Source organism: Embleya sp. NPDC059237, from assembly GCF_042754105.1.
Lineage (GTDB): Bacteria > Actinomycetota > Actinomycetes > Streptomycetales > Streptomycetaceae > Embleya.
Map to the genome: position 1 here is coordinate 55,818 of NZ_JBHZAE010000028.1, position 46,265 is coordinate 102,082.

The 46,265-nt window shown below is 71.1% G+C and carries 42 protein-coding genes and 1 pseudogene; 22 read left to right on the forward strand and 21 right to left on the reverse strand.

The window, feature by feature from the left end:
* The first annotated feature begins 541 nt into the window (after positions 1-541).
* The 4 genes from ACFXKZ_RS48600 to ACFXKZ_RS48615 all read left to right on the forward strand — a co-directional run bounded on the left by ACFXKZ_RS48600 (position 542) and on the right by ACFXKZ_RS48615 (position 3,764).
* Positions 542-811 (forward strand): hypothetical protein, encoded by a 270-nt coding sequence (locus ACFXKZ_RS48600; RefSeq protein ID WP_380013585.1) that lies wholly within the window; start codon positions 542-544, stop codon positions 809-811.
* Positions 812-941: 130 nt separating this feature from the next.
* Positions 942-1,955 carry a hypothetical protein gene (locus ACFXKZ_RS48605; RefSeq protein WP_380013588.1) on the forward strand — a complete coding sequence of 338 codons (1,014 nt, stop codon included), beginning with the start codon at positions 942-944 and terminating at the stop codon, positions 1,953-1,955.
* 34 nt (positions 1,956-1,989) lie between these two features.
* The gene (locus tag ACFXKZ_RS48610) at positions 1,990-2,487 is read left to right on the forward strand and encodes a sigma factor-like helix-turn-helix DNA-binding protein (protein WP_380013591.1); all 498 of its coding nucleotides are present in this window, start codon (positions 1,990-1,992) and stop codon (positions 2,485-2,487) included.
* Between the two features lie 101 nt (positions 2,488-2,588).
* Positions 2,589-3,764 carry a hypothetical protein gene (locus ACFXKZ_RS48615; RefSeq protein WP_380013594.1) on the forward strand — a complete coding sequence of 392 codons (1,176 nt, stop codon included), beginning with the start codon at positions 2,589-2,591 and terminating at the stop codon, positions 3,762-3,764.
* A gap of 84 nt (positions 3,765-3,848) precedes the next feature.
* Here the strand turns inward: ACFXKZ_RS48615 and ACFXKZ_RS48620 are convergent.
* Positions 3,849-3,980, reverse strand: a pseudogene (locus ACFXKZ_RS48620) (IS5/IS1182 family transposase); the annotation flags it as partial.
* A gap of 30 nt (positions 3,981-4,010) precedes the next feature.
* Positions 4,011-4,403: a hypothetical protein gene (locus ACFXKZ_RS48625; protein ID WP_380013597.1), complete on the reverse strand. Its 393-nt coding sequence runs from the start codon at positions 4,401-4,403 to the stop codon at positions 4,011-4,013.
* 149 nt (positions 4,404-4,552) lie between these two features.
* Between ACFXKZ_RS48625 and ACFXKZ_RS48630 the strand changes: the two genes are divergently transcribed.
* Positions 4,553-4,939 carry a hypothetical protein gene (locus tag ACFXKZ_RS48630; RefSeq protein ID WP_380013600.1) on the forward strand — a complete coding sequence of 129 codons (387 nt, stop codon included), beginning with the start codon at positions 4,553-4,555 and terminating at the stop codon, positions 4,937-4,939.
* 245 nt (positions 4,940-5,184) lie between these two features.
* Here the strand turns inward: ACFXKZ_RS48630 and ACFXKZ_RS48635 are convergent, their stop codons facing one another.
* A complete protein-coding gene (locus ACFXKZ_RS48635) occupies positions 5,185-6,537 on the reverse strand; it encodes a tetratricopeptide repeat protein (protein ID WP_380013603.1) in 1,353 nt (450 codons plus the stop codon).
* 373 nt (positions 6,538-6,910) lie between these two features.
* On the opposite strand from ACFXKZ_RS48635, the gene ACFXKZ_RS48640 reads away from it, so the two are divergent.
* From ACFXKZ_RS48640 to ACFXKZ_RS48650, 3 genes are all read left to right on the forward strand, one after another.
* The gene (locus ACFXKZ_RS48640) at positions 6,911-7,726 is read left to right on the forward strand and encodes an SAM-dependent methyltransferase (RefSeq protein ID WP_380013606.1); all 816 of its coding nucleotides are present in this window, start codon (positions 6,911-6,913) and stop codon (positions 7,724-7,726) included.
* A 261-nt stretch (positions 7,727-7,987) separates the two neighbouring features.
* Positions 7,988-8,437: a hypothetical protein gene (locus tag ACFXKZ_RS48645; protein WP_380013609.1), complete on the forward strand. Its 450-nt coding sequence runs from the start codon at positions 7,988-7,990 to the stop codon at positions 8,435-8,437.
* A 282-nt stretch (positions 8,438-8,719) separates the two neighbouring features.
* Complete coding sequence (locus ACFXKZ_RS48650) at positions 8,720-9,223, forward strand: DUF4265 domain-containing protein (protein WP_380013612.1); 504 nt, start codon at positions 8,720-8,722, stop codon at positions 9,221-9,223.
* Between the two features lie 664 nt (positions 9,224-9,887).
* Here the strand turns inward: ACFXKZ_RS48650 and ACFXKZ_RS48655 are convergent.
* The 4 genes from ACFXKZ_RS48655 to ACFXKZ_RS48670 form a co-directional block, all read right to left on the reverse strand.
* On the reverse strand, positions 9,888-10,733 hold the full coding sequence (locus ACFXKZ_RS48655; RefSeq protein WP_380013615.1) for a helix-turn-helix domain-containing protein: 846 nt from the start codon (positions 10,731-10,733) through the stop codon (positions 9,888-9,890).
* A 192-nt stretch (positions 10,734-10,925) separates the two neighbouring features.
* The gene (locus ACFXKZ_RS48660) at positions 10,926-11,162 is read right to left on the reverse strand and encodes a DUF397 domain-containing protein (protein WP_380013618.1); all 237 of its coding nucleotides are present in this window, start codon (positions 11,160-11,162) and stop codon (positions 10,926-10,928) included.
* A gap of 519 nt (positions 11,163-11,681) precedes the next feature.
* A complete protein-coding gene (locus ACFXKZ_RS48665) occupies positions 11,682-12,326 on the reverse strand; it encodes a restriction endonuclease (RefSeq protein WP_380013621.1) in 645 nt (214 codons plus the stop codon).
* Between the two features lie 917 nt (positions 12,327-13,243).
* Positions 13,244-14,143 carry a nucleotidyltransferase domain-containing protein gene (locus ACFXKZ_RS48670; RefSeq protein ID WP_380013624.1) on the reverse strand — a complete coding sequence of 300 codons (900 nt, stop codon included), beginning with the start codon at positions 14,141-14,143 and terminating at the stop codon, positions 13,244-13,246.
* 160 nt (positions 14,144-14,303) lie between these two features.
* Between ACFXKZ_RS48670 and ACFXKZ_RS48675 the strand changes: the two genes are divergently transcribed.
* The 6 genes from ACFXKZ_RS48675 (at position 14,304) to ACFXKZ_RS48700 (ending at position 18,667) form a co-directional block, all read left to right on the forward strand.
* On the forward strand, positions 14,304-15,035 hold the full coding sequence (locus ACFXKZ_RS48675; RefSeq protein ID WP_380013627.1) for a hypothetical protein: 732 nt from the start codon (positions 14,304-14,306) through the stop codon (positions 15,033-15,035).
* A 342-nt stretch (positions 15,036-15,377) separates the two neighbouring features.
* The gene (locus ACFXKZ_RS48680; protein WP_380013630.1) at positions 15,378-15,686 is read left to right on the forward strand and encodes a hypothetical protein; all 309 of its coding nucleotides are present in this window, start codon (positions 15,378-15,380) and stop codon (positions 15,684-15,686) included.
* The gene (locus tag ACFXKZ_RS48685; protein WP_380013633.1) at positions 15,683-15,934 is read left to right on the forward strand and encodes a hypothetical protein; all 252 of its coding nucleotides are present in this window, start codon (positions 15,683-15,685) and stop codon (positions 15,932-15,934) included. Before ACFXKZ_RS48680 ends, ACFXKZ_RS48685 begins: the two co-directional genes overlap by 4 nt.
* A 204-nt stretch (positions 15,935-16,138) precedes the next feature.
* The gene (locus tag ACFXKZ_RS48690; RefSeq protein ID WP_380013636.1) at positions 16,139-16,579 is read left to right on the forward strand and encodes a hypothetical protein; all 441 of its coding nucleotides are present in this window, start codon (positions 16,139-16,141) and stop codon (positions 16,577-16,579) included.
* Between the two features lie 160 nt (positions 16,580-16,739).
* Positions 16,740-17,108, forward strand: coding sequence for a hypothetical protein (locus ACFXKZ_RS48695; RefSeq protein ID WP_380013639.1), 369 nt, complete (start codon positions 16,740-16,742; stop codon positions 17,106-17,108).
* Positions 17,109-17,584: 476 nt separating this feature from the next.
* A complete protein-coding gene (locus ACFXKZ_RS48700; RefSeq protein WP_380013642.1) occupies positions 17,585-18,667 on the forward strand; it encodes a barstar family protein in 1,083 nt (360 codons plus the stop codon).
* 504 nt (positions 18,668-19,171) lie between these two features.
* Here the strand turns inward: ACFXKZ_RS48700 and ACFXKZ_RS48705 are convergent.
* Positions 19,172-22,012 carry a Helicase associated domain protein gene (locus tag ACFXKZ_RS48705; RefSeq protein WP_380013645.1) on the reverse strand — a complete coding sequence of 947 codons (2,841 nt, stop codon included), beginning with the start codon at positions 22,010-22,012 and terminating at the stop codon, positions 19,172-19,174.
* 73 nt (positions 22,013-22,085) lie between these two features.
* Positions 22,086-22,577, reverse strand: coding sequence for a hypothetical protein (locus ACFXKZ_RS48710; RefSeq protein WP_380013648.1), 492 nt, complete (start codon positions 22,575-22,577; stop codon positions 22,086-22,088).
* Positions 22,578-23,245: 668 nt separating this feature from the next.
* Between ACFXKZ_RS48710 and ACFXKZ_RS48715 the strand changes: the two genes are divergently transcribed.
* The 3 genes from ACFXKZ_RS48715 (at position 23,246) to ACFXKZ_RS48725 (ending at position 25,401) form a co-directional block, all read left to right on the forward strand.
* Entirely contained in the window at positions 23,246-23,506 is a 261-nt protein-coding gene (locus ACFXKZ_RS48715; protein WP_380013651.1) for a hypothetical protein, read from the forward strand.
* A 164-nt stretch (positions 23,507-23,670) separates the two neighbouring features.
* On the forward strand, positions 23,671-24,828 hold the full coding sequence (locus tag ACFXKZ_RS48720; protein WP_380013654.1) for a hypothetical protein: 1,158 nt from the start codon (positions 23,671-23,673) through the stop codon (positions 24,826-24,828).
* A 114-nt stretch (positions 24,829-24,942) separates the two neighbouring features.
* Positions 24,943-25,401: a hypothetical protein gene (locus tag ACFXKZ_RS48725; RefSeq protein WP_380013657.1), complete on the forward strand. Its 459-nt coding sequence runs from the start codon at positions 24,943-24,945 to the stop codon at positions 25,399-25,401.
* A gap of 251 nt (positions 25,402-25,652) precedes the next feature.
* Here the strand turns inward: ACFXKZ_RS48725 and ACFXKZ_RS48730 are convergent, their stop codons facing one another.
* Positions 25,653-26,309 carry a hypothetical protein gene (locus ACFXKZ_RS48730; RefSeq protein ID WP_380013660.1) on the reverse strand — a complete coding sequence of 219 codons (657 nt, stop codon included), beginning with the start codon at positions 26,307-26,309 and terminating at the stop codon, positions 25,653-25,655.
* A gap of 1,056 nt (positions 26,310-27,365) precedes the next feature.
* Here ACFXKZ_RS48730 and ACFXKZ_RS48735 point away from each other — a divergent pair.
* Positions 27,366-27,509 carry a hypothetical protein gene (locus ACFXKZ_RS48735; RefSeq protein WP_380013663.1) on the forward strand — a complete coding sequence of 48 codons (144 nt, stop codon included), beginning with the start codon at positions 27,366-27,368 and terminating at the stop codon, positions 27,507-27,509.
* A 699-nt stretch (positions 27,510-28,208) separates the two neighbouring features.
* The gene (locus ACFXKZ_RS48740; RefSeq protein ID WP_380013666.1) at positions 28,209-29,156 is read left to right on the forward strand and encodes a hypothetical protein; all 948 of its coding nucleotides are present in this window, start codon (positions 28,209-28,211) and stop codon (positions 29,154-29,156) included.
* Positions 29,157-29,409: 253 nt separating this feature from the next.
* On the opposite strand, the gene ACFXKZ_RS48745 is transcribed toward ACFXKZ_RS48740, so the two are convergent.
* A complete protein-coding gene (locus tag ACFXKZ_RS48745) occupies positions 29,410-30,480 on the reverse strand; it encodes a hypothetical protein (protein ID WP_380013669.1) in 1,071 nt (356 codons plus the stop codon).
* Between the two features lie 227 nt (positions 30,481-30,707).
* Here ACFXKZ_RS48745 and ACFXKZ_RS48750 point away from each other — a divergent pair, with 227 nt between their 5' ends.
* A complete protein-coding gene (locus ACFXKZ_RS48750) occupies positions 30,708-31,742 on the forward strand; it encodes a hypothetical protein (RefSeq protein ID WP_380013672.1) in 1,035 nt (344 codons plus the stop codon).
* A gap of 271 nt (positions 31,743-32,013) precedes the next feature.
* Here the strand turns inward: ACFXKZ_RS48750 and ACFXKZ_RS48755 are convergent, their stop codons facing one another.
* The 6 genes from ACFXKZ_RS48755 to ACFXKZ_RS48780 all read right to left on the reverse strand — a co-directional run bounded on the left by ACFXKZ_RS48755 (position 32,014) and on the right by ACFXKZ_RS48780 (position 41,194).
* Positions 32,014-32,625 (reverse strand): hypothetical protein, encoded by a 612-nt coding sequence (locus ACFXKZ_RS48755; protein WP_380013675.1) that lies wholly within the window; start codon positions 32,623-32,625, stop codon positions 32,014-32,016.
* Positions 32,626-32,707: 82 nt separating this feature from the next.
* Positions 32,708-34,360 (reverse strand): ISL3 family transposase, encoded by a 1,653-nt coding sequence (locus ACFXKZ_RS48760; RefSeq protein WP_380013678.1) that lies wholly within the window; start codon positions 34,358-34,360, stop codon positions 32,708-32,710.
* A 487-nt stretch (positions 34,361-34,847) separates the two neighbouring features.
* Entirely contained in the window at positions 34,848-37,499 is a 2,652-nt protein-coding gene (locus tag ACFXKZ_RS48765) for a tetratricopeptide repeat protein (RefSeq protein WP_380013681.1), read from the reverse strand.
* Positions 37,500-37,585: 86 nt separating this feature from the next.
* Positions 37,586-38,026 (reverse strand): hypothetical protein, encoded by a 441-nt coding sequence (locus tag ACFXKZ_RS48770; protein ID WP_380013684.1) that lies wholly within the window; start codon positions 38,024-38,026, stop codon positions 37,586-37,588.
* Positions 38,027-38,293: 267 nt separating this feature from the next.
* Positions 38,294-39,799 carry an ISL3 family transposase gene (locus ACFXKZ_RS48775; protein ID WP_380013708.1) on the reverse strand — a complete coding sequence of 502 codons (1,506 nt, stop codon included), beginning with the start codon at positions 39,797-39,799 and terminating at the stop codon, positions 38,294-38,296.
* 618 nt (positions 39,800-40,417) lie between these two features.
* Positions 40,418-41,194 carry a hypothetical protein gene (locus ACFXKZ_RS48780; RefSeq protein WP_380013687.1) on the reverse strand — a complete coding sequence of 259 codons (777 nt, stop codon included), beginning with the start codon at positions 41,192-41,194 and terminating at the stop codon, positions 40,418-40,420.
* A 374-nt stretch (positions 41,195-41,568) separates the two neighbouring features.
* On the opposite strand from ACFXKZ_RS48780, the gene ACFXKZ_RS48785 reads away from it, so the two are divergent.
* Entirely contained in the window at positions 41,569-41,859 is a 291-nt protein-coding gene (locus ACFXKZ_RS48785) for a hypothetical protein (protein WP_380013690.1), read from the forward strand.
* A 386-nt stretch (positions 41,860-42,245) separates the two neighbouring features.
* Here ACFXKZ_RS48785 and ACFXKZ_RS48790 read toward each other — a convergent pair whose 3' ends face one another.
* The 3 genes from ACFXKZ_RS48790 to ACFXKZ_RS48800 all read right to left on the reverse strand — a co-directional run bounded on the left by ACFXKZ_RS48790 (position 42,246) and on the right by ACFXKZ_RS48800 (position 44,578).
* Complete coding sequence (locus tag ACFXKZ_RS48790) at positions 42,246-42,587, reverse strand: hypothetical protein (RefSeq protein WP_380013693.1); 342 nt, start codon at positions 42,585-42,587, stop codon at positions 42,246-42,248.
* Between the two features lie 91 nt (positions 42,588-42,678).
* Entirely contained in the window at positions 42,679-43,737 is a 1,059-nt protein-coding gene (locus tag ACFXKZ_RS48795) for a hypothetical protein (protein WP_380013696.1), read from the reverse strand.
* Positions 43,738-43,924: 187 nt separating this feature from the next.
* Complete coding sequence (locus ACFXKZ_RS48800) at positions 43,925-44,578, reverse strand: hypothetical protein (RefSeq protein WP_380013699.1); 654 nt, start codon at positions 44,576-44,578, stop codon at positions 43,925-43,927.
* Between the two features lie 362 nt (positions 44,579-44,940).
* On the opposite strand from ACFXKZ_RS48800, the gene ACFXKZ_RS48805 reads away from it, so the two are divergent.
* A complete protein-coding gene (locus ACFXKZ_RS48805) occupies positions 44,941-45,765 on the forward strand; it encodes a hypothetical protein (protein ID WP_380013702.1) in 825 nt (274 codons plus the stop codon).
* 146 nt (positions 45,766-45,911) lie between these two features.
* On the opposite strand, the gene ACFXKZ_RS48810 is transcribed toward ACFXKZ_RS48805, so the two are convergent.
* Positions 45,912-46,265, reverse strand: a 354-nt coding sequence (locus tag ACFXKZ_RS48810; protein ID WP_380013705.1) for a hypothetical protein, incomplete at its 5' end; no start/stop codon positions are given.

Genomic DNA, 46,265 nt, shown 5'->3' on the forward strand with positions numbered 1-46,265 from the left:
GCTCGGCGGTGAGCCGTATGCGGACGTGCGCGGCCCGCTGTCCGGCACCGGACGCGCTGCGGTGGGCTCCGTGTCGGTAGCCGGGATTAGGGTGGGCGGCACTGTGCGCGGTGCGTGCCGGTTGCGGTGGGTCCGAGTTCGCGCGTCTACCCGACGGCGGGGCGACCCCGAACGACGACCGTTGCATCTGCATTTGCATATTCCCTCGAACGGGTGACATTCCCGTCGAGGCTTTCGAGAGCCCGAAAAACGCTGGGGAAAGAATTCGATCGCCGATCTCGATCTCCGCTCCCGATGCGGGCGCCAAGTGATCGAATGCGACCGGGATCGATTGCATTCCGGGCCGGATTCGTTGTCGGAGTCATGAAGTCGTGGGAGTGTTCGACGAGTTGGCGTCGGTATGTCCCGGTGCACGGCGTTGCGCCGAATGTGTGGCGAGCGCCCTGTGGGGCCTGATTCAATGTCCGAGCCGTACCCATGAAAAAGACCCCGGGCGCGATGTGAACGCGCCCGGGGCCGGAAATTTCGAACGGATATGCAGATGCTCGAATCATTGCGCCGGCGATTTCGTCGTGAAGTCGCGGCGCCGCTCGAATATATCATTCCGTGCCGTCTCGGCCCGGAAACCCGTGGGGTCGACGCGTGGGACGTGCACCTGCGTCTCGGGTCGCTCGTGCCGGTCGCCGCCATGTTCTGGTGGGCTGCTGCTCCCGACGGTGCGACACGCTCCGGCACGGTCGGGTTGGTCGTGGCGGGCGCGGCGTTCGTGGGGCGTTCCACCGTCCGCTGGGTTCGTATCCGCCACCACTGAACCCCCGGGTGCCGCCGCAGGGCCGCACCCGATCCCCTCGACCCGCCGTGCCCGTTGCCTCGTGTGCCCCGTTCGCGGGGCACGCGAGGCAACGGGGTCCTCCCGAATTCGGACGGAGAAGCCCACCCCCATGTCCGCCCTCCCGCCCGCGGTGACCTGTCCGACCTGCCGGCGCACGCTCGACGTGCCCCAGGGCACCGCGGGCCGGCCCAGGAAGTACTGCACCGAGCGTTGCCGGATCTCGGCGGCCAACGCCCGCCGCCGCGCCGGGCGCCGCGCCCGCAGCCCCCGCACCGCGGAGGACCCCACCCCCGCCGACGACCTCCTGGCGCTGGCCCGTTCCCTCGTCGACGCGCACCGCCAGAGCCGCACCGCCCTGCAACTCGTCCACCTCTACGAGCAGTTGCACCACGAGACCCTGCGCCTGGCCGACGGCGTCGCCGGCCCCCGCACCTCCACCCTCGACACCACGACCCCACCGCCCGGGGCCGCGCCGGCGCTGGCCCCGCGCATCCCCACCGACCTCGGCGTCGTCCCCGCCCCACCCACCGACGCCCGCACCACCGCCCCGATCGTGACAGCGCCCAGGTCCGCCCGGCGCCTGGCGGCGGCGCTGCGCACCCTGTACCGCGACGGCCGCGCCGGGCTGCGCGACCTCGCCCGCGTCACGCGCATGGGCGAGGAGTTCGTCGAGGCGGTCCTGGACGGCAGCCACTGCCCGCCCTGGCCGACGATCCGCGTGATCACCGAGGAACTCGGCGGTGACCCCGACGAGTTGCTCTGCCTGTGGGACCAGTCCCGCCGCGTGGGCCCCGACACCCCCCGCGACTGCCTCGCCGCGGCCGACGCCCTGGCCCGCCACCTGCGCGCCCTGTGGCTCGCCGCCGACCGCCCCACCCCCACCCGCCTGGCCCACCACCTGCCCCCGGACGTCACCGCCGCCGTCCTGGAACGCACCCTCGTCCCCGACTGGCCCCGAGCCCAGGCCCTCACCCTCGCCCTGGACGACGACCCCGAATGGACCCGCCGCCACTGGAACAGCGCCGACTACGCCGTCCTGACCCACCTCGACACCCCCATCCCCGAACCCGGCCTGCCCTGGAACCTGCTCGTCACCCGCGAGGACCCCACCCCCACCCCATGACGCCCCGTACCCGGACCCGCACGGAGTCGCCGCCATGACCGCGCCACCACCCGCCGACACCCCGCCCCCCACCAGCCCTACGGTCTCCGGCCGCCCCGCGACGTCCGCGTTCGTCGCGTTCCGCCGACGCCACCACACCCCCTACCACCGCTACGCCCGCACCCGCGTCGAGGACCGCCGCGCCGACACCGCCGTCGACGACGCGTTCGCCGAACTCGCCGAGTGCTGGGACGAGATCATGCGCTCCGCCAATCCGGCGGGACACGCCTGGCGCGTCCTGCACGCCGCCGTCGCCGCCGCCGACACCGGCCCGCCCCAGGCGCCGGAGACCGCCCGGGACACGCTGCACCGGACCCTGCCACCCGACCAGGCCGACGCCGTCGTGCTGCACTACCGCCTGGGCATGACCTTGACCACCGCCGCCGACCTGATGGGCCTCGAGGTGCCCGCCGTCGCCCTGCACCTGATCATGGCCGAACGCGCCCTACCGGCGGCAGCCATCCGCGACCTCGAACGCACCCCGGCCCCCTGACTGCCTGCGTCATATCCGTCGGCCGATCTGGTCGGCTGTCCAGCCATCGCGCCGGCGGCCGGATGCGGCTGTGACGTTGCCGTGTTCTACGCTCCGGGCCCATGAACAGCACCACACACGCGGTCGCCCCGGCCTGGGCCCATGAGCACTGTCTCTATCTGCCGTCCGCGGCAGCAGCGACTGCCGCTGCCGGGGAACTGGCCGACCACGGGCACCTGCTGGTCGCGGCCCGGCCCGCGGGTGGGCCTGGCGAGGCGGAGGTGCCCGACGGGTGGTGGCGGGTGTCCTCGCTTGCGGAGGTCGCCGGCAGAACGCGTGAGGAGCAGCATTGGATGTCGACTCGAACCGTCATCGATGCCGAGGACATCGCACGCCGGAACCGGGGCTTCACCAGTGGCGGCGGCTTTGGCCGCCGCGACGGCATGCTCGAGGGGTTCGATCGCGAGGGACTTCTGCACGAACGGCCGCCGAGCCTCGAACCGGTGGCGGCATCCGGACCGCCGCCGGCACCGGCGGCCCCGCCGTGGACGTGCGGCGGAACGGGGCCCGCGCCGACGCTGATCGACGCCGCACGTGCCGCGGCCATGGGGTGGTACGGCGAGGTCGCGGCGATGCCGGAGTTCGCGGGGTGGCTGTTCGACGAGGACTTCTTCGAAGAGTTCGGCGACTCCTTGGATGCCGGGGAGTTCCTGAGCCTGCTGGCCGAGTGGATGTCCTCGGATGGGCAAGCCTCGGACGTCACCGCCGAGGCGGTGCCCTTCGTGGCGGCTCTGGCGGCGGAGGTCGCGATGCCGGACGGTGCCCGCGCGGCTTTCCTGATGGACCTGCTGAGGGCGGCCGTGGCCGGGCCGTGCAGGGCGGTTGCGCTGGTCGACCGGGCAGCCGCCCTGGACGAGGGGACCGGCGAGTCGGTAGGCGAGCGCGCGGTGCGGCCGGCCGTCGAAGCGGAGATCCCGTGCTTGTTGGCGCGTTGGGACGACGAAGCCGACGCGTGTCGTCTGGTGCTCGCCGCCCTGGCCGCCGTCGTTCCCGACACGGCCCCATGGATCGGTGACCGGCTCGCGGAACTCGATGCCCCCGCAGGTACTCGCCGGGCCGACGTCGTCGCACTCGTCGACGCGCTGCTGCTCGACGACGCCACGTACGCGATCGGCGCGGTGGCGGCGTGGCACAGCGAGACGGCCATCAGCGCCGCCACACCCGCAGACCGCCGTATCGTGGCCTTGGCCGTGCTTCCAGACCTGATCGGTGAGGAACTCTCCGATCTGCCGCGGTGACGGACAACCTCGACCCGACCCAGCCCATCACGCGGCTCGAGGCCGAAGGACGACAGAGGGGCCAAGGGTGCGGCTCTTGCGTCGGCGGGTCAGGCGGCGGGTCACCGGGGTGATCGCCGCGAGCGTCAGCAGGGACTCGGCGTACTGGACGAGGCGTACGTAGCCGCAGGCGTGGCGGCGGGCGTGCATGATCCAGGCCAGGGACCGTTCGACGACCCCGCAGGGTGTTGTGTGGAATCTGTCTCGTCAAGCAGAGTCGTTGCGGCCGAAGGTGAAGTCGACGTCGCGCCATGCGGGAAGGCCGGCCATGTATCGAAGGGCGTTTTCGCAGGCGTCGGCCTGAGTGGTGTGACCGCCCCGGTCGATGCCGGTCATCGCGAGCATCAGTCCCAGGATATGGAGGTCGGGGTCGCCACCGGAGTCCTCGGTGGCGAGAACGTCGAGAACTTCGCGCAGTGTCCGGGTGTAGTCGATCTCCCGGCCGGCGACCGGGGCACGGGCTGCGACATCGGCCAGGTCGGGCAGGATTTGCCGAGGAACGACCTGCCGGCCTTTCCCTAGTGGCCAAGGAGTCGTCGACGCTGCCTCGACCAGCCGCCGAGCGTCCTCGGTGAAATCAGAGTGTCGCGAGTGCTCCATCGTGTCCTCTTGGTCTTGCGATGTCGGCGCACCGGTCCATCTGTTCGACGACGTACGAATGAACGTGCTCGGTTGGTCGGGCTCGATCGACGTCGCCGGGAGTCAACTCCACTCCGAATGTGACCTCGGACCGGTGCGATGATGCGGTTGTGCGAAATCCCGATGTCTCCTTCCTGTGGCGTCTGTTGATCGAGTCGTTGACCACGCTTGCGGCGGATCCCGCCGACCAGGTTGCCTGGCTGGACGAGTATCGCGTGGGAACGGACGAGTTGGCGTTGGACTTCGATCATGCCCATCGTCTCGTCCCGAGCCTCGTGGAGGCAGGGCGCCTCGATGGGGAGGTCGCGGCCGAACTCCGCAGAATCGATGTGCTGTTCGTGGGCATGAGCGGCCGGGAAAACGCCGAGCGTTGGGCTCGCGAGGCCCTGCTCGCCGACTCGGGATGGATCGAGATCCGCGCATCGTCCCGCCGGCTGCTCGTCGACCTCCTGGGAGACTGGCGCCTGCCGATGCCGGTGATCTGTGTGGTCCGTTGACCTGTGGGAGGGGGAGCAGGTGCCGCACCGCGCTTCGAGGTCCGGCATCCGTACCTCGGCGACCGCGGATGGTTCCGGGGGAACGCGATCGCTGTGGCCCGAAGTGTCCAAGCCCCCGTTGCGCCTTGGCAGCCGCCGGGCGCCCCGGGGGGTGGAATCCTACGCACGGCTCGATCGGCACATGAACGAGGGCAGGACGTCGTCGACTTGACGATCGCGTGCCCGAGGTGACCGTGCACCGGCGTTCAGAACGGGGGTGTGTCCGTGTCGGTGGTCGCGGCCGGCCAGAGGGGCCTGGGGCGGGGCCGTCGCAGGTGCGCCACGGCTTCCTCGATGCGACCGAGGTCGATCAGATATCGGGCCAGGACCTCCGAGTTGGCGGTGGGGTGTCGTTCGAGTTCGGTGACGGCTTCCTCGGGCCGGCCGGCGTCGGCGAGCACCTCGGCGATGGTCCACGCCGCGTACGAGCTGTCTCCCTCGGGGTGTGCTCGGGCCTGGGCGATTGCCTCCTCGTGCAGCCCGCACGCGGCCAGCAGCGTGATCCGGCTGCGGAAGAACTCCCAGTCCTGCTGCCCCGGAAGGAGGTCGTCGAGGTGGGCCAGGCCTTCCCGGGCGCGGCCGTGGTCGGTGTACAGGGTGCACAGCATGGACACGGTCCAGTCCTCCGAGTGGTCGTCGACGAGTGCGCGCATGACCGTGATCGCCTCGTCGACGCGGCCGTGCCGCTCGAGGAACCGCGCGAGGTGCACGTCGGGGTGGGAGAAGCCGGTCCGCGCGTCGACGCGATTCCGAAGTACCGTGATCGCGCCTTCCACGTCGCCGCGTTCCTCGAGCCACTCCACCAGGCACGCCGCCGCGTGGCCGTGGTGCTCGACCCTCGCATAGTCGGCCAGTTCGTCCAACCGGTCGTGCCGTGCGAGCAGGTCGGCGAGCCGGTCGCGGTTGTTGACCGACGTGGTGGCGCGGTTGCGCAGGAGGGCGACGGCGTCGTCGATCCGGCCCTGGCGTTCGCGGATCTCCGCGAGTAATTCGAGCGCGTTCCACGGGGTGAGGCCGCCGCGGCCGCACGAGGGTGAGCCGCAGTGGTCGCAGTCGTACCGGGCCCGGATGCGGGCGGTCAGCAGGTCGGCGGCGTCCTCGTCGCGACCGGCGACCGCGGCGACCTCGACCAGCGCCGCCGCTGGAATCCACTCCGCGACGTGGGGAGCGAGCAGCGAGAACGCCTCGTCGGCGCGAGCGTGCCGGGCGAGCAGACGCGCACAGAACGCCAGTTCCAACGAACCCCCGCCCTCCGTGTGCGGGCGCACCAGCGCGATCGCCTCCTCGGCCTTCCCCCACCCCTCCAACACCTCGGCCGCCGCCTCGGCCGCCGTCCACCACCCCGTGGCCACATAGGGGTCGAGCACCCGCAGCGCCTCGGCGTGGCCGTCCCGCGCGGTCAGCGACCGTGCGTGCTCGCGCGCGCAGAACCACTCCCCGTCCGCCGCCCAGGCCTCCACCATTTCGTGGTGCCCGAGTTCGAGGAGGCGGGTGACCAGATGCGGAGGAATACACCCGGACTGGGTCCGGGTTCGCGAGTCGAGATCTTCAGCGTCCACGGCCGCGCAGCATAGGCCCCGCCTGTGACACCGACCGGACCTCGAGACACCCGTGGCACCGGTCGCCCCGAACCGGTCACCCTCCCGTGTCCGAGCCGCACCGACCCGGGCCGCAGGGCAGCGGGCCGATCTCGGCGGACGACGGGTGCTCGTGGTGAGCATCCCGCGATGTCGGATCCGACGCCGATACCCGGGAACTCGATGCCGCGCGCCCCGTACGCGCCCGTGCGCGCCCGAATCCGCGCCGGCGCCGCGCAAACAGGCCCCGAAATCCTCGTTCACCCACAGGAGTTGCCCACCACCGGATGCCCGGTTCCCTAGCATGGGGCGTGTCACCCTGGCGGGGGAGTGGCGCGGACGTCGAGGGGACACCATGGACCAGGACAACGATTCCGGCCCACCCCCGATCGACACGAAAACCCCCAGCGTCGCCCGCATGCACGACTACCTCCTCGGCGGCACCGACAACTACCCCGCCGACCGCCGCGCCTGCGCGAAACTCCTGCGCGTCGCCCCCGACATCCGCGCCCTCGCGCTCAACAACCGGGCGTTCCTGCGGCGCGCGGTGCGCGTGCTGGCGCGCGAGCACGGGATCCGGCAGTTCCTCGACCACGGCTCCGGGCTGCCGACCCGCGACAACGTGCACCAGGTTGCCCGGGCCGTCCACCCCGACTGCCGCGTCGTCTACGTCGACAACGACCCCACCGCCGAGGCCCACGGCCGCACCCTCCTCGACGAGAACGACGGATCGGCCCGGTTCCTGCGCGCGGACCTGCGCCAGCCCGACGCCATCCTCGACCACCGCGACCTCCGCGCCACCCTCGACCTGGAGCGCCCCGTAGCCGCGCTGTTCGTGTCCGTACTCCACTGCATCCCCGAACACGACGACCCCAAGGCGATCGTGCGCCGCGTTGCGGAGCGCCTGCGGCCGGGCAGCTTCGTCCTGGTGTGCCAACTCGTCAGCCACGACGCGCGCGCCCGGGAGGCCGTTACCCGCTGCATGGACGAGGCCACCGGCGGCCGGTGGGGCGCCGTGCGGTCCCCGTCCGCCGTCGACGCCTTCCTCGAGGGCCTGGACGTCGAACCCCCCGGCCTGACGGAGGTCACCGAGTGGCATCCCGACACCGAACCCCGCGTCCTGCAGGGCGGCGACTTCATCGAATACGGCGGCCTCGCCCGCATCCCCTGAAATCCCGTCGCGGCACCGCTGTCCGATCGCGTTGAACTCTGCGATGCAGCGCGTTGCCGACGAGCGAGTCGCGGGGTCTCGCGAGACATCCGCCGCCGATCCGTCCAAGCGAACCTTTCAACTTCGGGAGCGTCAGGAGCGTTGTGTCGGTACCGACGTCGGTCTGCCCCTCGACTTCGACGAGCTGACGTTTCCCCCGGTGTGTTCTCCGGCTGCCGAATGTGGTTGCGGCCGACTGTGCGGATGCGGTGATACTCCGTCATGAGTAGAGATGCCGAGGTCATCGTGCTTGCCCGCTTGGCGGATGAGGTCATGGAACCGCTGACTCGGGACGACGGGGAACGCACCTGGCGCGGCCGCTTCGTTCCGATAGCGGGGCACTGGGGCTATGAGTTCGGGTGGGCCCTGGAGTTCGAGAAGATGCGCGCTCGCAAGGGCCTGCTCAAGCATCTGGAGTCGCTACCGTGGCCCTATCCCGCAACGGTGCAGGTGCTGCTCCGTGACCAGGACGACGACTGCTTCGGCATGTGGATGTTCCAGGACGGGAAGCTGGTGGAGGTTGCGATTCCACGCACCGAGCGATTCCATCAGCCTGCACCGCCCAACGATGAGTTCGAACCGGATCCGGGAATGCTGCTGCGGACCGACCTGGGCGGGGACCTGCCCGAGCAGACCCCAGAGGAACGGCGTGAGAACCGCCCAGCCTGGTAGATCTCCAGTGCGCAGTCGACCTGAAAGCGGAAGCAGCCCGGCGTCGTGCGGAGTCGAGGCCTCACGCTCGGCGAGGAACTCGTCGATCAACCGGGGGAAGGCAACGACCTGCGCCTCCTGCTCGGTGGTGAACTCGTCCATGTTCGTTGGCGCGTCGGGGGCGGTGAGCATCGGGACGTGTGCGATCCAGCCGAGGTTGCCGGTCTCGCCCATGCGTTGTGTTGCGGTGCCCAACAGCCCCGGAGTCATCCGGACGCGTGTGGGTGGGTGATCATGTCGGCCATGATCGTCGCGTCGTCGGGTGAGTCCGAGGCGGCGGAATGCCGCCGGATCAAGGTGTGGTTTCGGTTCGTGCCGCGTGAGGGTTGGCTGCCGCATGACCGGGAAGGGCTTTGGGCCGTCCGGGTCGGTGAGGACACCGCGCGTATCCGGAACGTGCCGTTCCTTCAGAACGGCGTTGCCCAAGGCGACATCGTGCGGTTCGCGAGCGATGACGACGGGCTTCACTGGGCCGTCGGCCGGGTCGAGGCGTCCGGCGGTTGCACCATTCGCGTCCTGCCGGTGCCGAACGGTCCGCTCGGGCGCAGCGCGAACGCCGTTCATGAGCGCTTCGCGCCGTTCGGTCTGGGCGGAGAGGCGTTCAGCGACGAGTTCCCTTTGGTGGCCTTCGATGTGCGGGCCGACGCGGACATGACTGGCATCAAGGCGCTGCTGGCCCAAGGTCGGGCGGACGGCTGGTGGCACTACGAAGAAGGCTGCGTCAACGACGCCTGGCGGAACGCGTAGGGCTCGAAGGTGCGAACGACGCGGCAGGTGTCGGGAGGGCTCGGCGGGACCTTCGATGAGGCGTCGCTCGAGCGGCTTCGGCTCGCGCGTATGCGCCGGCGCCTTCGTGGTGTGAGATGGCCCCTCCGATCCGCTCGAAGTCGGGATCCCGGGCGCGCCTGAGGGCGGGGCGGAGGAGGCTGTCGCCAAGCGCGTCAGTCATCCCCACCGAGAAGACCCGGAGTCAGACCACGACGCGATCGCTCACTGGGCCACAGCGCCTGGCGAGCACCGTCGCTGCGTCCAGTCTGTTCTCGCCCGGACGGATCACGTCCGGTCACCGCTTCACGGCGCCCGCCGGAGGCGGCACTCCATCGTCGAACCGCGCGGAGGTCGATCGCGCCGGAACGCCCACGATCGACATCTGGTTCGGCGACCACGTGTCGTCGAGGAGACGGGGCAGATGGCCGCGGCGCATCACCGGCAATTCCTCGCCGAGCCCCGGGGCGCCCGCAGCCCACGAACCGACCCGGTGCACGGCGCACTCGACCTTTTTTCCCGGCGACGATCCGCGACGGTGACCACAACCGGCCGACACGCCTCACCAGCAGGGCCGCCGACGTGGCCTCCTGCCCAACCCCAGGACCGCCACGACACCACGCACATCGTCGCCGTCCCGGGGACGTCAGGCCGTTTGGGCACGGTAGTGCTCGTGGGCGGTGATGATCATCTCCTTGCTGCGGCTGCGCGACTCCGCAGCGAGATAGAGCCGTTCGAGAAGTGCGCGGTAGCGCTCCACGTCGCGGGAGCGGCTGATGTAGGTGGCGGCCTCGACGTGTTCGAGGTACACCATCTCCTGCGGGCCCCCGTGGGGAAACCGCAACAGCGTCATCGACGACGGCGGCGTCAGGTCCGTCGCGCTGGCGAACCGCACGATCCGCACCTGCACCCACCGGCGTTCGATCGCCTCGAGCAGGAACCCCATCTGATCGGCCATCACCCGCGCCCCACCCACCGGGCGTTGAAGGACACTCTCGTCCATCAGGGCGATCAGCATCTCGGTGCGCTGCCCGTTGCCCAGGACCTCCTGACGGCCCCGGCGCAGCGCGACGCGTTGGTCGATCTCGTGGGGTTCGGCGTCGGGAAGGCCGCCGGCGATGACGGCGCGGGCGTAGGCGGGGGTCTGGAGCAGGCCGGGGACGACGTGGACCTCCCAGGTGCTGATCCGTGTCGCGGACTCCTCCAGGCTGATCAGCCGGCGCAGCCACCCGGGGGTGACGTCGGCGTAGCGATGCCACCAGGGCTTCTCGTCCGACTTGCGCAGCAGGTCCTCGACCGTGGCCAGTGTCGCGGGCTCGCGTACGCCGTAGGCGCGCAACAGGTCCATGACGTCGTGATGTTTGGGCGGGCTCTCGCCGCGTTCCAGGCGGGAGATCTTCGACCGCGACCCGCGCACCACCTCGGCGGCGGTCTGCAGTCCCACGCCTCGTTCCGTGCGCAGGTCCCGCAGCATCGATCCGAGGACCTTCATCGCGGCCGACGGCCGGTCGGGTACCGACTGCGGGGCGCGATCGGAGGATAAGTTCCCGACGGCGTCGGAGGACAACGTCACGCGGCGACTCCACACGAACGAAGGAAGAAGAAAAGGGGGATGCGCGTCAGTATTCCGCAGGCGCACACCCCCGTCCGCCGATCGCATCATCACACCGCGACTTTGCGCGAACTATGCGATCAGCCGGTCGAATTCCCCGTTCTTGGCGCCCGCGACGAACATCGCGATCTCCGTCTTCGTGTACACCAGCGCCGGTCCGTGCGGATCCCGCGAATTGCGCACCGCGACCGCACCCTCCGACGTCACGCCCAGCTCCACGCACTGCCCCGTGGCCGAACTCGCCGCGCTCCGCATCCATTCGGAGACGCCCAGCGTTCCCGCCGGCGCGCCGTTCGTACCTTCCCGCACGTTGATCACCGCTTTCCCACCCACCGGAGATCCGCACGCCCCCTACACGGTCGCGCGGTCGCTCGTGCAATGCCGTATGCATTTGCACGAGCCGATTTCCTCATGCTAGTTGGCCGACCGGGACCGCGAAGTCCCACGAACGAGTGACGGTTCAGTACCCGGCCACGCTTTCCCCGTCGTGGCCTTCTCCGTTCGGCACAGGGCTCCGGGCCGCGGGGGCCGGAACCAGGTAGTAGGCGCCGAGGCTGTGTTCATACGCGCGCCGACTCACGGCATGGCAACGAGCGGCACCGCCTCCCGGTTGTGCCCGCGCCGCGGGTGATCAAGGGAGCGGCTCGTTTGGTGCCGGGCGTCGACTGCGCCCTGGGGGGCATGCTGTGCCCCCGGCACCTAACGGACCGCCGGGGCGGGCGCGGCTCGGACGCCACAGGGACGGCGGTCCGGGCCGCGCCCCGAGTGCGCCGGCAGATGCTTCCGCAGGAGGTCGCGGGCATCGTGGGCGTCGTCGGGCAGCCGGGGTCAACGGCGGGCGGCCCCGACGAACGAGAGGGCGGAGCGTCCCGACAACCACGCCCCGAGACGGTCGCGGTCGATCAGGACCACGGATTGGGCGACGCCGAGGTTGCGTGCCGGGGTGGTGAACAGGGAGGAGGTCGCGAAGATCAGGACCTGGGCGCCGTGGACGTGCCGGCCCGTGCCGAGGAAGCGCTGCATGTCCGGCGAGCCGACCTTGGACGTGACCGAGAAGCGTTTGCACTGCACCACGAACCGCCGTCCGTCGGGGAGTAAGCCGACCACGTCCGCCCCCAGGTCGCCCGCGCCTCCCGAGACCCGTACCCGCGAACACCCGTCCCGCCGGCACAGATCCGCCACCAGATGCTCGAACTCCCGACCGCTCATGGCGTCCACCCCGGCGAGCGAGACCGCCGTCGACCGGCGCGACGACGACCCGTACCCGCGGAGCGGGGAGCGTCCCGACGCGACGCGGCGCAGCACGAACAGGACGACGCCGGTCACGAACAGCAGCGCCGCGACCCAGTAGGAGGCGACCCTCGAAACTCCCAGCGCCTGCGTGGCACCGGTCGACATCAGGCACGCGAACCCCCAGGTGACGGTGAGGAGTTCGCCGACCGTCAGGTCCTGCTTCTTCTTTCTCTTGCTCAAGGTCTCGGTTCCTCTCGGGCGGTTTCGGGCGGGAGGTCACGACGGCGCAGCGCGCGGGCCCACGAAGGCAGGGGCGGGGGTGTCCGTGACGGCGCGGCACCGGTTGTCCGACGAAAGGCGCGCCGTCGGCGTGCGGGCTCGCAGATTCGGCCCGGTCACGTCGCGAAGACGGCGCGGAACCAGCATGGGGCGAGCGCCCCGAGTACGCGGGGCCCTGAAGCCCGGTCGGGCGGAGTACGCCGACGCGATTCGAAGACGAGATTCTCCCATCCGAGGGGAGCTCCGGTCGAGATCGCACAAGGGCTGGACCTGGTCGCATGCGCGTGCGAGAGCGCGCACCCACAACTGCTCGGCTACGCCACCGGGCACCGAACCTGGCATTCCGGAGCGCACCGCGCTGCGCGGGCCATGGCGAGGTTCACCCCGGACGTGCGACACCCAGTGCCATGACCGGGCCGCACGGCGTGTGCCGGCCGTGACTCTTCGCCTCGGGGCGAACGGACCGGCGCGGAGCGGGCGAACGCCCGCGCTTGTGGGGACGGACGAATCCCCGTGCCACGGCCGACGGCGTCGATGACGTCGGACCCGTATCGCACAATGGCACGCATGTTTCCCGATGACGCCTATCTGTCGAAACTCGGACGGCTGACCTATTCCCTGGCCCTGCTGGAGAGCACGGTCACGGCCCGAGCCGGCGAGTGCTCGGCCGGCCGTGCCCTACGCCGTCCGCCGCCGAGCCGGCCGCGATCGACAGTGCGGGCGGGCCCGCGTGGTCGGCGCATCACCTCGCAGGGACGCGCACCATCGCGTTTCGCGCGTTTCCTCCCCTACGGGAATCCACCGTTCGTCGAGCCGTTCGCCGATCACGGCGTCCACGTCGGATGGACCATCGTGGCATCCGGCGAGTGGGCCGGGCCTCACTTGCGTGGGGTCACGGCGTGTGGTCCCGGTCGGATCATCAGGGCCGTCAACGGTCGGGTTCGGGTGGGCTGGACGACTTCGAGCCAGGCCTTCCCGCGGGGGACGCGGTGGGGGATGCCGGAGTAGCCGCGCCACTTCCAGTTGATCCACCAGCGTGCGTCACTCCGGTGCCCGGCGAGGCGCCGCAGGGTGGGCAGGCGTTGGCCGGCCAGGTCGACGTCGTCGAGGTCCGCCCCGAGGACGAGCAGGTGGGACAGGCCCGCCAGGGCCGCGCGGCGCAGTGGGCTGTCATCGTTCCAGCGTCGATCGACGGCCCATCGCAGGTGCGGGTCCGCGAGCAGGTCGGTGTCCTGGGGGACGTCCGAGAGCGGGATCCGGGCGATGTCGACGAGTCCCCGTTGCCGCCAGGCGATCAGTTCCGCGCGCACCGGGCGGGGGATGTAACGGTCGAGGCCGGTGAACGCGTCGATCATGTCGTGGCGTTCGGCACGGCCCGCAACCGGGTCCTCGGGGATGGAGTGCAGGACGGTCAGGGCCTGCGCGAGCGTGTCGCCGCGTTGCCACAGCGACAGCATGGCCGTGCCTTCGACCCGGAGTCGTTCCCGCGCGTGGTCCTCGAACTGGAAGTGCAACCCGCGCGATGTCCCGGCGAGCGCGTGGCGCAGCGGGGCGTAGGGGTTGGCGCGGCCGGAGAGGATCGCTTCGACGACCGCCTGCCGCATCTGCTCGTCGCGTTCGAAACGCACGGCCACGTCGACGTCGTGCGGCTCGCAGGCGCCCCGGGCGAAGCTCCCGAAGACCCAGACCTGTTGCACCAGGCCGATCGGCCAGGTTTGGTCCGCGTCGAGCCGGCCGAGCATCCGTTCGACCAGTTCGACGGCCCGCGCACGCTTCACGTTCGTCTTCCTCGCATCGGCACCAGTGTAGGTGCGTCGGCGTCCGCCCTCGGACCGTCGCCGGGGCTTCGACCCGTCGGATTCGCCGTCCCGACCCGCCCACCCGCAGGCGGATGGCCGACACGCGCCGGTACCGCGCCGATCATGGGGGCCACCGTGGATGTCGCGGGATCACGGCGACCGCACAGCCGAAGAATGGCAGGACGCGGTCGCCATGCTCCTCGAAGCCCGGCGCACACTCGCCGACTCCGTCGTGTCCGGCCGCGTGGAGGAGCACGACCGCTACATCGTCGGGCTGCGGACGCATTCCGCCGCGCCGTCGTCGCGCGGCTTCGCGAACCACCGGGCGGGCCGGGGCAGTCGGGTGGTCGACTGGCCTGGACCGGTCGTGACGGAGCGGACACAGGGAGTTCCAGCCATGGGAGTCGACACACACCTCACCAGGACGCAGCTCCGCGAACTCCTGGGGGTCAACACGTTCGGACTGCGGCGGGTGATCCGACGCGAGGACTTCCCCGCGGCGGTGAAACACCCTCCGCCGATGCGGAGCCGGTTCGACGAGGACGACGACCCCGTGTGGGACGCCGGCGAGGTCTACCGATGGGCCGCCCACGACCGCGACTTCGCCCACCGCGGCGCCCTCCTGCTGCGCCCCGCACCCGCCGACCCCGCGCCGGGCCGCTGGGCCGGCGCCCACAGCACCCCACGAGGCCCGACGACGGATTGGCACACCGACGTCGGCACCGTGCGCCTGGTCCACACCGACGACTCCGGGGCTGCTTCCGCCGCCGCGACCGCACTGGCGAACGACAACCGGAAACACCCCGCCGGCACCGAACTTACCCGCGCCACCTTGCTCCGCACCCGCATGACCCCGCCCGAGGACCGCTGAACACCGCACGAGGGTGCGATGAACACATCCGGCGGTACCCAGCATCGGGCCGCCTCGCCGCTCTCGACTGCGGTCGAGGGCGTCGAGGCGGCGGGTACCGCCCGTTCGGGGCGGGGTGGTGACAGAAGACGATCAAGACGAGCGGCTCCGCGATCACGTGTGGTCCACGCCGGGAGCGAAGCCATGATGGCGACGATGGGTTCCGCCGGGCCGCGGCGTGGTTCCCCGGTTGCCTCCCGCGGGCGATCGTTCGCACGGAGCGCTCCCTCACGCGCCGGTGACCGCCGCCCCCGTTGCGGGTAGCGTGGGAGTCCGGATCCGTCCCGGAGGGGGATAACCACGATGGGTGCCCAGGCCGACCACTCGCCCGCACCGCCGGAGCTGCCGCGAACGATTCGCGCGGTCCGCCGGGCCCTTGACGGCTTCGGCCCCGACCTGCGTGAGCAGTTCGAGCGGGAACTCGCGGACACCGCGATCGGCGACGTGGACAACCTCGTGTTCCTGTGGTGGGGGATCGCCGTCATGGGCGCCGACCCCCGAGTGCACGCCGATCTGCTGGCCGCCGACGCCGGAACCCTGGGGCCGCTCCACACCGCCGACGAGGTGTTCACCGACACCGGAACCGGATGGTCCGGCAGGGTCGGCGAATGAGCTACACGGTGCAGTACACCGATCGCGTACGCATCGAGATCCAGGGCATGGCGCCCAAGACGCGAGCCGCCTTCGAGGCGGGCATGTCCGTCGTCGCGTCCGACCCCTACGGCGCCGACTCCAAGCCCTACCCCAGAGGCAACAGCCGGGACCACCGCATCACCCACGTCGCGGGCGTCGCCATCATCACGTATCAGGTGACCCCCGCGGCTCTCCTGGTCACCGTCGTGCAACTCGTGGCTCGCTGACCCGAATCCCGCGCCGACGGCGGCTCACCCCAGCTCCGGGCCAAACGCCGCTGGTTCAAACGCTCCTGACGGGGCGTCACCCAGACGCTCGCCTTCGGACCGTGCCGGGCGCCCGAACACCGCGCGTCGTACGGTCCCGGTCGGGGTGTCACTCGTTCGGGTGTATCCCGCGTACGCCACTGCGGGCGCGGGGTAGCTTCGACCATGGCCGCCCTCGGTTCCGCCTCCGATGCCCCCGATCACGACGATGACGACGATCACGACCCGGCCGGGAGCGCCGGGGATTCGCTCCGGCGCTGGTTGGCCGGTGATCTCGACGATCCCGATCCCGGGTTCGAGGACTACGACCCGGCCTGGAGCACCCAGGACACACCGTTTCGGCGGTGGCTGGTCGACGGGCTCGCCGCGGCCGGCTCCACTCTCCCCGCCGAGGCCGCATCCTCCTTCGCCCCCGCGAACCGCTACCGCGGCCTGAGCGACTCCCACGCGGAGCTGATCGCGATCCTCACCGACACCGCCGTTGACATCGTACGGGCCGCGCACAAGGCCGACCTCCAGGACTGGGCACGGGAACAGGAGCTACGGCACCACCCGGACCTCGCCGTCCTCGACGCGGACCTGGACCGCATCCGAGACCGCTCCTGACCCAGGGGGCTTGCCCGGCTGCGCCTCGAACGCCCCTTTGTCGCTCCTTCGACGGCAGTGCCCGAGTTCGGTACCGACCCGGTGGATTCCCGTCAGCCCCTTCCACTCGGCGCGGGGGCGGAGTACCGTTCCCGGTCCGTTGATCTTGGGAGGCCACACGATGTGGGTGATCCGGGAATTCACCAACGACGAAGGCGTCACCTGCCGGGCCGTGATGACCGAGGAGGCCGCCGCGCGCTCCGACGAGGAACACCGCGCGATGTACCGCCGCCTCGAACCCGCCCTCCACGCCCCGCTCGACCCCGCACTCGCAGCGGTCAACCGCACCCTGAACACCAACATGGACGCCTTCGTCCTCGAACGCCTCGAAGGCCTCCACACCCCCGGCCGACACGTCGGCCTCAACGACCTGGTCCCGGGCCTGCTGCGTCCCGACATCGACCCGCAACTCCTGGAGACGATGGACCTGTTGTTCGACCGGCAGATCGAGACCATCGCGGACCGGATCCGGCGCGGCGAGTCGACCTGAACCCGTCCGCGGGCAACCGGTCCTCCCCTCCTCCGGGGGTCCGCGCGACGCACGGGAACGGCCCCGAACCGCACCCCGAAAAAGGGGGCGGTACCGGGGCCGTTCCGCGTCGCCCGCCGGCGGGAGCACGGCCCGCACACCACGCCGCGAGGCGAATGTGTGGACCCCGCGAACAGCGCCCGCTCAGCCTTCGGCAACACCCCCGCCGCGGCGGGCGATTCATCCGAACCACCCGGACGCGATCGCCCTGCGGATACGCGGCCGTCCGAGACACGGATCCGACCCCTCAACGCGTCGGGCTCGTTGCGCCCGTCTCGGCGAAGTCGCCGGCCGGGCTCCGGGTGGACGGAAGGAGCGCAGGAGTCGGTGACGCCGATTCGTGGGCGTGCATGCCCACGAGTCCGGCCTCGACGGCCGTGGCGATGAGCGAGAACGCGCCCGGTGCGCCGCAACGGCGGGTCGGGCATCATTTCTTCGTGAACGAGGGAACGGATCATCGAAGTCGCCCCCGGTACACCCTTGTGGAGACCGAGCACGGTCATCTGCTGGGTGTGTGCTCTGTTGTGGAGGGGTTGTTCACCGATCCCGGGCCGGCGACGTACGAGCTGTTCGGCTGGGCCTCGGACGGCTCCGGGCCGCGGGGCTGGATCGGCAGCCGGGTGTGGCTGGTGCCGGACGACGACGCGCTCGACGCCTGGCGCCTGGACGATGCGGCGTTGGTGGACCACGGGCCAAGCGCGGACACTCTGGTGCTGACGGGCGTGGACGACCACATGGGCCCGCCCGAAGGACACCGCGGGACCGTCCGCGTGCACGACGAGTCCCGATGGTTGGGCTCCTGCCGCGAGTTCGCCCGCGTCCCGAGGTCGGAACGGCCGCTACCGCCGCTGGTGCTGCGCGGCCTCGCCCCGACCGACGAGCTGCGCGCGGTGCTCGCGAAGGGTACGCGCCTGGCCCGAGACCTGGACGAAGTCCTGCTGGAGATCCGTGACGACCGGGGTGAGCTGCTCGCGGCGCCCACACTGTGGACGACCGTCCAAGCCTGGCGGCCTTCCGCGCGCGGGGCCGACCTGATCGACCTGGAACTGGCCCGGTACCACACGCTGGTTCCCGAGCATGCCAGGCCGGTGTGGGAGGAGTGGTTCGGCGGGTCGCCGCACACTCCGAACACCTGGGCCGGCCTCGACACACGGCTCCGCGAGGCCTGGTTCGACCTGGTCCGGCACCGGGCCTGCATCCGTCGCCACAGCGACCGGCCTGCCGGACACGCCTACGAAATCGACGGCCGCCACGCCACGGATGAGCAGGGTCTCTACCTGGCGCTCGGGGAGGCGGTGAACGGCCCCGGCGGCTACTTCGGCGGCGACCCGCAAGCCCTCCGCGATTGCCTGGGGGGCACCTTCGGCTACACCCGCCCCGCGACCCTGCTCTGGCGAGACGCAGCCACGGCGCGCACGCACCTGTCCCACGCCCTGTCACCCGACGGGCGGCCGTACGACTTCTTCGCCGAGGTTCTCGATGTCCTGGCCGCCGGCGGCATGCACGTCACCCTGGCGTGAACAGCACCTGCCGGATGCGGCAGGCGCCAACGGAACGAACGTTCGTCGACACGGCGCGGTCCCCGAGCCGGTGCCGCGCGGAGTCGATGCGGCTGCCGACGGACCAGCCGCCAACGTCGCGTCCAGGGGCAGCGCCAGGAGCCGCTGCCGGTCTCGATGATATTGCCGCCGAAGACGGTCCTTCCCCTCCACCGGGTCGCTCGTGCGACGAACGAGAAAGGCTCCGACCGCGCGTTGCCGCAGCCGAAGCCTTTCCCCGTCGACCCGCGCGAGGCACAGCCCGCACGACACGCCACGAGGCGAGTATGTGTGGACCCCACGCAGGGCACCCGCCCACCCTTGCACGACCCGGCCACCGACGCGGGCGGTTCACCGCAACGCGACCAACGCCATCGTCGACCGGAAGTCTCTCGCCGCGATCCTCACACCCATCGACCGGTGCCCGCGCGGTGATGCGACCCGTCCAGTCCAGCTGCCCACAGGGGGCTCCCCACCGCGAGCCCCCTACGCCCACCGCATCCCGAGCACGGTGAGGGCCTCGACGCGCTCCTGCGCCCAGGAAGCCCGTCGTTGGCGTGCGTTGGCGAGCGCCACGCCCAACTTCACGTGGTGCGTCTCGCCTCCCGCTTCGATGGTCTCGCTGTGTGTGCGGGGCACGGTCAGGTGTCCTTCACGGGCGGCGAACGCGCGTGCGGCGGTGAGGGTGAGCGTCCAGCGGTCCGCGTGCGACCCGCTCCCCCGTCGCGTCCGGCCCGTTGCGACGGGGGCGGCCTTGGCGACGCCCAGCACTCCCAGGGCGGCGCGCTGCGCTCGGGAGAGTTGGGTCCATTCGCGGCGTTGTTTGTCGAGCCAGGCGCCGACGTCGCTGCCGTCCATGGTGTGTCCGGGGGCGAGTTCGTCGAGGGTGCCGCCTTGTTCGAGGTGCAGTCGGACCAGGGACAGCATGCGTTGCCACGTCAGGGGCCATCCGGTCGGGTTCCATCCCGGGTCGATCCCGGCGAGGCGTTCCCAACGCACGCGCCATCGGTCGGGGTGCTTCCTGGTTGCCAGGGGGCGTCGGCAGTTGGCGAGGAACTGCCCGACGGGGTAGGCGTCGACGACCGCGGTCTTGGGCGCGGCCAGGTGGCCGTACCTCGCGTGGTAGGCGCGGCACATCGCCAGGCCGTTCTCGAACGCTTCGTCGTCGGCGCTCCACACCATGCCCAACGCGTCCAGCAGTTCGATCCGGCGCGGGCGCATCGTGCCGCCGGTTCGTGCGCGTCGTTGTTCGGCGATCCACGCTCCGACGGGGTGGGAGGTTCCCGATTCGGGGTCGTAGTCGACGGCGTCCAGGGGGACGCGCAGGTCGCCGTGGGTAGTGTGCCAGCGGCGGGCGGCGAGGTAGCCGCGGCGCCAGTCCCGACGTTCGGGGTCGATGACGCGCAGCTTGACGAAGTCGTTGAGCAGGGCGGGGTCGTGCTCGGTCATGAACCGCACGAGGAACCGCTCCTCGACCTCCTCACCCTCGCCTTCGTCCGCAAGGCTCGCCTCGGCGATCTCGGTGCCGTCGTCCTCGGCAACCGGGGTGTCGTCGCCTGCGTCGCCGTCCGCGTCGGTGAGGGCGACGAGTCGTTGCCGCCTGCCGCTGGGTGCGGGGGTGGCGAGCATGTCGAGGACGCGGCTGTCGTGGGCGGCGAGGGCGTGCAGCACACGGACGAGGAAATGGTGGGAGTCGGAGACGAGCATGTCGTCCGCCTTCTCGCCGGCGGCGAGGAACACCGGCACGATGATGGTCGCGTCGCGGCCCTCGTGGGGTTCCTGGCGCAGGACGCGGCCGATGGCCTGGACGATCTCGATCACGCTCAGCTTGGGGTCCATGAACGCGACCGCGTCCGCGCGCAGATCGACGCCCTCGGCCAGGACCCGCACGTTCGACAACACCGCCCGCCGCGTGGTCGCCCCATCCGTCGGCGGGAGTTCGAACAGGGCGGGGGGTGTCCGGTCGGTGTGCGCGGCGAACTCGCCCAGCACCCGCCGCCGATGCTCCGCCTCGTGCTCCCCGCACAACCAGTTCGCCCACACCCGCTCCGGATTCGTCGCCGCATCCGCCTCGTGCAGGCGCTTCGCGACGTCGGGCAGAGTCTCCGCGCACGCCTGGGCCTCGGCGGTCCGCGCGTGGTAGGCGATCACCGTGTTCAGCCCCAACTCGGCCGCCACCCGCAACACCGCGGTCTGCAGCGCGGACAGCCGCGCGGCCCGGTACTCCTCGACCTCCTCCAGACTGCGCCGACCCGGGCCCCGGTTGGGGTCGACACCGCTCGTCTGGGCCAGGTCCCGCACGGTGGGGTCGGCGACGTCGACCACCACGATCCTCGGCCTGGCGAGCAGCCCCAACCGGCACCCCGCCGCGAGCTCCAAACGGTGGACCGTGGGGCCGAAGATCGCCTCATCGTCCATGGACGCCACCGTCCGAGCGGGCATCGACGAATGGACCGGACGTCCGCCGCGCACGCGAGCCGGCCGCACACCCCCGCTGCCCTCCCGGTCCTCCTCGTCGGGGCCGTTCGGGTCGTCGAAGACCTCGTCCTCGTCGCCCCCTTCGTCCTCGACGTCGTCGGTTGCGGTGGTGTCGGGGTCGTCCCACACGTCGTCGTCGGCCTCCAGGGGCAGCCGTCCGGTGTCGCCGCGGCCAGCGCCCTCGCCGTAGGCGCTGACGTCGGCCGGCTCCCACACCCGCGGGGTCGCGGTCAGATACAACCGGCCCAGCGCGGGCAGGACCCGGTCGTCGTGCACGGCGGTCCAGGGGCGGCCGAGCCGGCCGCTCGAGCGGTGCCCCTCGTCCACCACCACCAGCCGCCACGCGGGAAGCCGCAGCCCGACCACCCCCCGGTGGGCGGCCAGGACGGTCTCCAGGGACTGATAGGTGGCGTACACCGTCACCGGCCCCTCGACCGCCCCCGCCCACAACGCCAGTCGCGGCGCGCTGGTGGTCGCCCGCACCCCCGCGGCGGTCAACGCGGCGTCGCCGCCGAGGGAGCACACCGCCACCTGGACCCCGCCGGTGCGCCCGGCCCGCCGCCAGGCGGTCACGGTCTGCACGAGGAGGTCGAGGGTCGGCACCAGGACCAGCACCCGCCCGCGCGCGGCCAGCGCAGCGGCCGCCCCGGCCGCCACCCACGTCTTCCCGGTCCCGCACGCCATCACCGCGGTGGCCCGGCGCCCGCCGTGGGGCGCGCTGCCGACCGCGTCGTCGTCCGGGTTCTCCAGCTCGCGGACGATCGCGGCGAGCGCGTCGCGTTGGTGCGGGCGCAGCGCGGGGACGCCGGCGCGAGTGGGGCGGGTCGAGGGGCGGGTGGGACGGCGCATCAGGGTCTCCGCACGGGGCGATCGGACCGTTCGAACGTCGGGCGCGGTCGGGGCGGGTGGTCGGCGGGCGGTCTCACGCTCCGGGGGCGCGGTCGTCGGGTCGGGCGTGAACGGGGCCCTGCGGTGGGGGGTTGCGCAGGCGGGTGGCGGCGGTCTTGCCGACGCGGCGCCGGTAGAGGTCCTGAGCGCCCTGTTCGGTGATGCCCAGGCGTTCGCCGATCTCACGCCAGGTCATGCGCGGTTTGCCGTCGGCGGCGGGAGTGCGGGCGGCGCGCAGCAACTCGGCCTCGCAGTGCTCCCACCAGACGCGGGCCGCCGGCAAGGCCTCGAGGGCGTCGGCGACGTCCTCGACGGCCAGGCGACTCGGGTCGCCGATCGGTGCCGCGGCGAGGGATTGACCGACGACGTGGGTGATCGCCAGGAACGGATCGCCGTTCATGTCGAGAGCGCGCCGGACATGCCGTTCGATCTCCTCCCGGTGGCGGGTGATGATCCGCGCGGAGGGATGGTCGCCGCCGAGACGGTCGGTCGCGGCCGACCCTGCCTTCTCGCCCTGTGTGGTCATTTCACCACGCTGCGACAATCAAGATTTCCTTGACAAGGATTCCTTGTGAGCGGCCCGGGGTTCCTTCGCCCGGCCCGCCGTCCGGGCGCGGACACGCAGCCGCTTCGATGTGGGTTGCTCGGGCGGTGGACGGACGGCCCATGTGTCGACTCGTGACGTAAGCCTCTTCCGTGCCGGCTATCCCAGCACCTCTGTGCGGAACCGACGTCCCTGACCCGGAATCCGCTCCGTGGCGAGCTGCACGACCCGGCCGAACCCGACCGCCACCTCTTCGACGTCACGACCGGCGCACGGATCCGTCCCGGGGACACCATCCTCGACCCACGCGGTGATCCGGTGACCTGCCTCGGACCGACCATGCACAGTCATGACGGCGGCGAGTCCTGGCTGCCCGGGTCGGCCGTCCGCGTGAGACACGACCCGACGTTCCACGGCACGCCCTGGCTGGTTGCACAGGACGAGCCCGGTCTCGTCTACGCGGACGACCCCGCGAAGGGTCCTTCGGTGGTGCCGCAACCCGCGCCTGCCGCGCACGCCGCCGACGGACGAGCGGATGGATGACGGCTTCTTCGACAGATGGCTCCATGGGCAGCGCCGGCCAACGCGGGTGACCCGCAACCTCCCGCTTCGCGCCCCGCCGGTCGGGGGTACCGGCCACACTGAACCCCATGACGACAACGACACCCCGCCGCTGGTACGGCCAGGACCAGTTCGGCGACCCGCCCCCGCCCGAGGGCACCCCCGGCATCGAACTGGTCGGCGGCCCGCTCGACGGACTGTGGATGGTCCTGATCGGCAACGGCCCGCGGCACTACCCCGACGGAGTCGCGCTGTACGCCGGCAACGGCGCCTACCCGGACGGACGTTCCCACTACGTCCACGCCGACCCGCCGGACGGGCGACTGCACTGGGAAGGCGACAGCGCCTGACCCCGGGGCTCCCCGCCATCCATCCCAACCCCGCCGAGGGCCTCTGGGCCACCCGCACCGTCCCCCGGCCCGGTGTGCGTGCCGGCCCACCCCGGGCGCGGGCGGACGCCCCCATCCACCATTCCCGCTCACGCGGGTACCACCGAGCCACACCGGAGACGGCAATGACCCTCGAAGCCACCGCGTCCGTCCCTTCACCCGCCGAACGCCGACGCCCGCACAAGGCCACCAGAGCCGGTATCCACTGGCGCGCCAACTTCGACGGCGACGGGCTGCGCCTGGAGGTCCCCGACACGAACCACCCCGCGTGGAAGACCGTGCGCTCGCTCAGGATCACGCGACCACCCGTGTACACCGCAGAGTTCCCGGCGCGACACCGCGACGCCGTCGTAACCGCGCTGCGCGAAGCGTTCGGCCGCGACGGGCTCACCCCCATCTCCCACGTAGATGTCGACCTGCGCCTGGACGCGGCCGACCCGCAGATCGGGACGAGTCTCCACTGGGCCGGCACGCCGCTCGCCACCACCGTCCCGGACAGCCCGGATGCGAGGCTTCTCGGCGGCACCACCGTCGTCACCGGCGCGCTGTCCGTGCGGGGCAGCGGCACCGCGAAACACATCGAGTGGGAGCCGGGAACGATCGTGCGCGTACTCGACGTCCCCCGCCCGTGCCTCACAGGACAGCCCGACCACGCGTACACGGTCGTCGCCGACACCGACGACGACCCCGCCGACGCGCTGCGCCGCCAGGGCCACCGGCTACTTGGCCTGCGTCACCACCTCGACATCCCGCCCGCCCCGACGGACGCGTTCAACGGCCGCCTGGCCGTCCGCGACCGGACCGCCGGGATGCGCGTCGTGCCCGCCGACCACCCCCACACGGACGCCGACGACGAACTCGTGGTGGACCCGGACAACGGCGTCGTGTACGTCACCCGGTTCGGTTTCGGTGGCGGCCGGGTCGTCAGCGATTTCGTGCTGCCGCTCACCGCCGAACGCGTGAGCGTACTCGACGCCTACGAGGAGGAGTTCGGGCGCTCACGCGCCGCGTACGCGGCCGTGGGCGCGAACGCCGAGGCCGCCGCCGTCCTGCGCGCCGGCGGGTGGACGGCGCAGCGGCTGTGCGGGGTTCGCGACGAGTTGTTCGCGGTCGTCGACGCCGACGACGCCCGCGCGCTGCTCGGCCGCACCCCGGCGGAGTGGACGACGGCCGGCTGGCCGATGGGGGACGGCGACAGAGTTTCGGCCGCGAGGGATTGGCGCTGGCGCGCGACGGACGCCGCCCGGTTCGCCGACGCGGGCATCGACGCCCACCGCGCGTAAGAGCCCGAACTCCGCCGCGACAGGGGCCGCCGGCTCACGGCGACCGAGGCGATCGCCCGTGATGTCGTTGTTCCCAACCGCGCCGGTCGATGGGCCGCCACACTGCTCGACGGCGTGCGCGACTGCGAGGACCTGCGCGAGAAACTGGTCCACGCCCGCTCCGTCGACACCGTCGAGCGAGAGGGATGGACGCAGGAGCCCTCGAACGAACGGGGGATCTGTCTGGACGAGCACCGGTTCGTCCTGTCCGACGGATCCCACGTGTCGCTGTGGACCGTCCGCCACTGGTTCGAGGACCCCAAGGTGTCGAAGTACCGGACCACCCACCTGTCCGAGGAATCCGCGCGTGATGCCTGGAGGGAAGACCGCGACATGGCCGCCGACGACGACGACTGCCCGGGCCCGGACGTCACCCACTGCGACAACTGCGGAGCCACCGAGCCCGACGACGAGGACCAGTTCCTGCGGTTGGACTGGATGTCGGCCAACTTCGGTCTTGCGTGCGGTACCGAGTGCTACGGAGCGATGAGCAACGACTCGGGCGAGCACGCCCGACGTCACCACCACTCGTGAGACCGGCTGTCCCGGCCGTGAACGCGCGCTACGCGTTCCGCTCTACGTCTGTGGCGAGGCGATCGCTCCACCGATTACGTCCGGTCACAGGGCGCCGGTGCGTCTCCATCTGCACGTAACGAGTGGTTCCTGTTCGGTGTCGCCGTCGTGGTGGTCGCAGCCGGCCGCGTCGATGGTCGGCAGGAAGCGGGTCATGGCACTGGTCGGCGCCGACGGTCCCGGTTCCGTGCAGTGCGCGTGTGCGTCGGGGGTCAGTGGGGCGTGGTGGTGGGGACGGCGGTGCGGATGGTGTCGATCATGGCGCGGACGCCGGGGATGTCGGTGTCGGAGGAGTTGACGCGTACGAGGTGGTCGCGGTCGGCCCAGGTGCAGGAGGAGTATGCCCGCCGCGGCGGGGTGCGACTGTCGGGTGCGGGTTTGGCGGGCAGGTGATCGCAGGTGATGCGGCCGCCGTTGCCGGGTTCGAGGATGTGCTGTTCGCCCGGGTCGAGCGGTACGCCCTCCTGCATCTTCTCGATCCTGTCGGAGAGTTTCGCGAACACGTCCGAGGCGGGAGTGGGGCCGCGTTCGGCGGTGACCACCACGATGCGATTCGGGTGGGGGTCCGCGCCGTCCTGGATCGGGTACAGGTAGTAGGCGCCCTGACGGTCCATCATGTCCGTGGCGCCGATGAAGGCGATGTAGTCCCGTAAGACGAGGACGGGTTCACGGTCCACGGCGCCGTCCAGGCGCACGGTCGGGTCGGCGCCGCGTCCGTCGGCCACGACCCGGGTGGCTCCCGCGAGCACGGGCGGCAGGTCGGCGAGCGGCCGCGCCGAGGACGCGTGGGTGCAGGCGAGCGAGGTCGTCGCGGTGACGAGGGCGGCCGAGGCCGCGAGGGCGGAGAGCGCGGGACGGGGCAGGGGCACGGGACCTCCGGGTCGGGACGGGAACGCGGCCGGGGGCGGGAAGGCCCACGACGCGCGAGTGTGTGCGGGAGAAAGGGTCGGGCCTGGCGAACACGTCCCGGGCGCCGGTCTACGTCCTGCGACCGTCGTGTGTCGTGTCCGTGCACGCGGGGCGCGCCGGAGCGTGGCCGGCGAACGCGGAACCGCGGACTCCCGGCGCGACCCTGCACGGCGGGCCCGCCTGGACGTCGGCCACGTCCACCGTATCCCTAAACCCCCCGCCGATGCCCGGGAGTTCGCCTGCGAGGAGAGGCCCTGCGATGTGCCGTCGCACCGCGGCCGGGGCCGGCGGCCACCCCAAGGGCCGGGGTTTTCGCGCTCTGTGCGCAAACGGGCGTAGGCCTTGCGGACGACGTCGTCGGGGTTCTCCAGACCGCCGGCGTCGTGGCCCCAGCTCGAGTCACTCCAGAAGTACCGCGCGAGTCGGCGGGCGCGACGCGCCTCCATGTACAGGTTGTAGGCGCCCTGCCGGTCGAGCATTGTCGGTGCCGCCGAGGAAATACGAGTATTCCCGCAGTGCGGTCACGGGTCTTCCGTCGCCGTCCAGGCGTCGGGAGAAATCGGCGCCGTGTCCGTCGGCCACGATCCGCGTGGCTCCCGCGAGGACCGGCGGAAGATCCGCGAGCGGCCGGGAACCGGGCGTGGACGCCTGCGGCGACAACGCCCACTGGTGGAAGGTCGTATTCGAGTTCTGTTGAATGTGGTCGCGTCCCGGCCCCGGATCGGACCCCGCCATAGTTCACGAGTTCGGGGTACGGGGACTGTCTTCGACCGGGGCACCGTACGCAAGTCGCGACGGTGCGAACGGGATTCGATTCGTGGTGTGGTCGTGCCCCCGATGCGGCGATACGGGCCAACGGGCACTGTTCGGCTATCCTGGATACGTAAGAATCCGTCAATTACCGTTCGATCAGTGGCCGTTCCTGCCTAGTGGCTTCGGTGCTCTGCGAGGCTGGATCCGGGGCTGTGAACAGGATGCACGCCCCGTGGCCGGCTTCGTTCGGAAGGATCACACTCGTGCACGACAGTGGCTGTGGATGCGACCGGGACAAGGGTGAACGCCGGGCTCGACGACGGCGAGGGCTGCTGTCGGCGGTGATCGGAGGCGCCGCGCGTGCCGTGGCGGCGTGGTTGATCCTGATCCTGACCAACCACGACTGAGGGACGAAGGACGTCCCCGGCCTCCGAAGGCCGGAAGTCGGAAGCCGTTCCGCTGGCGTGTGTCCGCAGGAGGCGCGGGCACGGAAGGAAACCGTGATGCCGCCGATTACGATGCCCGACACGACACAGTGTCCGGACGGGCCGCTGCGCACCTTCGTCCAGGCCCTTCACGAGCTGTACCGCCACGCGGGTAGTCCGGGCACCAGGGCGATGGCCACGGCCATCACGAACGACCCCGACTCCCACGGGACTCTCTCGCACCAGGCGATCGCCGACCTGTTGCACGGGCGAAAGGCCCCGGGGTGGCAACGCGTCGACGCCGTGGTGCGGTTGCTCGCACGATGGTCGGTCTATCGACCCGATCCCCAAGAGACCGCGGAACGCCTTTTCGCGCTGTGGGAGCACGCAAAAGGCGTTGCCCATTCGGCAGTCCCGGCCCCGCCACCGGCACCACGGGCACACCCGAGTGTGACAACGACGCCGAACGAGCCCCAGTCACCACCCCACGTCCCGCCCCCGCGAGGCGACGCCGGAGCCGCTCCGACTCCCGCCCCACCCGGGACGCGCGTAGGTGCGGCCACCGCCACGCGGCCACCGCCCCGGGCCCGGGTCCCCACCCTGCTCCCTCCGCCCACCCCCCGGCCCCGATACGAAACCTCAAGGCGACCGCACTGCTTCATTCAACCGGCCGCGCTGTCCATGACCGACGTCCACAAGATGTACGCCGACACCATCGCCACCCCGGTCGATCTCGCCGCCCACACCGACCTGCTGGGCCCTCGACTGGCGGGTCAACTGCGATGCCTCTTCCCCTCCGGGCGCGCCGCCCTGTGGGGCGTATCGCGAGGGCGCAACGACGCGAACGTGAAGAAGGCGGTCCGCATCGAGCCGGGGAACCAGGCGTTCTTCAGCGGCGACAGGAAGCTCTACCTCAGCGGACAGGTCGCCGCGACCTTCCGCAATCCGCAACTCGCCCGCCGCCTGTGGGGCGCGGACACGGACGACAATACCTGGGAGTTCATGTACGCCCTGAACGGAGTCCGCCAACATCATCTGCCCATGGACGAACTCCGAGAACTCCTCGGATGGAAGCCCGCGCGAAACGTACAGAACCTGACCCACCTCAGCGAGGTCGAGAGCGCGCTGCTGACCGAACTTCTCCAACTCGACCCGCCGATTCGCCTCGATCCCGAACCGGTGCCCGACCGGACCCCCCCGGACACCGATGCCGATACGCACTCCGAACCCGACCTCGCATCCGCCGGTACACGGGTTGCAGACATGCGGGAAGACGTCCCGGCCCGAACGTCCACGTGCGCGCTGTGCCAGCTTCAGCTGCCCGCCGGCGTCCTGCGCGTACACGCGGTGAAGTCACACTTGGCCTGTTCGCAGGAAGAACGGGAAAGTCCCGACAATGTGATGCCCCTGTGCGCCCTGGGATGCGGGGAACTGTTCACCCAGGGGTACCTGGCGGTTGCACCCGGAGGCGACATCCAGGTCAGCCCCTACACCACCAAAAATCCGATCCTCGCCGACTACGTCCGACGAAACCTCACAGCGCCCCGAACACCGTGGTGGACACCCGAACGAGAACCGTTCTACGCCTGGCATCGCGAGCGCGTCTTTCGGCTTCCCCCCACGGCGTGACCCAGTGCTGGCGGCGCGGGTCCTTACGACACAGCATTGGACGGCGAGTAGTTGGTCCTGGTCGGCGACGACGACCCGCCCTACCCGGGCGGAGTCGCCCTCGAATCGGACGGCTGCGCCTGGCAGTACGGCCGCTCCCACTACGAGCACGCGGATCTTCCGGACGACTGGCTCCATTGGGCCGGCCCTGCCACTGTGCTGCCCCCGACTACGAGAAGACGTAGAACGGCGCGGACCCGCGCCTGCTCGCCGCCTACGCCGCCGCACCGCCGCGCACCTGGACATCGCCTGGTCCTGTGAGTGGGCGGTCCGATCCGGCCCGGTCCGGGCTGCCGCATAGGGCAACGACCCGCGTCGAACGGAGTGTGGTGCGCGCCTCGTCGCCCTCGGCGGCCCCGTCATGCACCATCGCGGCGGCCTGCGGCAGGAAACGGGCCCGGTGCGTCTCCATGTCCCGCCGCACGGTGTCCAGGTCGACGCCGAGATAGTTCTGCCAGGTGGCCACCGCGACCTCCAGCGAACCGAAGACGACCATCGCGGCCGTCACGAGAGTCGCGGCCTCGCTCACCAACGCTTCGCCGGTTCCCGCGGCTCCCACGCGCGCGCGTCCGATCATCCAGCGCCGGCCGTGGGCAGCCCCGGACAGGAGCCGATACGGCGCGGGAAGCCATGTGGGCATCGCCGCGCGTGCCTGCTCGGTGATGTTGACGTCCATCGCCGCCTTGTCGCCGTCGGCCTCGTAACCGACGAGCTTGCCGGAGGTGTTGAACCGCTCGCGCACCCGCGCGTCGGCGAGGACCCGACTCGCGCCGGACTTCGTGTTCGCGGTATTCGCCGCAGCGCCCGGGTGGCCCAGGGCCTCGGCCATCTTCTCCATGTGCCCGATGTCCGTGCGCCACAGCCCCGCGAGCCGCGCCAAGCGCAGTCCGCCGGCGATCGAGGAATCCAGCAGATAGTGGTGCAGGAGAACGTTCTCCATCACGGTGCGGCTCAACGTCAACGGCGCCCACACAGGCGCGGGCGTCGCGAGGACGTTCGCCTCCACCGCGCGGGCGTGGTCGAGCGCGTTGTCCCAGAACAACCGCGTCACGTCCAGCAACAGGTCGAGCAGCGACATCCGTGCCGCGCCCACGACATCCGGCAACGCCCGATGGGCGTCGGCCTCGCGCTTGAACGGGGAGTCCGCCGCGAGATCCGACCGTTCCGAAAGACCGTTCCCGGCCAGGCGGTGGAAGTCGCCCAGCGCCTGCGCGACGAAGGCGGCGAACTCATCGGTGATCGGCACCGCGAAGGGCACGAATCCGGGAGGTGCATCTTCGATCATGGCCGGAGCCTAGGCTCACGCACCCACAACCGCCGGTCGATTTCGACCGACCGGGAACGGCGCGCGGTACGCCGCGCGGCGCGGTGGACACCGGGGTTGGCGCGGGGGACGACGAAACCGGCTACGGACGGCGCGGGCCCGGTCCGGCGTACGCCTCACACATCGCGTGCGAAGCCCGTTGCGGCAAACCCCCCTCGCGACGGCGGCGCCGACCGCACAATACGAGCGTGAGTCTGACCGGCGAACTGCGGCACACCGATTCCGACGTGACACGATTCTTCACCACACACCTGCCCGACGCGGCCCGCGCCGCCGCCGCCCTGCGCCGCTGGGCCACACACCTGCCCCCACCGATCCGCCCGGCGGCCGGATGCACCACACCCGCCTGGACACTCGGACACACGATCGACCACCGCATCCGCGTCACCCTCGGCACCCCCTACGGCGACCCCATCCGCTACGGCATCAAACGCCACCACCCCCACACCCCCGCCACACGGGAGGCGATCCAACGAGCCGGAACCCGACTCCTCGCCGAACTCGACGAGTTCACCGGCGCACCGCTGCTCCTGGACGGCGCGGACGGGGACCGGCTGATCCGGTTGTGCGTGATCGCCTCCTACTTCGAGCACGTCTACCGCTCGGGTGGATGCGACCGCGGCGACCCCCTCGACCGGGCCGGCCCCGACACGACCCTGGACACCCTCCTGGCCGAGGTCACACCCCAGGCGGTCGACGACATCACCGCGCAACTGCGCCTGGCCGAACCCCGCGAGGCGTTGGGATGGCTGGTCGGGCAACCGGTGGAGTGCGGGCCGGTGTTCGCCGGTAGCGCGCACATCGGCGGGGCCGACGCGGACCTGCTGTGCGCGGGCGAGTTGATCGACTGCAAGGCGACGACACAACCCGACCGGCTCGGCGCGCGGGAGCTGTACCAACTCGCCGGATACCTCCTGCTCGACTTCGACGACCACCACCACATCCGCTTCCTGAGCCTGTACCTGTCCCGTCAGGGCGCCTCCCTGGGCTGGCACGTCTCGGAATTCCTGCCCCTGCTCGGCGCCACCGCGACCCTGCGCGAACTGCGCACCGCCCTGCAGGACCTCCTCGTGCCGGCCGGTGAACGCGTCGCCCCCGGCCCCGACCCGGCGTGGGCCACACCCTGCCCGAAGTGCCGCGCCGCGCCGGGGAACGGATGTGTGACGCCCCGAGGCGTGCCGGCCCGTGCGACACACGCTCCGCGCCTGGCCGTGGCGATCTGACGTCGAGGGTCGTTCGCGAGTCGGTGCCTCCTCGCCGTCGGGCGCTACGGCGAGGGGAGTGGTGCGGAGTCCCGGCGGCCGATCACCCGCCGGTGGGGTCCCGACGGCCGGGGCGTTCGTTCGTCGCTTTCGGTGGCGTGCTCGGGAACCGCGTGGGCGGCCGAGGCGAGGCCGCAAAGGTTCGTCGGCACGCCGGGGCCAACCGGAGCAACGGCGCTGAGCGGCCCACGGCTCTCGAAATGGTTGCCCGGCCGGCGCCCGAAGACCTTGCCTAGAACAGGGTGCATGCTGCGGCTCGAGGGGACCGGCAGGGTTCGCCTGCCGGTGACCGGCGGGGTGGCGGCTCGACCCGGGGATCAGGTCGGGTCCGGGGGCGGGAACGAGTCGCCACCAGCCCGGGTATTCGGCGCCGCACGTCGGGCAGCGCGATGTAGAGCGCGGAGATCGGCCCCGGGGTCGTGGTGGGCCGGGCGTGCAGGTTCCGTCCTTCGACGACGGTGACCAGATCCGCCCACGGGTTCGGGCAGGTGCAGTCGGGCGAAGGTCGTCCCTTCGGGGGTGTGTTCACGCGCCGGTCCCGTCGTCCGGGGGCGTCCGGGCCGGCGGCGCGCCATTCGCGGGGCTTGCGGCCGAGGGCCTGTTCCACTTCCGCGACGTCGGCGTGGTCGTAGGTGGTGCGGACGCCGGAGATGGACATGCCGCTGGCGTCGGCGAGGTTGACGAGTCGATAGGGGCGGGGTCGGGTGAACTCGCGGCCGTACGCGACCAGGCGGCGGATCTCCGTTTTCGCCCGGTTGCGCCGCCACGTGGCGGCGGCGATCGCCGACAGCAACGGCTCGTTGTGCTCGGCGTCCGCGTCCGAGGCGGCCTCGAGGTGGAGCATCACTTCCTTCCGTGTTGATTGACATGGAAGTGGGCTCTGGCACGGGAAGCGTGAACCGGTGACCCTGGGTGAGAAATCTGGCTCAGTTGGGGTTGAGGATTCGTAGGCGGATTAGATCGAGGTTCGCGCGTCCGTACATCTGCCGCTTCAGGTATTTGATGCGATTCACGGCACCCTCCGTCGGGCCGTTGCTCCAAGGCAGTGTGAGGCCCGCGACCACGGCTTGCCGGTCGAGTTGCAGGCCGGCGGCGAAGCGGTGGAGCAACGGGAGGTCGTCGGCCCGCACTTGTTCGACCCATGCGGGCAGGCCATTGCCTCCCAGGTTCCGGATCATGCTCGCGAAAGTCCCCACGTGCCTGCGGGCGGCAGCCAGTTCAGGGCAGCGGGCCAGGATGTCCTTGAGCGCGACGGCACTGCCCGAGGTCAGGTTGTCGGGGTCCGACATGATCCATCCGGTGACGCGGCGCGGCTTCGGCGGTACCGGATCGGACGAAGGCGGTGTTGCCAACGTCCGCAGGCGTGCCATGTACCGGTTCACCGTCCGCAGGCTGCCCCGCCATCCCAAACCCTGAAGCTCATGGTGGAGCGTCGTGGCGTTGGCACAGCCCGAGTTCCACCGTCGGACGATGTAGGGACGGAACCGATCGAGCTTGGCGTCTCGGTTGAGCGTGGGTACCAGCAGCTCGTCCGCGTCGGCTGCGAGCGCGTAGCGGCGCACGGTGCGAAAGGCCAGGTCGAGTCGGCGGCTGATCGCGTTGAGGGACAGCCCGTCGGCACGCAGTTCCTGGACCGCTGCGTAGCGCTCTCGCATGCGGGCCACCAGCGGACGTTCCTGCCCGCACACGTCGAGGCACTGCTGTTCGGGATCAAGCCGGTCGATCGCCGACGGCAGCAAATCCGGCTGGTCCGCGTCCGTGACCACGGCGGGTTCGCGCAGGCACCCGCGGTGGGCGACGACGGTCTTCTCCACGGCCTCGCCGAGGTTCTGCCACAGGTGAAAGCGGTCGGCGACCTGCGTGGCGTCCGGAGCACCCTGACGCGAGCCGTCCTCGTAGGACGCGGCCCGGTCTCGGCAGATGATCTCCACACCGGGATGCTCGCGCAGCCAGGAGGCGAGGGTCTCGGCGTCGCGTCCGACGAGCACATCGATCGGCCGGTGGGTCCGCATGTTCAAGATCACCGTGGCGTACACATGTCCCCTTCGCAGGGCGAAGTCGTCCACGCCCAGGACGTCGGGCGTCCCGAAGTCCGGAGCACCGTGCGCGCGGATCAGACGCAGCATCGTCATCCGGCTCACCACGACTGCCAGTTCCGCCGCGAGCCTGGCCCCCGCGCGACCGGCCAGCGCCAACGCGATCGACAGCAACATCAGGCTCAGCCTCGTGCTCCGCCGGCGACGAGGCCCAGCCAGGCATTCGGCCTGCTCGGCGAATGTCCGGCGCGGGCACGCCCCGGCACGACAGAAGAACCGGCGGACCAACAGAACCAGCACCACCGGCCGCCCTGCCACCGGAGCGTCGGCTATGCGCCGCTCGTACCGACTGTGCACCGACGTCGAGACCTCGCCGCAGTCAGGGCACAGCGACTCGGGCGTCCGCAGCCTGACATGGGCTCTGACCTCCGTGTCGTCTCTCTCGAACCGCTCGATCACAAGGCCAGCGAAGTGGGGGAACAACGTCTCAAGGTTCAGTAATTCGCACACCTGACACAACGACGCGCCCTCACCCAGGGTCACCGGTTCACGCTTCCCGTGCCAGAGCCTGGAAGTGTCAGCGCGTTTTGACAGTCGTTGTCAGCGGTTCTGCCACGAGCCTTGTCAGTACGGATGCCAGGGTTGGGTGGAGCGATTCGGCGGGTGGGAGGTCGTCCGGCTCGAACAGGCCGAGGCTGTACTGGACGTCCGCGCTGAGACTGATCCGGGCATCGCCGAGCACTTCGTGGCCCTCGATCTCGGGCGGGTGGCAGGCGAGCCGGCTGGCGGTGATCAGGTTCGCCGGCAGGGGCTATGGGTTCACTCTCGGTGATGATCGCTGCGATGGCCTGCGCCTCGATCGGGTCGAGTTCGCGGCGCCGACCGCGTTGGCGGGCGGGGTTGCCCGACGGTGGGGCGGAGTCGAGCTGGTCCATCATGTGGGAGGTGGGCAAGGCGACCGTGTCGTGCGCGGAGGTGGCGCGTGCAGGGCATGCGTGTGGGGAGTGGTCGGGACAAGGCGCGGCCGATGTCAGTCTTCGAGAGCCTCGTCGAGGAGCCGGCGGCGGATCTCCTCGGCTTCCCCCGCTCGACCGAGCCTGTCGAGCAGGTCCGCCCGTACCTCTCGCACAGCGCGTAGACGCTCGGCGAACACCCCTGGTGACTTTGAGGCCAGACGGCGGTAGATCCGGGCGGCTTCTTTGATTGCGGCCAGGCCCTCCTCCCGCCGACCCACCTTCCCGAACCAGACGGACAGGTTGTTCAACGACGTGGCGAGGTCGGGTTCGTACGCGGCGGGATTCGCCTGTGCCAGACGACGTCGGATGGTCACCGCTTCCTCGATCGCGGCCAGGCCCTCCTCCCGCCGACCCACCGCCCCGAACCGGTTCGACAGGTTGCCCAACGACATGGCGAGGTCCGGCTCGTACGCGGCGGGATTCGCCTGTGCCAGACGACGTCGGATGGTCACCGCTTCCTCGATCGCGGCCAGACCCTCCTCCCGCCGACCCACGTCCCCGAACCAGACGGACAGGTTGTTCAACGACGCGGCGAGGTCCGGCTCATATGCGGCCGGATTCGCCCGCGCCAGACGACGCCGGATGGTCACCGCTTCCTCGATCGCGGCCAGGCCTTCCTCCCGCCGACCCATCGCCTCGAACCGGTTCGACAGGTTGTTCAACGACGTGGCGAGGTCGGGTTCGTACGCGGCCGGATTCGCCCGCGTCAGGCGGCGGTAGACCTCGGCCGCTTCCTCGATCGTGGCCAGACCCTCCTCCCGCCGACCCACCTCCGCGAACCGGTTCGACAGGGTGTTCAACGACGCGGCGAGGTCCGCCTCGTACGCGGCCGGATTCGCCCGCGTCAGGCGGCGGTAGACCTCGGCCGCCTCCTCGCCCGCGGCCAGACCCTCCTCCCGCCGACCCACCGCCCCGAACCGGATCGACAGGTTGTTCAACGACGTGGCGAGGTCGGGTTCGTGCGCGGCGGGATTCGCTCGCGCCAGACGACGGCAAATGTCGAGTGCGTGTTCGTCGGCGGTGAGGGCTTGTCGGTGGAGTCCGGCGTTTGCGTAGCGGTTGGCGAGGGTGGTGTGGAGGCGGGCTTGGTGGGCGGGGTCGGTGGTGATGGCGAGGCGGTGGAGGGTGAGGCGTGCGGTGAGGGCGGCGATGCCGGGGTCAAGGTCGGTGTGGCGGCCTTGGGGTAGGTGGGCGTGGACGGTCTCCAGGATTTCCACGGGCAGATCGTCGAGGGCTGCGAGGGCGGCCAGGGCTGCGCCGCCGGCGTGGAGGGCGAGGTCGGGGCGGGCGGTGAGCAGGGGTGCGAGTTGGGTGGTGGCGAGGTGGGGCCAGCGGGCGGCGGCGGCGATCAGGACGGTGAGGGCGGATCGGGTGATGCGCTGTTCGTTGTGGGTGTGCGTCGTGGCGTCGGTGTCGGGTGCGCGGTGGAGGAGGCGTGCGGGGGCGGTGGTGGTCCAGGGGTCGGGGGTGGCGTGGGGGAGGTGGTGTCCGGGGGTGGTGAGGGCGAGGAAGTCCTCGGCGAGGCGGTCGGGGTACAGGGGTTCCAGGACGGTGCCGGCGTGGGGATCGGCGGGGGGATACGCGACGGCGTGGTCGGTCAGGGCCCGGTCGGTGGTGTCGCCGGTGCAGGCGCCGATCGCGGTGAGCGCGGCGTGGCCGGCGTCGTAGGGCAGTGCCCCGGTCAGGGCTGCGGTGTACACGGTGCGGGCGAGGGTCTCGGCGGGGACGCCGATGCGCCCGTTGGCGTGCAGGGTCCGCCAGTGGTCGCGTTCGCGGTCCAGGAGGTAGCCGGAGATCCGGCCCGGCGCGTCCAGGTCCGTCGCGGTGCGGGTGCGGTGGGCGTCGACGGCGGCCACCGCCGCCATGTGCACGGCCAGCACCTGGCCGAACCGCCGGGGATCGCCCAACGCGGCGGGCGCGGGGACCCGTTGCGGATCGGGGACGTCCAGGGCGGCGGCGAACCGGTCCCGCGCGGCGGCGAACAGGGCGGCGGAGTCCGCGCTCGGGTCCCGCGTCAACGACGCAAGCGGCAGGACGTCGGTGTCCAGGTCGAGGCGGTCCAGGCGATGGGCCAACGTCTGCCACCACAACCCGGCCGGACGCGCCACCAGCAGCACCCGCACCCGACGCTCCTGCGCGGCCGAGTGGGCGAGCAGCGTCAGCAGGTCGTCCACCGGCCACCGTTCCGCGTAATCGACCACCACCAACACCCCCGCCGCCGGGTCACCGAGCCCCGAGGAGGCGTCCGCAGGAGTGGGGTCGGCGGCGTGCCGCGCCTGCACCACCTCCCAACCCCCGCCGCCGGTACGGGTGGCGGCGGCGAAGCGGGCGGCGAGACGTGTCTTGCCCTGGCCGCCCGGCCCGTGCAGCAACAACACCGACACCGCACCCGCACCGTCGCGCCACGCGGCCAACCGCGCCAACTCCGCGTGGCGGCCGGTGAAGTCCACCAACGCGTAACGGGCCTGCAACAACCGCGCCGGCTGCGCCCGCGCCTGTGCCACCGACGGCGCCGCACGCTCCATAGGGAAGGCGTCCACTCGGTACAGCGCCCGCTCCGCTCCGGTGTGCGTGGTGACGTGCACGTCCCCGGTGACACCGGAGACCTGGGCCACCGGCCCGTACACCACCGACCCCGCCACCCACTGCCCCGAACGCGCCAGCACCGCACCACCCCGCCCGGCAACACCCGCCCCGGGAGCCGGCGGGGTGGTCCGTCGGGACCACCAGCACGACCGGCGGCCAGGGCCGGTCACGGACCCTCGTCGATCTCGACGTCCCCACCGGTGTTCCGCACCTGATCCACCGGACCACCGACAGCGCTGTCGCGCACCCGCTGCCCGTCGCCCGCCGGCGGTGTGCCGCCCACGGGCGGCACACCGGGCGCACCCGGCGGTGGCCCGGCGACCCCCGGGCCACGGCGGGTGATGCGCACACTCCCGCCGGTATCCGACACCTGCGCGATGCCGGCGCTTGTCACGCTGCCCTCGACCGACTGGCCACCAGGCGAGGAGCGTTCACGACGCACCCCCGCCATCGACACCACCAGCCCGGCCAGCGCCACGAACAACCCGAGCACGCTCGCCCACTTGTCCGCCTCGTCCAACCCCACCACCGCGAGATACACCGCCAACCCCACCAGCGCCGCACCCGCCACCATGCCGCCCACCCATGCCCACGACTTGGCCGTCATCCCCCCATCGTCCGACCGCCGCCCCCGCCACTAACCCCACTTGCACCAACGGTGACCCGCCCGTAACACCACCCGACCGGCAATGCCCACCGGACCGAAATCAAGACGACGACCACACCCCCGAACCGCCCTCCCTGCCTCCCGAAACACACGAAAGGGTGAATTCGACGTCGCCGTAGCCGTTCTCGACTCCGTCCTCGGTGTTGAAGACGACGCGGGACTGTAAAACTAACGGCTCTGCCTCACTTCCGGTGGTAGCTCTGCGTGTCACGAGAGCAGGATCCGGTGGCGGAGTAGATCGAATCCGGCTCGTCCGTGCATTTGCCGCATGATGCGTTTGGTTCGGGTGTTGACTCCTTCGGTGCGTCCGTTGTGGTGGGGGGTGGTGAGCGCGGCGTCGACTGCTGCGCGGTCGAGTTCGAGGCCGTTGGCGAAGGCGTGCAGGTGGCCAAGGTCGGACGCACGAACTGCGGCGATCCATGCCGTGAGCCTGGTGTCGTTTCCCTGAGCGGGGGCCAGGAGAGAGGCGAACTCGGCAATGTGGGTGCGGAGTTGTGTCATCTCGGGGCATGCGGCGGTGAGGTCTCGGATGAGGTCGGTGTCCTTCTCGCGGCGGTTGTCCGGGCGGGTGAGGAGAAGGCGGGCGAAGCGCCTGGGCGTGATCACGGGCCGGTCGCCCTCGGCTCGGCCCTGGGTGATGTAGCGGTGGAGGAGGTTGAAGCTGCCGGTGTAGCCGAGTTCCTTGATTTCCTGGAAGAGCTGGGTCACGGGCACGGCGGGGTCGGTTGCGCGGCGTGCGCGCAGATGGTCCCGGTAGGGGTCGACCAGCGTCGGCCGGTAGCGTGGGGCGCGTCGCAGGGCGTCGGGTTCGCGGGTGCGTGCGTACCGTTTGACGGTGTTCAGGGACACGTTCAGCCGACGGGCGCATTCAAGCAGGCTGACGCCCTTGCCGAGCAGGTCGTGGACCCGATGCCGGCGTTCGCGGGTGGTCTGCTCGTGGACGCCGCCGGGCCGGGGCGGGTTGACGGTGGCCCGGCACGAGCTGTGCGAGCGGACCTCGGCAAGCGTTTTCTCACAGAGGTTCCGCCATAAATGCCACCGATCGCTGACCTGCACCGCGTCGGGAAGCGCACGGCGTGTCGCCTCGGCGTAAGCGCCTGAGCCGTCCCGGCAGACGATCTCGACGCCCGGATGGCCTCGCAGCCATCCTTCCAGCTCGTCGACGCCGCGGCCGGGCAGGACATCAATACGTTCGCCGGTCTCGGCGTCGGTCGGCACGGTCGCGTAGCGGTGGCGGCGCTTGAGCGCGAAGTCGTCCACGCCCAGGACCTGCGGAACCCGCAGCGGCGGCAGCGGGATTGCCGCCAGGACGCGCAGCGCGGTGCACCGCGACAGCCCCGCTCCGAGCGCCTTCAGCGTCCGTGCGCCTGCGCGGCCTGCGAGTTCCCGCACCACGGCACGGACTTGGGTGAGCAGCCGCATTGTCCGCCGCTGATAGCGCTCCAGCACGCCGGGGATCTGCTCACGGAATGTGATGCGGAGGCAAGCCGATGTGGGGCAGACAAGGCGACGGAGCCGGGCGACTATGACCACCCGTCGGCCGTCGACGGGCACGTCGGTCACCGTGCGTTCATGAAAGGCGTGCACCCGACCGGTCCGACCGCCGCAATCCGGGCAATCCACCGGATCGCCAGGCGTCCGGGTGCGCACTCGGATGACCTCGCCCCTGTCCGCAACCTCCTCGACCACCAGCGGCGCAAGACCTGAAAACACCACGCCCACAAGCTCGTTCGCACTCAGCACTCGAACATGATCACGGAATCACACTCCGCTACCACCGGAAGTGAGGCAGAGCCGTTCGATTTACAGACCCCGGGGAGCAGCGGGAGGAACCAGGTGGTCCACACCTCGGCGGCGGCGCGGGCGTCGCAGATGCGGATGCTCAGGGACGCCGGACGTGGGGTGTAGGAGCCCTGGAATAGCCACGGTCCGATGGGGAACCACACCTTCGAGGAGGGGCTCTTTGTGAAAGCCCTCCCCGGCGCTCCAGTGGGCGTCGGGTCGTTGTCCGAGGGAGGCGACGACGTCCTCGAGGGTGATGTCCCACGGTTGATCCGGGGTCGGGGCGAAGAACCAGGGGGTGGCGTAGCCGGCGGGGTCCGTCGTCATGAGGTCGTTCTTTCGGCATCGGCAGAGGCTTCGACACCCCTCGGTGGTGTGATTTCGCGCCGCGCGGCACGACCTCGCCGACTTCGGCCGTTGACGGACCCATCGGCTGCCGGCTGGCTTCACGTCGTGTGAGGGAGGAGTGGCTTCGTTCACTTCTGATCGGGTCTGGGGTTCCGTGGGCCGAAACGGAGGGGCCGCGGTATCGGGTGCGATGGTTTCGGGTCAGAAGGGCGGGTCGTCGGCGTAGCCGCCCCAATCGCCGAGGTTCTCGCGCGTGGCGCGGGAACGGGCGTAGGTCTCGCGGGCTTCGACGTCGTCGGGGTTCTCCAGAGTGCTGACGTCGTGGCCCCACTTCGTGAGCGCGCCCAGTGCGCGGTCGCGGGTGTAGCGGTCGGTGCCGGTGATGAGCAGGCGGCGGGCGTGCGCGGCGAGTTCGTCGTGGTGGTCCGTGAGGTCGGGGTGTTCCGCGAGCGGGATGGCGGCGAGGACGGCGGCGTCGCGCACGGCGGGATTGTCCGCGTCGAGCAGCGGCCGGACCGCGCGGAACAACCGTGGGCGAAGGTCCCGGAAGGCGCGCATGTCCGGATCGTTGTCGAGGTAACGGCCGTCGAAGGCTCGGTTGCCGCAGGCCACGGTTTCGTCGTCGGCGTCGAACGCCGTGTCGTCCAGCCAGTTCAGGAGTACCGCGCGAGTCGGCGGGCGTGACGCGCCCACCTCTGTCGCGGTGTCGTCCTCGCCCGCCGCGATGGCCGGATGATCCAGGATCGCGGCGACGAACCGCGCGACGGGCACGGTGGCTTCGTAGATGGTGTTCTGGTGCCCGATCAGCGCCTCCTCCGCGGCGGCCGCCCGGACCGCGGGGTTGACGTCGAGGAGTCGCGTCAGCGCTGCGGGCAGGAACCCGCCGCTTCCCTGCGGGGCCATCAGGGAAGCCCAGTCGGTGTTCTCCAGGATCACCCGGTGTTCGGGCACCGCCTCGGGCGGCGGACTGTGGGTCACGGGCGGAGGCTACCGCGTTCGGGAGACACGTATCCCGGCCGCACGAAGCGCGGCAGCGGCGCGGTCCGATCACCCCCGCGACCCCCGCAACCCCGCCGCGCCGAGGGAACGCGGACGCTCGAGCACGAACTCGTTCCTGCTGTCCGGCGAGAGCGTGTGGAGCCCCGCGGCCACCGTCGAGATGGTCTCCCCGGGCGGTGACGTGGCCGTGGCGTACGAGTACCGACGCGGCATGCGCCTGGTCCGCAACGGCCAACACATCAACGACGCCGTCCGGATCGGCGCCCGGGACATCCTCGACGAGGAACGCATGCCGGGCGGCGAAGATCCCCACACACTGCTCCCCCCGCTTCTGGATCGACAACACGTCGTTCGTGTGCGCCGACGCCGGCGCCCTCATGCGGGTGACCCTCGCGCCCGACCGCGCCTCGGTGACCTCGGTGGTCCCCCTCCTGCCGGCCAACGACCGCGCCAACACCGACGCCACCCTCGCCCCGGACGGCAACACCGTGCTGTTCCTCTCCCGCGCCGGCTCCGGCAACCCGATCCTGTACCGGATCCGACTCGACGCCCCCGGAGCCGTCCCGATTAAGGTCGCGGACATGCCCGTGCCCGAGATCACCGGTGGTGGAGGCCTGCACGTCCACCTGGTCGCCGCGCAGTGACACCGACCCCGCGACGTTCGCCAGGCCGTTGGGTCGTCGAGCGGGTGGGCACGAGGGCGTTCGTTGACGATCGGCACGGATTCCTTGCGGAACCGCTTGCGCTGCCACAGCGCCGGCGGTGGTTTGAGATGGTCGACGACGCGGTCGGCCGCAGACGACGCCGAACAGCGGTGCGGGTCGGCGCAGCATCGGGTTCGTGCGCCGGTGCCCGGTAGGCGGTAGCCGGGCGTATCGGGTCCTCCGGCGGCAGTGCCCGCGGCTGGCCCTTGCCGGGCGTCCTGTGTGTCGCAGTGCGGTCATCGGTTGCCGAACCGGCGTGGTGTGGGCCCGTTGAACGAGGGTGTCCGGGACGGCTCCGAGCTGTGATCACGTCGGCCACGGCGTGGTCATTCCACTGGTTCGGGTACCTCCTGCTCGAAGGCGGTGCGGCAGCGATCCACCTGGTCGGCCACCAGTTCCATGAACCAGCGCATGATCTCGTAGGGGATGACGTGCTCGTCATGGCTGTGGATGTGGACCGTCGGTTCCAGTTCGGGGTCCTCGTCGGGAACGAAGGCCACCAGGAAGGCGGTTCCCGGCAGATGACTCTGCGCGTCGGGGGTCTCGGTCCACGCGGTCGGTGCGGGCTCGGCCTCGCTCAGTTCCACGGCCCACGAGTCGTCGGGCAAGGCGTAGTGGAATTGGACGGCGTAGTGACGGCCTGTGTGTTCTCGTAGCTCTGTCGGCATGAGGGCAGGCTGCCACGGTTCGCGGTTGCAGGCCCGGGATTTTCGGCCGGGCCCGTCGGCGGGGCAGGGCGCGGTGCCTCCGTGACGACTCTCAGGTTCCGGTGGCGTCCAGGGGGTGCGATTGTCCCAGTCCGCCGGTGAGGACGGTGGCGGGTGCGTCGGGCGTGTCGGGGACCAGGATCAGGACACAGGCGAGGAAGGTGGTTCTGATGGTGGTGAACGGCTTGTCCCGCCCCAGGAACGCGATCGTGCGAGGTGTGGTCGCCGTCAGGTGTGTCTCGGGCACCAGTGTCTTCGTCTCGATCGCCTTGTCCAGGACGCAGGGGACCAGGCGGGCGCCGGAGGCGGTCCGGAAGACCTGCCGGGTGAGGGGGCGGGCGGTGACGGTGGTGGTCTGCGACATCCGCTCGTCGCGATGGGCGTCGTCCTCGATCCGCTTGCGCAGGTCGGTGGTGTAACTGCCCGGCGCGAGACGGGCCTCGGACGCGGCGGGGCCGGCGGGCACCGACATCGCGGCGGCGTACCGTTCGCACACCGCGCCCGCGCCGGCGTTGGTCGCGGTGCGCGCGGCGCCGGAGGGGTCCCGTGCCACGTCCTCGAACTTCGGGCGGGCCTGGCGTTCGGGGCTCGCGCTCGCCGTCGCGGGTGGGTCGCCCACCCTTGCGTAGGCGGTGAACACGGCCTTCCACGCCGCGCCGGGCGTGTCCTGGACGAAGTGGACGACGGCCTTGTCCTCGCTGTCGGCGTGGGTGGCGGCGACGGCGACGAACGTGCGGGGATGGCCGCTCGCGCGAGGGATCCAGAACCGCGGGTCCAGGTGGGTGAAAGGCTCGGAGGGTTTGCGGTCCGGTATCAGCCGGTCGGCACGATACCCCGCAAGGGACGCCTCCAGCAGTTCGCCGCCCTCGACCCCGGCGAGGCGGTTGCCGTCCAGGGCGGCGTTCGACGCGTTGTTCTCGGTGTCGTAGCGCTCCAGGACCTGCCGGGCCTCGGCCTCGGAGATCACCGGCGGGTCGGGAGCCGGCGACACCGCCGACGCGCTCGGCACGGGCCTGGTGTCCCCGCCGCCCGACGAACAACCCGCCACCGCACATCCCACCGACACCAACACGGCCACCGTCGTACCGAGACGTTCGACCCATCCGCGCATACGGTCCCCCCGAACTCCGGCCCGTCATCGACCAGTCCACACTCCCACACGGCTCCGACGACATGCCGGGCCGCCGGGGCACGGACGACCCGCGCACCACCGACGGCACGTCGAACCCGCCCGGCACGCCGCGACGGCTACCGGAGCGCTGCGCGCCCGTGGCGTGACCCGCGGACGCGTGGGGTCGCTAACGTCCCACTTCGTCGGCCAGGTGTCGGGCGGTGATCTCGATCGTCGCCTCGTGCTTGTCGATGCGGGCCGACGCCGTGTCGAACGGCTCGTCCGGCAAACCCAGTTCCTTGACGCGGGCCGCGCAGCCGGCGACGCAGGCCCGGGCGGCGTGCAGCACGGACCGGGTCAGGGCCGCCGCGGTCGCCAGGTCCGCTCGCGCGGCCGGGTCGTCGGGGGACAGGGCGATCGCCTCGTCGGCGACGCGCGCGGCCAACACGACCAGCCAGGAGGCGTGTTCGGCCTGGAACCGCAACCGCAGCGCCAACGTGTCCCGCGCGGCGATGTCGTCGCTGGCCCGCTCCAGAGCCATGTTCCCCAGGGCGACGCCGTTCACGACCTCGGACATCTCCACCGCGCTCTCCCGTGCCCGGTAGCGCGGTCCCGCGCAGGTGCCGCCGGCTCCCTCCACCAGCGCCGCGGCCGCGGCCAGGGCGAACGCGGCGACGTGCGGCCCCCGCGCCACACCCGGATCGGGAAGCGCCCACGACCGGAGCATCGCGCCGAACGCACGGGTGCCGTCCGGTTCCCGCTCCAGATCGTCCTCCAGGTCCATGCAGTCCTCGACCGTGACGGGATCGGGGTTGCGCGTCCAGCGCGGCTCGAAACTCATACCGCGAACGTAGACGGGGAGTGTCCGCTTCCGGGGCCGGAACGGCGATTCACCACTCTCCGGGGATCGCGACAGGCGTGTGGTCGGACTCCAGACGCGCCTGCCGCAGGTGTTGCCCTCGAAGGGACGGGCCGATACCCGGAGGCGGGTGGCCGAGGTGCCGGCCGTGCGCCAACGTGTGGCCGTGTCGGTTTCCGTGGATGTCGTTTCGACGCGGGTTCGGGAGCCGCCTGCACCGTTACCAGCGAGATCCATGTCGCTGTGAAGTGCTGTCACCACTCCCAGGTCGCGGGGCTCGCAGTGGGGGATCGACAGCGAAAATTGGCGGGCTCGGGCCATGGGACGAGGGCTAGGTTGGCGCCGTGCATCCGATTCGGTTCGAGCCCGACCAGCGCCATGGCACCCGTGTCTACCACTACCTCCCGGGCGACGACGTGGTCGTGTCCAGGCACTGGCCGGGGCTGTCCGGGGAATGGCCCGAAGACGAGACGCCGTTTTCCGAGTGGGCTGTGAACAACAACAACATGGAGGAAGTCGCCGTCTACGTGGGGCTGGTCTGGCGCCTGACCGCCGGCCTGGCCCGCTATGCGATTCCGGCGTACTACCTTCACGACGCCGCACGAACACTGGGACGTGATCCGGTCCTCGTGGACTGGGAGTACGAGGTCGACGCGGAGCAGGTGACCGCCGCGGCGCGGGACAACGGCTTCGTTCCCGGGAGTGCGACAAACACGTTCCTCCGGGGGCCCACCGGGTGGGAGGGGGAGAGGATCGGCCGTGACGGCGCGGGCCTGTTCCCGCTGGCGACCCCGAGGGACCTGGTGTCCGCGCTGCACGCCGTGCTCCTCGACGCGTCCTCGGAGATCACCGTGTTCGCCGTCGCCCCGGGAGCCGAACGCTTCGAGCGTCTGACCGCGGCGTTGCGCGGCCCGGTGCGGCCGGTCCCGGCCGATGTCCTCGGGGACGACGGGATCTTCGTCGACCTCACGATCGGCTCGGACGTGGGCAACCACGACTCCATCATCGTCGCGTCGCAGACGGATCCACGGGACCGGCTGACCGGCCTTGCCGCGGACAGCACGAAGCGGGTCGAGTCCTACGAGCAGCGGCTGGGCGAACTCCGCAATGTCCCGGATTTTCTCCGGGCGATGCCCACGCTCGCGGGCGTGACACTGGATGCCTCCTGACCGAGACTGCTCCGTGCGTCGGTGATGTTGACGCGGAGCCGGCAGGCTCGGGCGCGTCTGCGTGCCCGAGGGTGTCTGTTGCAACGAAGTCATTCTGAAGGATGTCGGTCGACCCGGCGGACTGTCTTCGTTGAGATGCGGGGCCTTCAGTCGAGTTCCTCGCCGGGGGGAATGAAGGCGTCGGCGCCATAGGCGTCGTCGACGTGTCCGTGGGCGTCCATGGTGATGGGGGTGGCGCGCCCGTTGGACGTGACCAGCCAGGCGAGTACCTGTTCCGTCAGCGGAGTTTTGCCCGGGCCTTCGTCGTTCCAGTGGGCCCGCCATCCGCCTCCCGGCACTGCCGCGACGACTCGGTTCGCCGGTTCGAGGTGGGAGAAGTCCTCGTAGTCGGTGACCGGGCGCAGTGCGCCGCGCTTGGTGTCGACCACGAGGGCCGTGCCGGAGTTCGGGTCCCAGCCTTCGACGTTCCGTTGCCGACCGATCTCGGTCTCGGTGCCGGT

Coding starts and splice junctions, on each gene's coding strand:
- ACFXKZ_RS48600 (WP_380013585.1), top strand. CDS start 542: ATGCTCGAATCATTGCGCCGGCGATTTCGTCGTGAAGTCGCGGCGCCG.
- ACFXKZ_RS48605 (WP_380013588.1), top strand. CDS start 942: ATGTCCGCCCTCCCGCCCGCGGTGACCTGTCCGACCTGCCGGCGCACG.
- ACFXKZ_RS48610 (WP_380013591.1), top strand. CDS start 1,990: ATGACCGCGCCACCACCCGCCGACACCCCGCCCCCCACCAGCCCTACG.
- ACFXKZ_RS48615 (WP_380013594.1), top strand. CDS start 2,589: ATGAACAGCACCACACACGCGGTCGCCCCGGCCTGGGCCCATGAGCAC.
- ACFXKZ_RS48625 (WP_380013597.1), bottom strand. CDS start 4,403: ATGGAGCACTCGCGACACTCTGATTTCACCGAGGACGCTCGGCGGCTG.
- ACFXKZ_RS48640 (WP_380013606.1), top strand. CDS start 6,911: ATGGACCAGGACAACGATTCCGGCCCACCCCCGATCGACACGAAAACC.
- ACFXKZ_RS48645 (WP_380013609.1), top strand. CDS start 7,988: ATGAGTAGAGATGCCGAGGTCATCGTGCTTGCCCGCTTGGCGGATGAG.
- ACFXKZ_RS48650 (WP_380013612.1), top strand. CDS start 8,720: ATGATCGTCGCGTCGTCGGGTGAGTCCGAGGCGGCGGAATGCCGCCGG.
- ACFXKZ_RS48655 (WP_380013615.1), bottom strand. CDS start 10,733: ATGAAGGTCCTCGGATCGATGCTGCGGGACCTGCGCACGGAACGAGGC.
- ACFXKZ_RS48675 (WP_380013627.1), top strand. CDS start 14,304: ATGTCGCGGGATCACGGCGACCGCACAGCCGAAGAATGGCAGGACGCG.
- ACFXKZ_RS48680 (WP_380013630.1), top strand. CDS start 15,378: ATGGGTGCCCAGGCCGACCACTCGCCCGCACCGCCGGAGCTGCCGCGA.
- ACFXKZ_RS48685 (WP_380013633.1), top strand. CDS start 15,683: ATGAGCTACACGGTGCAGTACACCGATCGCGTACGCATCGAGATCCAG.
- ACFXKZ_RS48690 (WP_380013636.1), top strand. CDS start 16,139: ATGGCCGCCCTCGGTTCCGCCTCCGATGCCCCCGATCACGACGATGAC.
- ACFXKZ_RS48695 (WP_380013639.1), top strand. CDS start 16,740: ATGTGGGTGATCCGGGAATTCACCAACGACGAAGGCGTCACCTGCCGG.
- ACFXKZ_RS48705 (WP_380013645.1), bottom strand. CDS start 22,012: ATGCGCCGTCCCACCCGCCCCTCGACCCGCCCCACTCGCGCCGGCGTC.
- ACFXKZ_RS48710 (WP_380013648.1), bottom strand. CDS start 22,577: ATGACCACACAGGGCGAGAAGGCAGGGTCGGCCGCGACCGACCGTCTC.
- ACFXKZ_RS48715 (WP_380013651.1), top strand. CDS start 23,246: ATGACGACAACGACACCCCGCCGCTGGTACGGCCAGGACCAGTTCGGC.
- ACFXKZ_RS48720 (WP_380013654.1), top strand. CDS start 23,671: ATGACCCTCGAAGCCACCGCGTCCGTCCCTTCACCCGCCGAACGCCGA.
- ACFXKZ_RS48740 (WP_380013666.1), top strand. CDS start 28,209: ATGACCGACGTCCACAAGATGTACGCCGACACCATCGCCACCCCGGTC.
- ACFXKZ_RS48745 (WP_380013669.1), bottom strand. CDS start 30,480: ATGATCGAAGATGCACCTCCCGGATTCGTGCCCTTCGCGGTGCCGATC.
- ACFXKZ_RS48755 (WP_380013675.1), bottom strand. CDS start 32,625: ATGCTCCACCTCGAGGCCGCCTCGGACGCGGACGCCGAGCACAACGAG.
- ACFXKZ_RS48770 (WP_380013684.1), bottom strand. CDS start 38,026: ATGACGGCCAAGTCGTGGGCATGGGTGGGCGGCATGGTGGCGGGTGCG.
- ACFXKZ_RS48790 (WP_380013693.1), bottom strand. CDS start 42,587: ATGCCGACAGAGCTACGAGAACACACAGGCCGTCACTACGCCGTCCAA.
- ACFXKZ_RS48795 (WP_380013696.1), bottom strand. CDS start 43,737: ATGCGCGGATGGGTCGAACGTCTCGGTACGACGGTGGCCGTGTTGGTG.
- ACFXKZ_RS48800 (WP_380013699.1), bottom strand. CDS start 44,578: ATGAGTTTCGAGCCGCGCTGGACGCGCAACCCCGATCCCGTCACGGTC.